The sequence below is a fragment of the Hansschlegelia quercus genome, from assembly GCF_004310425.1.
GTDB classification, from domain to species: Bacteria; Pseudomonadota; Alphaproteobacteria; order Rhizobiales; family Methylopilaceae; genus Methylopila; species Methylopila quercus.
The window spans coordinates 1-54120 of record NZ_SIUB01000007.1 but is presented as its reverse complement, the minus strand read 5'-3'; the positions used below and the strand labels follow the sequence as shown (position 1 = coordinate 54120).

Here is a 54120-nt window from a genome sequence, read left to right as displayed (position 1 = left end):
TCGGTCCAGGGCTCCGCCGGAAAACGGCGGCCGGAGCGAGAGGAGTCGTATCCCATGTCTAACGCGCCGCTGATGCCGAAAGCGACCGCGGTCTGGCTCGTCGAGAACACCTCGCTGTCGTTCGCGCAGGTCGCCGATTTCTGCAAACTGCATGAGCTCGAGGTCAAAGCCATCGCCGACGGCGAGGCCGACCAGGGCATCCGCGGCCTCGACCCGATCACGTCCGGACAGATCACCCGCGAGGAGATCGAGAAGGGCCAGAGCAACGAGAACTACCAGCTCAAGCTTGCCGTCTCGAAGGTGCGCCTGCCGCCTGTGAAGCCCCGCAAGGGCCCGCGCTATACGCCTGTGTCGCGCCGCCAGGACCGGCCGAATGCGATCCTCTGGCTGGTCCGCAACCATCCCGAGCTCAAGGATAGCCAGATCATGCGTCTCGTCGGCACGACGAAGACCACGATCGCCGCGATCCGCGACCGCACGCACTGGAACGCGCAGAACCTGACGCCCGCCGACCCCGTGACGCTCGGCCTCTGCACGCAGATCGATCTCGACCTCGAAGTCTCGAAGGCCGCCAAGGCGAACCCCGACGCCGTTCTCCACAAGGAAGAGGTCGAGGACACGCTGCTGCCGACCGAGGTCACCACGGGCGATTCCTCAGACGCCGAACTCGACGTCGACAGCGTCTTCGCCAAGCTGAAGCAGCTCAAGCGCGACGACACGGACGACGAGGACGACGACCGGCGCTAAGGCGCGCGCGACGTAGATTGTCATCCCGGCCAAGCGTCAGCGCAGAGCCGGGATCGTCCTCGGAACGTCGCTCATCCTGACGACGGTCCCGGATCGCGGTCTTGGCCCGCGTCCGGGTGACGGCTACGTCGTCCCCCGCCCCTTCAGCGCCTCGCCGATTTCGTCGAGCACGGCCGCATCCTCGATCGTCGCGGGCATGGTCCAGTCCTCGCCGTCGGCGATCTTCTGGATCGTGCCGCGCAGGATCTTGCCGGAGCGGGTCTTGGGCAGGCGCGCGACGGTCAGCGTCTCGCGGAAGGCGGCGACTGGGCCGATGCGGTCGCGCACCAACGCCACGATCTCGCGGCCAATCTCGGCGCCGTCGCGCGAGACGCCCGACTTCAGCACCACAAAGCCGACCGGGGTCTGCCCTTTCAGCGCGTCGGCGACGCCGACCACCGCGCATTCAGCGACGTCCGGATGGGCGGCGATCGCCTCCTCCATGCCGCCGGTCGAGAGGCGGTGGCCGGCGACGTTGATGATGTCGTCGGTGCGGGCCATGAAGAAGACGTAGCCGTCCTCGTCGATGAAGCCGGCGTCGGAGGTCTGGTAGAAGCCTGGGAAACCGTCGAGGTAGCTCTTCCGGAACCGCGCCTCATCGTTCCAAAGGGTCGGCAGGCAGCCCGGCGGAAGCGGCAGCCGGATGACGATGTTACCGAGCATTCCGACTGGCGTTTCATGGCCGGCATCGTCCAGCACGCGCACGTCGTAGCCTGGCATCGGCACTGTCGGCGAACCCGGCTTGAACGGCAGCGCGCCGAGACCCACCGGGTTCGCGACGATCGGCCAGCCGGTCTCGGTCTGCCAGCAATTGTCGATGACCGGGACCTTCAGCAGGTCCGCCGCCCATTGGATCGTCGCGGGGTCGGCGCGCTCGCCGGCGAGATAGAGCGCGCGAAAATGCGAGAGGTCGCGGCCGGCGAGCTTGTCGCCCTTCGAATCCTCCTTCTTCACCGCGCGGATCGCGGTCGGCGCTGTGAACAGGGCGACCGCCTTGTGCTCCTCCATCACCCTCCAGAGCGCGCCGGCGTCCGGCGTCGCGACCGGCTTGCCCTCGTAGAGGATGGTGGTCGCGCCGATCAGCAGCGGCGCATAGACGATGTAGGAATGGCCGACGACCCAGCCGATGTCGGAAGCGCAGAAGAAGGTCTCGCCCGGCTTCACGCCGTAGACTGCGCCCATGGTCCAGGCGAGCGCGACGAGGTAGCCGCCGGTGTCGCGCACCACGCCCTTGGGCGCGCCCGTGGTGCCGGAGGTATAGAGGATGTAGAGCGGATCGGTCGCCTCCATCTCGGCGCACGGCGCGCTGCGTCCGTCCGCGGCCAGGACCAGCGAAGCCCAGTCGTGGTCGCGGCCGGGCGTCATCTCCGCTTCGAGCTCCGGCCGCTGCAGCAGAATGACGGCGTCCGGCGCGTGGCTCGCCATCGCCATGGCCTGGTCGAGCAGCGGCTTGTAGGCGACCTTGCGCGTCGGCTCAATGCCGCACGAGGCGGTGAGGATCACCTTCGGCCGGGCGTCGTCGATGCGCTTGGCGAGTTCGTTCGCCGCGAAGCCGCCGAACACCACGGAATGGATCGCGCCCAACCGGGCGGACGCCAGCATGCCGATCACGGCCTCCGGGACCATCGGCATGTAGATCACGACGCGGTCGCCCCTCCCTACCCCCAAATCGCTCAGGATCGCGGCGAAGCGCGCAACCTCCCGGAGCAGCTCTTCGTAGCTGTAGGTCCTCTTCACGCCCGTGACGGGGCTGTCGTAGATCAGCGCCGCCTGCTCCCCCCGACCGCCGGCGACATGACGGTCAAGCAGATTGGCGCAAGCGTTCAGCGCGCCGTCGGAAAACCAGCGGCCATAGACGCCCAGCGCCGGGTCGAACGCCGTCTCCGGCTTTTTCGTCCAGTCGATGGCCTCGGCGGCGTCGAGCCAGAAGTGTTTGGGATCGGTCAGCGAGAATTGATAGGTCGAATGATAATCCGCGATCATGGTTCTCTTCGTCGTCTCGCGCTTAACCGGGCGGCAATCTTGGCGGCGCCAGACTAGGGTTTACCCCCGCGCCCCCAGAGGATGCCATGACGCTCGGGAACGAATCTCTCAATCTATTGGCCGACGCCGGATGCCCCGGCTGCCGTGTTCCCTTCGTGATGGAGCTGACGATGGCGTTTCAGCCCATCGTCGACATCTCTGACGGCTCCGTCTTCGCTTATGAAGCGCTCGTGCGCGGGCTGGACGGGTCGGGCGCGGGCTCCGTCATCTCCCAGGTCACCCCGGATAACCGCTTCGCCTTCGACCAGCTCTGTCGCCGGCGCGGCGTCGAGCTCGCCGCCAAGCTTGGAATCACGTCGCGCGTCAGCATCAACTTCATGCCGAATGCGGTCTACCAGCCGGCGCTCTGCCTCGGCACCACGCTCGCCGCAGCCCGGCGCCACGATTTTCCCATCGAGCGCATCATGTTCGAGGTGACCGAAGGCGAGCAAATCGAAGATCGGCCGCATCTCACCAACGTGCTCAACGAGTATAAGCGGCAAGGCTTCACGACCGCGATCGACGATTTCGGCGCCGGGCATTCCGGGCTCAACCTGCTGGCCGAGTTCGTGCCGGACGTCATCAAGCTCGACATGGAGCTGATCCGTGGGATCGACCACGACCGGGTGCGGCAATCGATCGTCGTGAATTGCGTGCGGCTTGCGCGCGACCTGAAGATCCGCCTGATCGCCGAGGGCATCGAGACGGAAGCCGAATTCCTCATGCTGAAGGGGCTCGGCGTGAAGCTGATGCAGGGCTACCTGCTCGCCAAGCCCGCCTTCGAGGCGCTTCCGCAAATTACGTTTCCGGCCGTCGCGGAAGCTGCGCCGCGCCGTCGCCGGGCCGCCTGAGGCGTCTAAGTCTCTCGCCTGAGGCGTCGAAGTCGCCGCCTGGAATGACGGAGGGCCGCCCTTGCGGACGGCCCTCCCATTGCAGATCACGGTCCTTTACGGACGTTGGACCTGTCGCCTTTTCAGGCGCGAACCTCGCTGGAAGCAAGGATCCAGGCCGCATCCGCGGATCGCGTAAGGCTGCAAAGAGACACTGGATCACCTCCTTTCGGTTGTTGACGACATCCAAAACATGGGGCGGTTTTTTGCGGCGCGCAATAGCGGAGCGCACTGGCCTCGAAGCGGCGGCTTGAATGCCGACTGCAGCGCCCGATGATCGCTTCATGAAGCTGTCCGCCATCGGCCTTGAACATCTCGCCCGCGCCGGGCTCGCCGCTCGCGGCGCCGTCTATCTCATGGTCGGCGGCCTTGCGGTGCTGGCGGCCGTCGGTTCCGGGGGCGGGGTGGGCGGCGGCGGAAGCGCGTTGCGGAGCCTGCTCGGACATCCGCTCGGCGCCCTGCCGCTCGCCGCGATCGGGCTCGGCCTCGTCGCGTTCTCCGCCTGGCGGCTGACCAACGCGGCCTTTGACGGCGACCGGCACGGCGCTTCGCCCAAGGGGCTCGGGACACGCGCGGTCCATGTGCTGTCGGGAATCGTGAACGGCGGCCTGGCGGTCACCGCCTTCAGTCTCGCTTTCGGCGTCGGGCGCAGGGGCGGAGACAATGACGCGGCGCAGGATTGGACGGCGTGGCTGCTGACGCAGCCTTTCGGCCGCTGGCTCGTCGCGATCGTGGGAGCGGGAATTGTCGGCGCCGGCCTGTTTCACTTCTGGAAGGTCTGGCGCGGCGACATGCTGAAGCGGCTGTCGGTTCCGCCCGAGCGCCGTCACCTCGCGCTGACGCTCGGGCGCATCGGCTACGCCGCCCGCGGCCTCACCTTCCTGATCATCGGCGGTTTTCTGCTCATCGCCGCGCTGCACAGTGATTCTTCGGAAGCCAGGGGCCTCGGCGGCGCTCTTGAGGCGCTGCGCGAACAGCCGGTCGGCTGGGCGCTCCTCGCCGTCGTCGCGGCGGGCCTCGCGGCTTTCGGGGCCTTCGGTTTTGCGCAAGCCCGCTGGCGCCGCATCGAAGCCCTCGACCTCGGCGACGCCCGGCAGACGATCGACGCGCTGGCGCGGCGCGCGAGCGCCTGAACGCTTTTTCCTTCGTCGGGCGGCTTGCTATGGATGGCGCATGACGCAGCCACCGCCCGTAGTTGAAGTCCGCGCCTTGCTCGAAGCCTTGGGCGTTCCCGCAGAACGCTTCACCGGTGGAGACTTGGAGTCGCGCTCTCCGATCGACGGCGCCCTGATCGGGACGGTCGCGTCGAATACGCGGGGCGACGTCGCAGAAGCCGTTGAGGCTGCGCATGACGCCTTCGTTGCATGGCGCTCGATCCCCGCGCCGCGCCGCGGCGAACTCGTTCGTTTGTTTGGCGAAGAGCTGCGACGGGCGAAGGCCGAGCTCGGCCGGCTGGTTGCGATCGAAACCGGAAAGATCGTCTCCGAAGGTCTCGGCGAGGTGCAGGAGATGATCGATGTCTGCGACTTCGCGGTCGGCCTCTCGCGCCAGCTTTACGGCCTGACGATTGCGAGCGAACGCCCGGAACACCGCATGATGGAGATCTGGCGGCCGCTTGGCGTGGTCGGAATCATCTCCGCCTTCAACTTCCCCGTCGCGGTCTGGGCGTGGAACGCCGCGCTCGCTTTGGTCTGCGGCAATGCGGTGGTTTGGAAGCCATCCGAGAAGACCCCGCTGACCGCGCTCGCCGTTCAGGCGCTTTTCGAGACAGCCGCCGCAAGGGTTCCGGAAGCGCCGCGAAAATTGTCCCAGATCATCGTCGGCAGCGCCGAAATCGGCGAGGCGCTGGTCGACAATCCGCTTGTTCCGCTGGTGTCGGCGACCGGCTCCACGGCGATGGGTCGGGCGGTCGGAGCCCGCCTCGCCCGCCGTTTCGCTCGGGCCTTGCTTGAGCTCGGAGGCAACAACGCCGCGATCGTCTGCCCAACCGCGGATATCGACCTGACGCTGCGCGCCGTCGCCTTTTCGGCCATGGGCACCGCGGGACAGCGTTGCACGACGCTGCGGCGCCTGTTCGTGCACGACGCCGTCTACAACGAACTGATCCCGCGCCTGAAAGTGGCCTACACCAATGTCGCGATCGGCGATCCGCGACACGAAGCGACCCTGATCGGCCCGTTGATCGACGGCGACGCCTTTCAGGCGATGCAGGAAGCCCTCGACGAGGCTCGCGCGCTGGGCTGGCCTGTCCATGGCGGGGCGCGCGTTCCGGGCGTTGCGGGCGGCTTCTACGTACGCCCCGCGCTGGTGGAGGCATCCGCACAGTCCGGCCCGATGATCCGCGAGACCTTTGCGCCGATCCTTTATGTCGTCCGCTTCTCCGAGCTCGACGCGGCAATCGAATTGAACAACGCGGTCGCGCAGGGGCTGTCCTCATCGATCTTCACCAACGACCTGCGCGAGGCGGAGCTGTTCCTCTCCGAGCGCGGTTCGGATTGCGGTATCGCAAACGTCAATATCGGCTCGTCCGGCGCCGAGATCGGCGGCGCTTTTGGTGGCGAGAAAGAGACCGGCGGTGGTCGTGAGTCCGGGTCGGATTCGTGGAAGGCCTATATGCGGCGCGCCACCAACACCGTGAACTACGGGCGCGCGCTGCCGCTGGCGCAAGGCGTGAAGTTCGACATCTAGCGGCTAGGCCTCAGCCGCGACCTGCAGCGTCGATCCGTCTGCGGCAACGACGCGCACGCGTGCGCCTGCCATCAAATCCGGCCCTGTCATACGCCAAACCGTATCGTCGACGCGCAGCCGTCCTTCGCCGTTGACGATCGGCGCGTCGAGCACGAACACCCTGCCGATATGTCGCTCGGCCCGTCGGTTCAGCATCGGGCGGTCGCTTGTCGCGGCGTTGTCGGGCCGCCCGATGCGCCACCACAGCACCGCCGCCGCGAGCGCTAAGACGGCGAAGCCGACCACCTCGACCTGCCAGCCGGGATCGAACAGCAGCGCTACGAGCCCGACAATGATGGCCGCGATGCCAAGCCAGAGCAGCACCGTGCCCGGCGCGACGAGCTCCACGCCGAGCAGAACGAGGCCGAAGACGAACCAGCGCCAAGGACCGAGCGCGACAAGCAAGCTTTCGATCATCGCGTCACGCCAAGCCGGATTCCGGCGGCGACGCCTGCGTCGAAGGCACGGAGCCGCGAGGGCGCTGGGCGGTCTGTCGAGGGGCGGCGGCCGGCGCGCCCGAGCCGAAGCTGTCGCGGGCGATCTCGGCGATGCCGCCGAGCGAGCCCAGAAGCGCCGTCGCCTCATAGGGCAGCACGAAGGTCTTCTGGTTGGGCGAGGCCGCCATGGCCTTCAGCGCGTCGACGTATTTCTGCGCGATGAAATAGTTCAGCGCCGCCGTGTCGCCCTTGGCGACGGCGTCGCTGACCAGCGCCGTCGCCGTCGCTTCGGCCTGGGCCGAACGTTCGCGCGCCTCGGCGTCGCGGAACGCGGCTTCCTTGCGCCCCTCGGCTTCAAGGATCTGCGCCTGCTTGGCGCCTTCGGCGACGAGGATCGACGCCCGCTTCTCCCGCTCGGCCTTCATCTGCCGGCCCATCGCGGTGACGATGTCGGTCGGCGGCGTGATGTCCTTGATCTCGATGCGCGTGACCTTCACGCCCCAGGGCCCCGCCGCCGCGTCGACGACGTGGAGCAGGCGCGTATTGATCTCGTCGCGCTGGCTCAGCATGTGGTCGAGGTCCATCGAGCCCAGGACCGAGCGGATGTTGGTCATCGTCAGCGCTAGGATGGCGCGCTGGAGGTCCGTCACCTCGTAGGACGCTTGCGCCGCGTCCACGACCTGGAAGAAGGCGACGCCGTCGACTTGCACGATGGCGTTGTCTTTGCTGATGACGTCCTGCCGCGGAATCTCGAGGACCTGCTCCATCACGTTGATGCGCCTGCCGATCTGGTCGATGAACGGCACGATCAGCGTCAGCCCTGGATGAAGCGTGCGTGTGTATTTCTGGAAGCGCTCGACAGTGAAATTATAGCCCTGCGGCACCGTCTTCACGCCGGCGAAAATCACGAAGATGATTAGCAAGGCGACGACGATCGCGGCGATGTCGAAGCCGGAAAGCGGCATGGAAATGGTCCTTTGAGCGCAGGTCAGCGACCGGCATCAGGCCCGAGCAAGAGAGCAATGGCAAGACGGACCAAAGCGTCACCCGACGGGCAGATCCGGCGAGCGGGGACGATGCTTTATGCCTTCGTCCTCAAATCCAGCCCATCAGTTCCCGCCGCACGACATGCTCGATTACGCGCATGCCCTCTTCGGAATCGTTGAGGCAGGGGATAGCCGCGAAGTTCTCGCCGCCATTGTGGTGGAAGATCTCGGCGTTCTCGCCGGCGATCTCCTCCAGCGTCTCCAAGCAGTCCGCGGTGAAGCCAGGCATGCAGACCGCGAGGTTCTTCACGCCCTCCTTCGCGAGCGCCTCCACCGTCTTGTCGGTGTAAGGCTGCAGCCATTCCTCCGGCCCGAAGCGGGACTGGAAGGTGATCCGGAAACGAGTTTTGTCGAGGCCGAGCGCCTCGCGCATCAGCCGCGCCGTCTTCTGGCACTGGCAGTGATAAGGGTCGCCCTTGGCGAGATAGGACTGCGGCACGCCGTGGAACGAAGCGAGGATGACCTCCGGCTCGAAGGCGAGCTTGGCGAGCTCCTTCTTCATCGATCCCGTGACCGCCTCGATATAGACCGGGTCGTCGGCCCAGGGCGGCGCGACACGCAGCACGGGCTGCCAGCGCATGGTTTTTAGCGCGTCGAACGCCTTGTCGCAGACGGTCGCCGAGGTCGCCGCGGCGTATTGCGGATAGAGCGGCACCAGAAGCAGCCGGTCGCAGCCTTCTTTCTGAAGCGCGTCTATCCGTGAGGCCATCGACGGGTTGCCGTAGCGCATCGCCCAATCGACGACGAGGTTCGGCGCGGCGGAGGCGAGCGACGCCGCGAGCTTCTCGGACTGGCTGCGCGTGATGGTGCGGAGCGGGCTCTCGTCGCGCTCCTTGTTCCAGATCGAGGCGTAATCCTTGCCCTTCCGGCCGGGCCGCGTGGTCAGGATGATGCCGTTCAGCAGCGGCCACCAGATGATCCGCGGCGTTTCGATCACCCGGCGGTCGGAAAGGAACTCCTTGAGGTAGCGCCGCATCGACCAATAGTCGGTGCCGTCCGGCGTGCCGAGATTAACCAGCAGCACGCCTATCTTGCCCGTCTTCACGCGGGGATGATCGACGGGCAGTCGGACGGCGCGGCTGTCGCCGGACGGGAAAGGCGCGTTCATTAGAAGCTCTCTGGTTACGGAGGCGTAGATAGGCCTCGCCGCCGCCGGTGTCACGGCGACCGCCTCTGCTACGCGCGAGAGGCGTGGTAGGATTGCGGAGGAAACGTCGCCCCCCACGAAGCGGTGGCGAACCCGGCTCAAGCGATATAGCGCGGACGAGTTCGCCGGCGCGGCTCTCAGCCCCCGAATACGAAGCGGTCGACGATCCTGAAGCCGTCGGCCGCGCGCTCCTCGACATAGAGCGTCACCGCGTCGACCGTGGTCGCGATCGGCGCCGCGCGCTCGGCGTAGAGCGGGGCCAGCCCTTCCGCCGCCATCCGCGCTTGGTCAGGGGCGAGCGGTCCGGTCAGCGTCATATGAAAGCGGAAATCCTCGAAGACGTGAGGATAGCCCCAGCGCTCCAGAGCCGCGCGCTGGCGGTCGTCGAGCGGAGCCTTCAGACGGCGGGCGAACTCTTCGTCGGTCAGCGGCGCGCGCAGCGGCTCAAACGCCTCCACGCAGCCGGCGCCAAGCGCCTCCAGCTCCCGCGAGCGCTCCACCGGCGTCAGCGCGACAAATCCCTCGATGGTCGAGATCGTCAGTTGGGGCAGTGGAAAGCGCTTGCGGCCGCGCGCGAAGACCCGGCCTGCCGAGACGAGGTCGTCCTCGGTCGCGCCGTTCGCGAGCCGGAACGGCGCCTTCAGCGTGGCGTGGAAGCCGTAGCGGCGGGGCTGGGCGGTAATTGCCGTCCATTCCTCCTGCGTAAAGCCTTCCGGCGCCATCGGCGGACGGCGCGCGCCGGTAGCGGCGTCATAGCCGAGGACGGCCGAGCCGAACGCCCAGAGCGGGCTTTCGGGAGCGGGCGCGTAATAGATCGCGTAGCGCGGCGTCATAGCGCCGACCGCCCTGCGACCGTGAGCCCCCGCACGATCGGCGTCCCGTCGCCGAGGAAGCGGACGCGGACGAGATCGGCTCTCAGGCCCGCCGCAAGCCTTCCGCGGTCGTCCATGCCGAGCATTGCCGCCGGACGCGCGGTGACGAGCGCGAAGGCGCGCTCGAGCGCGAGGCCCGCAACTGTCGTCAGCGTCTTGACGGCCTGCAGCAGGCTCGCCGGCACATAATCCGACGACAGGCAGTCGAGCACGCCTTCTCGCGCGAGCTCCGCGATCGCGACGCCGCCGGAATGCGAGCCGCCGCGCACCACGTTCGGCGCGCCGCCCACTGTGGAAAGGCCGGCCGCATGGGCCGCGCGCGCGGCCTCGAGCGTGGTCGGGAACTCGGAAATCGCGCAGCCCTCCCCCGCGGCTTCCGCAACATGATCAAGAGTGGTGTCGTCGTGGCTCGCGATCGGCAGCCCGCGCTCGCGGAACAGTTTCACCGCGAGCGGGCGATTGACCGCCGCCGCGTCAGCGCCGTTGCGCATCCGCTTGGCGAGCAGCGCGTCGGCGTCCGCCGCCGAAAGCCCCTCGCCCGACATGAAGCGCTTGAGATGCGCGACGTCGCGCCATTGCCGCTGGCCCGGCGTGTGGTCCATCAGCGAAGCGAGCGCGATCAGCGGCCGGTCAACATGCGGCGCGACGTCCTCGGGAAACTGCGGGTCGCTCAGCTCGCAGCGAAGATGCAGCCGGTGGTCGATGCGAAAAACGTTCTGCGCGACGCCGGCCTCGATCGCCGCGACCATGTCGTGGAAGATCGCGCGGCGATAATCGTTGTCGGCGTCGTAGCCTCCCGCGCAGACGGCGTCGCACACCGTCGTGACGCCAGCCGCCGCCATCTGCACGTCATGCACGAGCGCCGCCGCCAATGGGTTCGGCCAGATGACGCCCGGCCGCGGCACAAAATGCTTTTCGAGATTGTCGGTGTGGACCTCGATCAGGCCGGCGGCGACGACGTCCCCCTCGCAGTCGATCGCGCCAGCTGCGTGCGAGCGTCCTGCTACGATCTCGCGGATGACGCCGCCCTCATGGGTCAGCGTGCCGTCGAGGACCCGGTCCTCCAGCACGAGACGGGCGTTGGTGAGGATCGTCTCCATACTCAGACGCCGAGCGCCCCTCCGTCCGAGCGCGGATCGTGTGCGCCCTCGATCCGCCCGCGCGCGTCGCGGACGATGATGCCGGCATGGCCGGCCTCGTCCGTGAAGTCTTCGCCGAACGAGGACAGCTCGTGCCCCATCGAGGCCAGACGGTCGAGCGTCTCGGGATCGAACCGCGTCTCGTATTTCAGCGAGGCGTCGTCCTCGCCCCATGAGCGGCCGAGGCGCACGCGGGGGGCCGTTACCGCCTGCTCGACGTCCTGGCCGAGCCAGAGGTAGCGCGACAGCACCATCGCCTGCGTCTGCGGCTGGCCTTCCCCGCCCATCGTGCCGTAGGCGATGACCCGCCCGTCATCCATCACCGCGATCGGCGGGTTCAGCGTGTGGAACGGCTGGCGGCCGGGCGCGAGCGGATTGGCGTCCGCGGGATCGAGCGAAAAGGCGGCCCCCCGGTTCTGGAACAGCACGCCGGTCGAGGGCGAAATGCAGCCGGAGCCGTATTCCCAGAAGATGCTCTGGATGTAGCTGACCGCCCTGCCCTCGGCGTCGATCGCGCCCATCCACACAGTGTCGCCCTCGTCGAAGGCCGGCGCCGGGAAGGAAGCCGCCCGAGAGCGGTCGACCGACGCAGCCTCCCGGTCCAGCCGCTCCGGCGTCAGCCAGCGCTGCGGGTCCGCGCCCATGCGGTCGTAATCCACGCAAGCGCGGTCGCGGATCGCGAAGGCGCGCTTGGTCGCCTCGACGAGGACGTGGAGATAGTCCGGCCCCTGGTCGTCCTTGATCCCCAGCCTCTCCATCACGCCGAGGATGATGAGCGAGGCGAGCCCCTGGGTCGGCGGCGGGGCGTTATGCAGCACCCCGCCGCGGATCGTCATCCTGAGCGGCGGGAGCAATCTGGCGCGATGAGAGGAGAAATCGTCCCGCGAAACGGGCGCGCCGATGCGGTCGAGATCGGAAGCGAGCTCGCGCGAGATGTCGCCGTCGTAGAAATCGCCGAGCCCCGCCCGGACGAGATGCTCCAGCGTGTCCGCAAGCCTAGTCTGGACGAGCGGGTCGCCTGCGGCGAGCATCTTGCCGTCCCGCATGAAGGTCTCGGCGAAGCCCGGCGCGGTGACGATCTCGTCGAACAGTTTCGGAACGGTGCGCCCCTGACAGGCAGAAACGGAGAAGCCTTCGCGCGCGTGAGCGATCGCGCGGCCAAGCAGCATGTCGAGCGGCAGCCGCCCGCCCGCGCGCTCGGCCAGCTCCAGCGCCAGCCGCCAGCCGTTGATCGCGCCGGGGACGGTGAGCGCCGAGAGCGGGCCGCGTGCGGGGATCGCGTCGTAGCCGCGGTCGCGGTAGAAAGCCGGCGTCGCGCGCGAGCCCGCGCGGCAGCACGCCTCGATATAGCGCACCTCGCCCGAGGGCTCGCGCACCAGCCAGAAGCCGTCGCCGCCGATGGCGTTCATGTGGGGGTAGACGACCGCGATGGTCGCGGCCATCGCGATCATCGCCTCATAGGCGTTGCCGCCTTCGGCGAGAATCGCGCGTCCGCTTTCCGCTGCGATAGCGTGCGGGGCGGCGACGACGCCACGATCTGAGACGGCTGCTGACATCGATACCCCTCGACGGCCTGACAGGGCGCCAAGGCGTATAGCCGGGGGCCTCTCACGGCAACCCGGCTCGACTGCGGCGAGCGCCGTGTTAAAAGAGCGCCGTCGAACGCCGGAGCCTGACGTCCCATGTCGCAGCAATCGCCCATCGCCCGCGCAGCCACGCTCGGCGGCGCGACCGTGCTGATCGCGATGCAGACCATCGCGGCCTCCGTGGCCGGCGGCTGGGCGATCGCGGGCTTCCTCGGCCTTGGCGATTACGGCGCCTATGCGCTCGAAGCCGCGGGCCTCGTCGTCGGCATCTGGGCCGTGACGAAGTTCGTCCGTTCCGCGATCAAGAACGACCCGGCGCGCCGGACCGCCTGAGACGGCTCATCCCTTTCCGGAGACGGCCGCCTCCGCGAAAGTCGCCATGCCGGTATGGCAGGCGACGGCCGCCTTGATGGTCGCGACCGCGAGCGCTCCGCCGGAGCCTTCGCCGAGCCGCATGTCGAGCTTGAGTATCGGAGCGAGCTCCAGCCGCTTGAGCAGCCGCTTATGCGCGGCCTCGGCAGATTGGTGGCCGGCGATGCAGTGCGCAAGCGCGCTGGCGTCGAGGGCGTGGAGGACCGCCGCCGCGGCGGTGGCGACGAAACCATCGATCACGACAGGCACGCGCTCCAGCCGCGCCGCGAGAATCGCGCCGCAGATCGCCGCTAGTTCGCGGCCGCCGACGCGGCGTAGCGCCTCTAGCGGATCGTCCAGCGCCGCGCCGTGGTGGGCGAGCGCGGCCTCGACAGTCTCGACCTTGCGGGCGATTCCCTCGTCATCGACGCCCGTGCCGCGGCCGACCCAGTCGGCCGCTTCGCCGCCGAACAAGGCCGCCGAAAGCGTCGAGGCCACCGTCGTGTTGCCGATGCCCATCTCGCCCACGACCAGCAGGTCGATCCCGCCGGCGATCGCCTCCATGCCATAGGCCATGGTCGCCGCGCATTCCTGCTCGCTCATCGCGTCGCCGGACGTGAAGTCAGGCGTAGGATGGTCGCTCGCGAGATCGAAGACCTTGAGGCCGATGTCGAAGGCGGAGCAAATCTGGTTGATCGCGGCGTGGCCCGCGCCGAAGGCGTCGAGCATCTGTCGGGTGACGGAAGCCGGATAGGCCGAGACGCCGCGCGCCGCGATGCCGTGGCTGCCGGCGAAGATCGCGACCAGCGGGCGGGCCACGGTCGGGGTCGGCTTGCGCTGCCAGCCCGCGAGCCATTCGGTGATCTCTTCCAGACGGCCCAGTGCGCCCGCCGGCTTCACGAGCTGCGCTTCACGGGCCCGGACCGCCGCGACCGCCGCTTCGTCCGGCCCGCCGATCCGCGTGAGAAGCGCCCGAATGTCGTCGAAGGGCAGGCCCGAGTTGCTCGGCGCGGGGACGGCCTTGGGCGTCTGCGTCATGACGGTCTCGTGACGTTGCGAAGGACATGGGGCTTAGCGGAAGGGCGCCCGACCGCCAAGGGCCTTACGTCGGGCGGAACGGCGCCTGAATTGAGCTTGGCATGCTACATCCCCCTGCCTGCCCGGTCTTCGCCAGGCGGCGTGCTCGAGACCCGCGATGAGCGACGAACGAACCGACCCGGCATCGCCATCACGCCCGTTTGATGCGGTCGGCGATGCGCTGCGCTTCTTTACGCGACTGCCGGTCCCGGCGAGCTGGGGCTCGCGCGATCCCGCGCGGATCTTCGACGGCGTGGCCGCGATGGCGCCGCTGGCCGGACTGGTCATCGGCTGCGGCTCGGCTGCGATCCTGCTCGTGACGCTCGCGCTCGGTCTGCCGCCGCTCGGCGCGGCGGCGATCGCCACGGCTGTCGGGGTCGCCCTCTCCGGCGCGTTGCACCAGGACGGACTGGCGGACGTCGCCGACGGGTTTGGCGGCGGCAAGACGCTGGAGCGGAAGCTCGCGATCATGCGCGACAGCGGGATAGGGGCCTATGGCGCGAGCGCGCTGACGCTTGCGCTCGTCGCGCGGGTCGGCCTTGTCGCCGGCATTGCGGAGAAGGCGGGCATGGGTCCTGCGGCGCTCAGCGTGATTGCGGCGGCCACTCTCGCGCGGCCGTTGGCGCTGTTCCCCACCCAGCTTCTGCCGCCGGCGAGGGTCGACGGCGCGGGAGCGGCGGCCCGGCCAAAGGCGCTTTCGGTCTCCATCGGCGTCGCGCTCGGCGCGCTCGCCGCTCTTGCCCTCGGCCAGTTCGCCGGCGCCGCGGCGATCGTGGTCGCGCTTGCCGCAGCCGCGGCCGTGAGCGCGCTCGCCCGCCGACAGATCGGCGGCTACACCGGCGACGTCTGCGGCGCTTGCGCCGAGATCGCCGAGATCGCGGCGCTGGCGGCGCTCGCCGCGGGCTGATCGATCACACGAATTGGCGCCTTGCGCGGGCGCCCGGCCTGCCTCAAGCATCGCGTCATGCTCGACCGCCGCCCGATCAAGTCGCCCTGCATCTCCGTCTGCGTCATGGATCCCGGCACGGGCTGGTGCGAGGGCTGCTTCCGCACGATTGCCGAGATTGGCGCCTGGGCGCGCATGTCGCATGACGACCGCGACCGTGTGATGGCCGATCTCCCCGCCCGTCGAAAGCTCTTCAAGGCTCGCGAGGCCGCGCAATGAACAAGCGCGGCGTGTCGCAGATCCTGGTCGCGGTGGTGCTCGCCGCGATGGTGACCTTCATCGTCGCCGATCTCGCGGGCGGCTGGGGCTCCTTTCCGGACGCGCGCTGGGCGTCGCTGATCGCGGCGCTCTGCCTCGCCATATGGATCGGCCCCGGATTGCTGCGCCGCTACAGCGGGAACGCCGGCGGCGCATTGAAGGCCATTGTCATCTGGCTCGCCATCGCCTGCGTGGCCGCGCTCGGCTACGCCTGGTTCGGCGACAATTTCCGCGGGACCTACTGACCGCAGAAGTCGCTCAGGTCAGGATGTCCTGCACGAACCGGGCTGAGACCAGCGCCAGGAAGATCCCGAAGGCGATCGTCAGCTTGCGTTTGGAGAGACCGTGCGCGATCCGCACGCCGATCGGCGCGCACAGCACAGAGACGGGTGCCATGAGCGCCACTCCGATCAGCGAGACGAAGCCGAGCGAGAGCGGCGGCAGCGCCGCCATATGCGGCCAGCCCGCGGCGACATAGGCGAGCGCCGCGGGGATCGAGATCAGGGCGCCCAGGCCCGCGGACGTGCCGATCGCCTTGTGGATCGGTCGCCCATAGAGCGTCAGGAACAGGGTGCCGAGCGTGCCGCCGCCGATCCCGATCAGCGCCGAGAGCACCGCGATCACGAACCCCCATAGGCCGATGACGGCGCGGCTCGGCAGTTCATTCGCCAGCCGCCGATCCTCGCGACCGAAGATCAGGTTGGCGGACATCGCCGCCGCGAAGACAGCGAAGACCCACTTGAGCGTGTCTGAGGTCACATAGCCGGCGACGCCAGCGCCCAGAACCGCGCCCGCCATGACGGGCACGATCCAGGCTTTCAGCGCAACTTCGTCGACCGAGCCGCGGGCTTGGTGCGACCGGAACGAGCGGATCGAAGTCGGGATGATGATCGCGAGCGAAGTGCCGACGGCGAGTTGCATCTCGACGTCGTCGCGAACGCCGATGTGGTCGAAGAGCTCGGCCAGCACCGGCACGATCACAGCCCCGCCGCCGACGCCGAACAGCCCGGCCAGCACGCCGGTCACCACGCCCGCCGCGAGCAGCGCGAGAGCGAGTTCGACGATTTCGCTGAGCGGCGTCGCGCCGAGAAGACCGGTCACGCGGCTTCACGCTCGCCCGGGCGCTCCCGGACGAGGTCGAGCGCGCGGCTGAGCAGAGCGAGATCGGCGCCGGCTTTGGGGCCTTCCTCGCTCAGAAGCCGGCGGAAGGCGCGCGCGCCAGGCTGGCCTGGGAACAGGCCCATCATGTGGCGGGTGAAGTTCGAGAGACGACCGCCTTTCGCCAGATGCGCCTCGATCGCGGGAAAAAGGCTCTCCACCGCTTCGCGGGCGCTGGCATACCGTGGAGTCCCGCGAAAGACGGCCTCGTCGACGCCGAGCAGCAGTTCCGGATTTTGGTAGGCGGCGCGGCCGAGCATGACGCCGTCGAGCTTCACGCCGTCGCGGGGCTCGAGCAGCGCGAGCGCCTCGTCCAGCGAGCCGATCCCGCCATTGATCGAGATCGGCACTTGAGGAAACCGCGCCTTCAGCCGAAACACGCGGCCGTAATCGAGCGGCGGCACATCGCGATTTTCCTTCGGACTCAATCCTTTCAGCCACGCCTTGCGGGCATGCACGATGAGCGCGTCGCAGCCAGCGGCGACAACCGCGTCAGCCAAAGCGTCGAGCGCCTCCTCGGGGTCCTGCTCGTCGATGCCGATGCGGCATTTCACGGTGACGGGGATCGTCACCGCCGCTTTCATCGCTGCCACGCACTCGGCGACGCGCGCAGGCTCCGCCATCAGGCACGCGCCGAACCGGCCGTCCTGCACGCGACCCGAAGGGCAGCCGACGTTGAGGTTGACCTCGTCATAGCCGAAGCCTTCCGCGATGGACGCGGCCTCGGCGAGCTCCGCCGGCTCCGACCCGCCGAGCTGCAGCGCGACCGGATGTTCTTCGGCCGAGAAGCCGAGCAGCCGCTCGCGCGGCCCGAACCGCACGGCGCCGGTCGTCACCATCTCGGTGTAGAGCAGCGCCCGGCCCGTCAGCGCGCGATGAAATAGCCGGCAGTTCCGGTCGGTCCAGTCCATCATCGGCGCGATGGAAAAGCGGTGCGCGGAGAGCGTGTTCAAAGATGCGTGTCCGTTAAGGCACGCTCTTATAAGCGCGGGCGCGCGCTCGAACAAAGCGCCACGACTGCGCGACCTGTCACCAGGCTATTCGGTGACCTCGTCCGTCCACACGTTGAAGGTCTTCAGGAAGCTCGGTCCGAACACGTTGGTGAGCGCGACGTCGGCGGCGTCCCGCCCGCGGCCCATCACGATGCGGCCGATGCGCGGCTTGTTGTGTCGGGCGTCGAACGTATACCAGCGGCCTCCGAGATAGACTTCCATCCAGGCCGAGAAATCCATCGGCGCGGGATCCTTTGGCACGCCGATGTCGCCGAGATAGCCGGTGGCGTAGCGCGCCGGAATGTTCATGCAGCGGCAGAGCGTGACGGCGAGATGCGCAAAATCGCGGCAGACGCCCTGGCCTTCCTCATGGGCCTCATAGGCCGATTTCGTGGCGCGGGCGAAGCCGTAGCCGAAGCGGATGTGATGGTGGACGTAGTCCACGATCGCCTGAACGCGGCCCCAGCCGGGCGCGACGCCGCCGAACAGGCTCCAGGCAAGGCCGCTCAACCGGTCAGTCTCGCAGTACCGGCTGCCCAGGAGATAGACGAGCGTGTCGTCGGGGAGGTTCTCGGCGGGAATCTGGATGGCGTCGGGAGCGTAGACATCGGGTTCGCCGCTATCGGCGACGACGGCGTCCGCCCGCAACGTAAAATCGCCGGCCGGCGCCGTCATCCGGCTGCACAGATTCCCGAAGCCGTCGGTGTAGACGGAGATCGGCGCATATGGAGAAGCCGAGATGATGTCGGAGGTGAGCAGGTCCTTTTCACGGCTCGGATGCACGTTCAGCATCGCAAGCATCGGGGTGGGCTGCTGGAAGGTATGGGTGATCTCAAACCCGACGCGGATCTTCATGGCCGGCCCCGCATGACGGACAATGCGGCGACGTATGCGAGGAGCATCATGGGAACGCCTTATGCGGACGTGAGCGCGGCGGCTCGGGACCGGTCGCGCAACGCGCGCGACCGGAGGTTCGTTGCTCTTCATCCAAAGCAATTGTCGAGCCGCGTGCGAGCTTCGCCATCCGCATGACGATCAAACGCGTCGCTTTCGCCTGCGATCTCGACAGCCAGGTCTTCGGCGCCTTGCCTTTCGCCCGACGTCTCGGCGCGCGGGGCGTCGACGTGTCGTTCGCGATCGACGCAGGTCGGCCTGTTCCGGAGGCGGTGTCTGGCGCGTTCGAGACGCAGCGCCGCTCGCTCGGCGCGCTCGCCGCCTCGCAAGACGCCTTCGGCTTCGACGCGATTGGCGTGTTCGCGACGGGCAGCCGCATAGCGCTCTTCCGTCATACGCTCGCGCTCACCGCGCGCGCGCTGCGGCAGCCGCGTCCCGCTCTGTTCGCAGGCTTCAACGGCTTCGTCTACGAGCGGTTCGAGGAGGGCGTGAATTGGCGGCTCGGCTGCGACGTGATCTGCCTGAACGGCCTGCGCGACAGCGAGGCCTTCGGGGCGATCGTCGGCGGCGGGCCCTTCGCACGACAACCGGTCGCGCTGACCGGCCTGCGCCGCCGCTGGGACGCTCAGACGCCCACGTCAGCTTCAAGAGAAAAGCTTTTCGTCTTTGCCGAGCAGGTGGCGGTCCCGGCCGAGCCCGAACGTCGCCGGGCGCTGTTTCAAGCGATCGCCGGCCTCGCGTCGCGAAGCCCGGACTGGGAGGTCGTGATCAAGGCGCGCGTCCCGCCGAAGCGGCAGACCTTCTGGAATCAGACTGCTCATGTGGCGAGCATCGTCGCGGCCCTGCCCCGCCGCCCGAAAAACCTGACGGTGTCCTACGAGCCGCTCGAGCGGCTGCTCTCCCGCGCCGCCCTGTTCGGAACGGTGTCGTCAACGGCCCTGTTCGACGCCCTCGATCATCGCGTCCCGAGCCTGCTCGCGACCGACCTCGGGCTCGGCGCAGCCGACGGCTCGGAGGCGATGGCGGGCTCGGGGCTCGGCGTGAGACTCGCCGACCTCGCTTCGCTGGACGCTGCGCCGCGCCGGGCGCCTGCATCGGAATGGTTGCGCGATGTCGGCTATGACGACGCCTTTTCGCCCGATGCGCTGCTGACCGCGCTCGACGGCTTTGACGGCGACTTTACCCCGCCGCCCTCGTTGCACTCTTTCGAGACTGCGGCGTTCGGCGCCGCCCCTTCGGCCACCATGGCCAACACCATCCTCGCGGCGAGGGACGAGACCGAAGCCGCGCTCAGCGCGGGCGCCAACGCTGCCGCGGCCCAGGAAGATCTCCGCGTTGCGATCGAGCGCTCCGACCGCCAGCGCGCGATCGACGAGGCCTGGCGCACGAGCGAAGGCGGATTGGCGAAGCTTGCGAGACGGCTGAAGGTCTACCGACCTTACAAGGCGGTGAGGCGGCGGCTGGTCGGCGAGACGCCGCGGGAGTAACGCCGCTCAGCCGTCATGTGCTTCAATACGGCGCTTTGAGCCTGCTCAGCATGAAGAGGCCGCGAGGTTTCCCAACCGTCCTCATGCTGACGAGTGCGCTCCGGCGCGCGTCTCGAAGCACGCGGCGCCTTGAAGCGTCCTACCGTCGCAGCGCCACGATCAGCGCTTCGCACAATTCCCGCAGCGCGCCGCGTCCGCCCTCGGCCTTCGTCACGTAAGCCGCGACGCGAAGCGCCTCAGGCCGCGCGTCGCCGGGAGCGATCGGAAAGCCGACCGCGGACATGCATTCGAGGTCGTTCACGTCGTTGCCGATATAGGCGGCCTCGGCCCGCGAGACCCCGTGGCGAGCGAGCCACCGGTCGAGCTCCGGAAGCTTGTCGTCGATGCCCTGGATCGCCTCGATCTTGAGCTTGCGCGCCCGCGCCGAGACCACGGGGTTTGGCTCCTTCGACAAGATCAGCAGCTTGAGGTCCGTCATCTTCTGAAGCCGGTTGAGGCCCATGCCGTCGGAGCGGCTCGCGAACACCGCCTCGCGGCCGGTCTCGTCGACCAGCACGCGGTCGTCGGTGAAGACGCCGTCGAAATCCATGATCAGCGCCTTGAGGTTGGCCGGGATGGCCGCACGCGGCGCCGTTCCCGCCAAAGCCTCGGCGACCGCCATGTCCCTGGCGTCGTCGATCTCGATCGCCGGCCCTGCGACGGGCACGATCACCGCCTTGCCGCAGAAGCGGGAGCCAGCCGCCTGGAAGGCGGCTGCGTCCATCGCGTAGACGGCGCCGGTTTCCCGGTATTCGGGCGCGCGGTCCTGCCGGCGCCGGCGGGACGCCGTGTGGTCGTGGTTCACGCCGAACGCCGAGCCGTCTTCGCTAACGCCCCAGAGGAAGCCGTGGTCTTCGATCGCGGTAAACGCGCAGGACGCGCCGTCGCGGCCGAGCGCGTCGATGCAGGCGTCGATCTCGTCGGGGGTCGTGAAGGGCGAGGTGCACTGCAGGAAGACGAGCGCGTCGACGGGATCGCCCTCCGCCGCGATGAGATCGAGCGCATGCATCAGGACGCTCTCCGAGGAGGCCTGATCGGTCGCGATTTCGGCCGGGCGGTCGATGATCTCGGCGCCGGCATCGGACGCCGCCGCCGCGATCGCGGGGTCATCCGTGGAGACATAAACCGCGTCGACCCGCTTTGCCGCGAGCGCCGCCCTGACGGTGCGGACCACAAGCGGGGCGCCGCCGAGCGACATGAGGTTCTTGCGCGGAAGGCCCTTGGAGCCTCCCCGCGCGGGGATGATCGCGACGCAACGCACCGACGTCAAAGCTCCGACTGGACCGTTCTTCGGGCGTTTCGCACGCAGGCTCGCGGCGGGCAAGCCGCGGCCCGGAATCAGGCGGAAGCGCGCAAGCCCGGACGCCATTTCAGCTTCTTGCGCTGCTCTTCCTCGACGTCGAGCAGATCCTTGCGCTTGTAGGTCAAAGCGGTCTCGACGTTGCGCAGATCACGGCACAGCCGGCGCAGGCCGTCAGGCTCGAGCGAGGCGGCGTGATCGGTCCCCTTCCAAGTCCGGTCGAGCGTGAAGTGTCGCTCGACCCAGGACGCGCCGAGCGTCAGCGCCGCGATGTCGGCCGAGATGCCGAGATGATGGCCGGAAAAGCCGATCTGCTTGACGCGGCCGCCATAGGCCTCCTTCAGCCGCGAGACCTCGCGCAGGCACAGATCCTCGAAGGCGACGGGGTAGCCTGACGTGCAGGCGTAGAGCACGACGTCCTTCGCCCGGCCGCGCTCGTCGTAGAAGTCGACGATCGAGCCAATTTCGTCGCGCGTCGTCATGCCGGTCGAGACATGAATCTCGCCGGAATAATTCTCGCAAAGCCAGCCCTGCAGCTCGAAGTTGAGGTTGGTCGCGGACGGGATCTTGATCAGGACGGGCTCAAGCCCTGCGATCTCCTTGGCGGACGTCAGATCCCACACCGAGGTCGAATAGACGATGCCCTTGTCTTCGCAGAACGCCTTGAGCTCGGCGTGCTGGTCGACGGTGAACTCCAGCGCCTCGCGATGGGCGCCGTAGGAATCTCCGTAGGAATTGCCGGGGTTCGGATGCGGTTCGGAATATTGCTTGGGCGACAGCAGCTCGCGATTGTTGCGCTTCTGGAACTTGGCGACGTCAGCGCGGCACTCCGACGCCGCAACCGAGATCAACCGCTTGGCGATCTCGAGCTGGCCCATATGGTTGCAGCCGATCTCGGCGATGATCCTGACCATGCGATGCTGAACTCCGACGACGTCTCGATGTCCGCTTGAGATAAACGGCTTCGGCCGGCCTGACGACCCCCAGCATTACCCCCGGGGCGTGAAACGACGGATCTGCCTGAGCCTGTCCGCAACTGCGGCTACGAAGGCGCGGCGTTTCGGCCGTTCCAGCAAATGCGGCGCGTGAACGGCGACCGGTCCTCCCCGGCCGAGCGCAAAATCGAGCCAGCCGTCCGAGCCATAGGCAGGCGTCAGCGGCCGTAGCGGCAGAGCCGAGCCGCGCAGTTCCTGTCCGTAGATCAGCACGGCGCACTGCGCGAGCAGCGGCTCGGGCGTCGCGACCGCGCCCGAGCGCGCGAGCCACTGCGGATCGACCGCGACGTCCATGGCCGGGCTGAGCTCGCCGAGCGGCGCGAGGCAGCGCGAGCCGACGAAATAGCTCGTGCCCAGGATTTCCGAAACACCGAAATCTGAGACGATGCGCGTGGCCACGCCGCGCGCCATCGCCTCAAGCGCGACGGTGGAGCTGACCGTCGCCACGAGAGAGGCGCGGCTGATGAGGTTCGCAGCCGGCTCATGCGTGAAGCTCAGATTGGTCGGCCGACCGCCGCGCGCGAACAGCTCCCGCGAGATGTCATCGAGGTGGAACCGCGTCGAATGATGGGCGCGCTCGTCGCGGGCATGGCGCAGCTTCACCAGCACGTCGGCGTCCGGGAAGCGGTGGGCGAGGTCGATGAGGCCCGCCAGCAGATGCGTGCGCTGCATGCGCCGCGCCGGAATCACGGGCTGCTCGAAGAACACGATCGCCGAACGACCGCGCGTTCCGGATCGCGCCGCTCTGTCCAGTCCCAACAGGCCCGTGACGACCGCATTTGTGGCGTCGAGGCCGATCTCGGCCGCCGCCGCTTCATAGAGCGCGCGGTCATTCGCCGTGTTGAAGCAGAGCACGTCGGCTGGTGCGCGACTCATGAAGCCTGCAAGCTGATCGGTGAGGACGACACCCGGCGAAGCCACGACGACGATCGGCCGCGTCGGCTCGCGCGAGAAGTCGGCGCGAGAGAGCGCAAGGAACAGCTCGCGCGCCCGCCCGCCGTCGACGACCGCGACCACGACATGGGCGTCGCGGAACAGCCGGCTCGCGACCAGCTGTTCGGCGGCGAGCACTGGAACGCTCTCCTCAACGCCGCCGGCTCGCAACTGGCGCGCGGTGAGCTGCCCGGCCTCCGCCGAGAGCGCGGCGAGGCGGAGCGATGCGCCTTCCGCCACGAACAGCCGCCCGACGGTCGCCGCGGTCTTCATGAAGCTGTCGAACGTGCCGAGAGCGAGCGCCCTCCGACCCGCGAAACGTCCTTCAGGCTGGAGATCGGCTTTGTGCGTCATCGCTCTTGGGTGTGCCGCGGCGCGGCCGAGACGTCCAGCACGCGCAGCCGGGGATTGAACGCGTCATGGCCGGCGATCACCGCCTCGATGTGGCCCTGTTGACGCTCGAGATAAGTTTCAGGCAGCGCAAAACGGATGATCTCGAGCTCGGGATCGATGATTGAAAGCGTGTCGGCGGAGGTCGACGCCACCACTGCGATCCCCGCGGGGCGCAGAGGCGCCTCGACATAAGCCAGTTCAACCGGCGTCGGCGATGGCGCGAAAACCGCGCCGATCTCGGCGGCCAGCCGGCGTGCGGCGTCCAGGCTCTCGCCGCGATGCGGTCGATAGACGAGCCGCGTCTTACCCTCCGCACGAAGAGCCGCGGCGCCGTCGCGGATCAGCGCCCTGTAAGACGCGGGCGCGCAGATGCCGGCGTCGACATGGTTCGAGCCGATGAGCCAGACCTCGTCACCGCGCGGCGCACGCGGGCCGAGCGAGCGGAGCCGCTCATAGGCGTGGGACGACACTCCGTCGGCCTCCTTCAGCCGCCGCATCAGTCGCCCGTAGATCGTGAAGTAGGTGAGCCGCTCTGGCGCTTTCGGCGCCTTTTCGCCGAGCGTCGCGCGGCCGAGTTCGGTTCGCAGCCAGCCTGGCGCGAAACGGGCGAAATCGGCGACATGCTCGCCAGCGCGAAACGCCGCCACCTGCGGCGCGACGGAGCCGTCGTCGAGCAGCACCAGTTCGTCGCACTCCACGCCTGCGATCAGCGCGCGCTGCGAGACATGACGGTAGTCCCCGAATACGACGCGGCCGCGAGATCCCAGGCTCGCAGCCAGTCGCTCGAGACTGATGCGATGGCCGGCGTCCAATAGATCGCGCCCGAACCGCGGCAGCCAGCGCGACGGCTGCGGACGGCCGGGATGGCTGAGCAGCCGTCCCCAGAGCCTGCGGTCGCGTTTGGCCAGCATAAGCGCGCCGTCGGCCGCCCCTGCCCGGTCGCCGATCAGCACGAGATCCGGCGGCCGATCGGAGCCCACGGCAAGCTCGGCCGCGTTCAGATATTGCAGCGGCGAGGAAACGACAAAGAGGTCGGGCGCGTCCATGGGAGCTTCATGCCACGGCGCTGCGCGCTCAGGCCATCGCCTTCGCCCACAGATTGGACAGAGCTTCGGCGATCCGCGCGGGTTCATACCCAACCGCACGGCCGCGCCCGGCTTCCCCCATCCGCGCCCGCAGCTCCGGGTCGGCCGCGAGCTTCGCGAGCGCTCCGATGAAGGCGTCACGGTCTCCCGTCGGGATCAGGAAGCCGTTGTCGCCGTCGGTCACCGTTTCGACCAAGCCTCCGGAGGCATAGGCCACCACGGGCTTACCAACCGATCCCGCTTCAAGCGGCGCACGACCGAACGGCTCGTCCCACAGGGTCGGCAGCGCGACAGCGTCCGACGCCGCATAGAGAGCGTAAAGGCGGTCTCGTGAGACATGATCGTGCAAGCGCACCTGATCCGTCGCGGAATGTTGCGCAGCGAGCTCTTTGAGCTTGGCGATGTCTCGACCGTCGCCCGCGACGTCGATCTGCACGTTCGGCGCGATCGCAAGGAGCTGTGGCAGAGCCTCGAAAAGATGAGCTTGGCCCTTGCCTGGATTGACGCTGCCGACAAGCAGCACTGAAAAAATGTGTGGCTGCACGAGCGAGGGTCGCGGCGGGGTCGGCGGAGCGGGAACCAAAGCTTCGCGACTGAGCGTTCCCGGGGTGGCGACCGCCGTCAGCGTCTGTTCGAGATGACGGCTGGTGGCGACGACGAGGCGCGCGCGCCGGAGAGCGTCCTGCCGATACGACAAGGCGTCGTTTGCAAGACGGTCGGCTGTCGCCCCCTTCCAATCAACGGCAAGGCCAGCGTTTTGGGTTTGATCGAAGGCGGCGCGGGTGAAGCGATGGTCGCGCACGACCGCCATCATCGGCGTGTCGCGGTCGCTCAAGGCTGCGGCGGCCATGACGATCGCGCGGGCGTTGTCGGCATGCACGAGCTTGGGTCCGACACGGTCGATGATCGCGCGGAGCGCGGCGGGCGCGCCGCTTTCGGCGGTCGCCCGCTTGTCCATCGCCGGACCGCCCGGCGGCGACCCCGCGATCCACAGCGCGAGCGCCCCGACCTGGGAGACCGGCGCACGCAATAGGCCGATCGCGGCTTCGAGGACGAACGGGGCCCATTTGAATCCGAGCGGCCACTTCTTCATTGCGTCGACCTTGGCCTGGCTCAGCCGGTGCAGCGGCCAGGCGGCGGGGGCCGGAAGCGCGATGATGTGGACGCCCTCGAACCGTCGGAGCGTCGGCTTCCTCACGGCGCGGTCGAAGGTCGCGACCAGCACGCGCTTGCGGAGCGCAGGCTCACGAAGCATCAGGTGCAGGCTCAGTTCCGCGCCGCCGGCGATATCAGGCGGATAGCGGTCCGAGACGACAAGGATTTCCCGCTTCGGGAGATCCGGCAAAACTGCGATCACTGGGCGACGACCTCGAAGCGGTCCACGTCGACCATGCCGAAGTCGGTGATCTTGAGGTGCGGGATTACGGCGAGCGGCAGGAAAGCGACCTGCAAGAACGGCTCGGACAGAGGGCATCCGAGCGCCGACGCGGCGGCTCGGAGTGCGACGAGCTTTTCGCGCACCGCCTCGTGCGGCTCAAGGCTGATAAGTCCGGCGACCGGTAGCGCCAGTTCCGCGCGCACTTCGCCGCCTTCGGCCACCACGAAGCCGCCGCCCAGCGCGATCACACGATTGACCGCCACAGCCATGTCTGCGTGATCCATTCCGACGACGCAGATGTTGTGGCTGTCATGCCCGACCGAGGAGGCGATCGCGCCGGCCCTCAGTCCAAACCCCTTCACGAAGCCGCGGCCGATATTGCCGTTCACGCCGTGCCGCGAGATCACGGCGACCGCCGCCGCGTCCTTCTCATGATCCGGCTGCACGACGCCCTCCTCGGCGCCGAGCTCAAGCGTCAGCCGTTCGGTGACGATCTTGTCCGGCACGACGCCGATGACGGGCCGCTCGCCCCTGTTTCCGCGCGTGAGGAGGTCCGTGGCCGCGACAGGGGCGACCTTCATACTGTCCAGCCCGACCGGGGCAACCGCCGGGCGCGCGTCGAACAGCGCATCCGTCACAAGCCGACCGCCCGCGATCACCTGCTCCACCCGGCAGCCTTCGTAGTCCGACAGCAGCACGAGGTCGGCGCGCTTTCCCGGCGCCACCAAGCCGCGGTCGCGTAAGCCGAAGGCGTTCGCTCCAGACCAGCTTGCGACGCGGTAGGCGTGAGCGGGCGCAACGCCTTGCGCGATCGTCCAGCGGATCATGTGGTCGAGGTGGCCCTCCTCCGCGATCTCCACGGGATTCCGGTCGTCGGTGCAGAAGGCGAGGAATGCAGAGGTTTCGGGCGTGATCAGCGGCCAGAGCGCGTGCAGATCCTTCGCGATCGAGCTTTCGCGGATCAGCACGCTCATGCCCTTCCGCAGCTTCTCGAAGGCTTCGTCGTAATTGTTGGCCTCATGGTCGGTGCGGATGCCTGCCGCGAGATAGCCGTTGAGGTCCTTGCCCCGGACGAGCGGGGCGTGGCCGTCAATATGGCCGTCCCCGAAGGCCGCGAGCTTCGCGATGCAGCCGGGATCGGCGTTCAGCACGCCCGGAAAGTTCATGAACTCCGCGAGCCCGATCACCTTGTCCCGCCCGCGATAGGGCGTGAGGTCGCCAACCTCGAGCCGGGCGCCCGAGGTCTCGAGCGGGGACGCGGGCACGCAGGACGAGAGATTGACGCGGATATCCATGATAGAGGCCGCCGCGGCCGCCAGCGCATAATCGATGCCCGCGGTCCCCAGCACGTTGGAAATCTCGTGCGGATCCCAGATCGCGGTCGTCACGCCGTGCGGCAGAACGCACCGGTCGAATTCGAGCGGCGTCAGCAGGGACGATTCGATGTGGAGGTGGGTGTCGATGAAGCCCGGCGCGACGGTCAGCCCGCGCCCATCGATCGTCTCGACGCCCTCATACGTCCCGAAAGTGCCGACGATCGTGTCGCCGCAGATCGCGACGTCGCTCTCGAAAAGCGTCGCGGTCACTACATCGAGCACCCGGGCCCCCTTGATGACGAGGTCAGCGGGCTCGAGCCCGCGCCCCTGCGCGATCCGGCGGGCGATCAGCGCCTCTGGTCCGTCCATCTTTCCCCCTTCAAGAAGCGGCCCGATCTTGGACGGCGCGCGCTGGTGGTCAAGCGACCCCTGGAAGCCTGGCTCTTTCGACGCGCCGCGCCACGAAACGCGCGAGTGCGGGGCCTGTGAGGATCACCACGATTAGCCGCAGCGTCTGGAGCGCCATGACGAAGGGAAGATCGATCGCGCTCGACGACGCCGCGATGATCGCCACGGAATCGGCTCCACCGGGGCTCGTCGCGAGATACGCGGTGAGCGGATCGACGCCGGCGAAATAATGAAGCGCCGCGGCGATGCCGCCGCAGAGCGCGATGAGGGCGACGATCCCACTCATAATCCGCGGCAGCGCTCGGGCTGCATGCAGGAAGATCGCGCGGTCGAAGCGAAGACCGATGCTCCAGCCCACGATCGCGTAAGCGGCGGCAAGAAGCCACTCGGGGAGCTCCGGCGTTAGCAAGCCGCTCCATTGCAGCGCGATCGTCAGCGCCAGCGGCGTGAGCAGCGCGCCTGCGGGAATCTTCAGCGCCTTTCCCGCGAGCGCGCCAGCCCATGCGACAACGAGCGTCAGGCCGAATGCGGGCCAGTCGACGGGCGGCCACCAGTCGATCGCGAGTTCCGCGCCGGGCGTCGCCCAGAGCCGCGAAACGACCGACGCCGCCAGCACGACCACGACGACGCGGGCATATTGCATGAAGGCGACGAGGCGGATGTCCGCGCCGAAGGATTCCGACATCAGCGTCATCGCCGAGGCGGCGCCCGCCGACGATCCCCAAACCGCCGTCGTTCCCGGCAGGCCTCCGCGCTTGGCGAGCGCATAGCCCAAGATGTTGCTGGCGATGACGACCGAGACCACTGAAAACAACGCCAGTGGCCAGTCCTTCGCAATCTCGCCGACCACCGCGACGGGTACGCCGCGCGCGATCATGCAGCCGATCACCCCCTGCGCGAGAACGAACACGCCTCTCGGCGCGCCGGGCCGTGCGCCTGACAGCGCCAGGATGACCGCTGCCGCCATCGGCCCGATCAGCAGCGCCGCAGGCAGGCGCACGAGCATCAAGGTGATGACGAAAGCGAAAGAAAGCGCCGTCAGCGCGATCCACTGTGCAGCACGTGTCCAGCCTGCCAAGCCACGAAGCCGCAACGCATCAGTTGCCTTCTGATCCATCGCGTGCAGACTGCCCGGAATTGACTTGGGCGCAACGTGAGCACGCGCATGGACGGCATGTCGAGCAGCGGCCTCCGCCTGAGAAAGCGGACGCCGCTCGCTCCCTCAAGCTTGCGCGTTAGCGCTCAGCGCGCCTCGTTGCGCGCGGTCTTGAGCTCGTCGATGAGCATCGAGGCCTGCGCCTTCGTCAGGTCGTCCCGATAGGCCTCCGAGCCAGTCTCTTCGGACAGCGTCTTGAGATAGGACGCTTGGGCGCCGGTCATGGGCTCGTCGCCGGAGACCCAATCCGCCGGGTCCTTCTCCGCATTGCTATTAGGATCAGGCGCCGTCTTCGGATTGGTGTCGACGTGCTCGGCAGGCGTTCCGGGCTTGGGCGCGTCAGGATCGGCCGCGCGGCGGGCGTCGGTACGGCTTTCTGGAGTGCTGGCGTCGCGCATGGCGTGTCCCTCTTGGTTCTTTGTTCGTTCTCATCAGAACGCCGCGGGAGACGGTCAGTTCCGTCTCCCGCCACATCGTCGGCTTGCTTACGGGCAGGCGCGGCGCACGCCGCCCGAGGCGAGGTAGGTTCCGCTGCGGTAGTCGTAGGTGCGGTAGCGCCGCGCGCACCAGTCACTGCCGCGGGCGTGATTGTTCTGGTTCGCCGCCGCTATCGCGCCAATGGCCAATGCTGCGGCTCCGACGCCAATAGCGACGTCGCGTCCGCGGTGGCGCCGATAGTAGCGGTCTCGACCGTAATACCGACGGCCGCCGTAATAGCGGTGACGTCCGTAGGACCCGCCGCGGTAATAGCCTCGGTCACCGCGGTAGGACCGTCCCGACCAACGGCTGCCGCTGCTCCAACCGCCGCCCTGATAACGATTCCCGCGATGGCGAACGTTCTGGATGTCGCCCTCGGCAAGGCGCGCCATCGCGTCGGCGCGCACCTTGTCGATGCTGGAAGAGGAGGTCGACTGTTCGGCTGCGGCGGCCTGCGGAGTGGTCTCGGCGAGCCCACCGAACGCGAAAACCGCGGCGAGCGCGAGAGCGAAGGTGCGTTTTTTTCTCATTATCGTCTCCATGGGCGCGCGAATTCGCGCCTTGGCCCCGGCGTCCCCAAAAGACAAATAGCTGAGAGCGTATGTGGTTCCGGCGAGAAGCCACAGATCGCCTCAAGCCCGCGTGAGCGCGGGGCTCGAAACCGGCGGCGGAGCGGGATAGCCTGCCGGCGATTTCGCCGGACGGACGGCCTTCCCCTATGCGCATCATTCTGTTGGTACTCTTGGCGCTTGCGCCGTTCGCCGCGCTTGCGGCCGAACCCGCGCAGCGATTCGACGGCTGGACGTCGACCTGCGTCGAAACCAAGGTGGGGCCGGATTGCCGCATCGTCACGGAAGCCGCCGCGCAGGACGGAGCGCGCGCCGTGCGGCTCGCCGCGCAGCGCTCGCCTCAGAAGGACGCTCCGCCGCACCTTGTGCTGACGCTTCTCGGCCTGCGGGCGCCGCTGACGCGGCCTCGGCTGGCGCTTGCGGTCGACGGCGGCCCGCCGCTCCGTTTCGGCGTCGGCGCGGATATGACGGTCGCGGCGGGCGCGGAGCCCGACACGCTCGATCTTAGGCTCTCCGACGGAGCGAGCCGTCGGCTGCTGCCGTTCCTCAGGCGCGGCAAGGCGCTGCAGACGACGATCATGGCCGAAGGCGCGGATCCCGCGGGCGTCGCTCCTGTGGGGGCGGAGATTCCGCTGCCGGGCTTCGGCGCGGCCGCCGCAGCCGTCGACGGGCGCCAGAAGCGGACCGACAGGCCGGACGCGCTTTCCGAGCTCATCGGCGGTGCCAATGCGGCGGCGCGCGCCGGCCTGATCCGCGACGTCACGCGCGGCGCCATTCCCGAAACTCTGCGCAAGCTGATGGTCGCGCGCGATTGCCCGGTCTGGGACGAGGCGGAGGCGAACCCCTCCTTCCTGGCCGAACAGTCTTTCGCGGCCGATCTCGGCTCCGGCCGCACGCTCTGGGCGATCGTGTGCTCGTCCGGCGCCACCAATGTTGGCTTCGCGCTTTTCGTCGAGGACCCCTCGAAGGTCGCCGGCCGTTTCGAGCTCCAGTTGTTCGCAGCCTTTACGGAATCGCTGGGCTGGAGCGGCGTCGAAACGCTGTCGAACGTCTCCTATGAGCCAGAAAAGCGCCGGCTCACCGCGATCGAGAAAGGTCGCGCAGCCGGCGATTGCGGCGTCTACGGCGCGTGGGAGTGGGTCGGCGAGGCCTTCCGCATGATCGAATATCGCGTGAAGGAAGAATGCGACGGCGTCGGCGAGCCGTCGAAGTTCCCGATCATGTTCCGGGGAGATCGCTGAGAGCCGGGCCTGCCAACTGGGCCTTCATCCGCCGATCACGCCATCCCGCCCCGCGACTCCACAGTTGCAAACCCTTCGGGGCCTTCGGCTTCTTCGAACGGCGTCGCGATCTCCACGAAGTCGTCGGGATAGAAGCCGTTGAAGCGCGTCCGCAGCGCAAGGCTGTAGGCGCCGATGTGGCCGATCTCGATCCAGTCGCCGGTCGCGACCGTGTCCGGAAGCCAGAACGGGCGCGACAGGATATCGACGGAATCGCAGGTCGCGCCGCAGACGCGGTAGGGCGTGAGCTTGCCGTCCTCCTTCGCGCGGCGATGGGCGGGGTCGGGGATGAGCCGCGCGGGCAGCAGCAGCTTGCCGGTCCAGCTGTCCGACAGCGAGCTCCAGATCCCGTCATTGATGTAGAGCCGCTGGCCCTTTTTCAGCAGCACGCGCACCACGACCGACAGGCAGCGCGCGACGATGACGCGGCCGGGCTCTGCGATCAGCGGCAGGTCGCCGAGGCCCCATTCGTCGATCTCGCGATGAATGCGGGCGACGAGATCGCCGATCTCGGGCGCTGGAGCGACGTGCTTCTTCGGGTCGCGGCCATAGCGGGCGGGGAAGCCGCCGCCGATGTCGAGCGCGGCGATCTCGACGCCGGAGCGGCCCTTTACCCATGCCGCCGTCGCGATAGCACGCTCGTAGGATTCAAGGTCTTCGACCTGGCTGCCGACGTGGAAGGTGAGCCCGACGCGGAAGCCGATCCGGTCGATCCGCTGGACGAGCTCGACGGCATGCGCCGGGGCCGCTCCGAACTTCTTCGAGAGCTCGTAGGCGGCATGTCCCTTGGTTGCGAGCCGCACGAACAGCGTGATGTCGGAGGGCGGAATGTCGAGCGCCCGCACGACGCGCAAGATCTTCGCCACCTCGTCTTCATGATCGAGCGCGATCGAGCGCACGCCATAGGTTTCAAGCGCTAGGCGAATGTCGGACTGCGCCTTCACGGGGTGCATGTAATGAAGCTGGGCGTTCAGATCGGCGGCGCGAGCGGCGGCGAACTCCGCAGGGCTCGCCACATCGAACGACCGGACGCCTGCCTTGACCAGCGCGTCGAGCACGAACGGCTCGCCATTGGTCTTGACCGCATAGGCGGTTTCGCCGCGGAAGGCGGAGAGAAAGCTGCGGGCGTCTTCAGCGAGCGTCGCGGGACGGAAGCCGTAGAGCGGCCGATCGGGGCGAAGCTTCAGCGCTGCGTCCCGGGCGGTCTGGAAGCGCGGCATGGACGGCGCTTGGGCGATCGCGGGGGCGAGGGCCGCGGACCCCATTGGCGAAGCATGCATGGCGTCAGGCTACCCCGTCCGCATGGCGATCGAAAGACGGCGGCTAACCACAACGCCGGGCATCGCTTGATTTGGCCCGTTCGGGGGCGACAATGTCGGGAAGATCACGCCGTCACCAGAGTTGCATCCCCATGACGCCGCTCAAGTCCCTTGCTTTCGTTCTCGCCATCGCGGGTTCGGCCGCCCCGGCGCTCGCCGCCGACGCCCCCGCCTATGGCTACCGCACGCAGACCTACGAACGCGCGGTCGTCAGCAGCCACTCCAAGGATCCGGCCTATGTCCGGCCCTATTCCGGGGTGCTGCCGGTTTGTCACGACCCGAGCGTCCACAGCCGGATCGCATCGTCCTTCGCGGCGCGCGAGCGGGAATACTGGCATTCCGGCCTCGTCCTCTCGAGCGCGTTCTACCATCCAGTCGAGCTTGGCTATCGCAGCTGGGGTCACTCCTTCATCCCCCGCCGCTTCTGCGAGGCGACGACCGCGACCAATGACGGTGTGACGCGCAAGGTCTATTGGCTGGTCGCTGAGAAGCAGGGCGCGTTCAGCACCGCGCCGGGAATTGACTGGTGCGTGACAGGCCTCGACCGCAACTTCGCTTACGCCCCCGATTGCAAGATGGCGCAGCCGTGAAAGCGAGCGCGAGGCTCGGCCTCGCGCTCGCAGCTTCCGTTACTCTTGCCGCGCCGGTCTTCGCTCAAGGCTGGGTGCAGGACTATCAGCGAAACTTCGAAATCGGCGGGCGGCAGGGATCGAGAAGCGCAGGCCCAGCGCAGGCGACCGGCGATTTCGATTTCTACGTCCTCGCGCTCTCCTGGTCGCCGTCTTACTGCGAACGCAGCGGCGATCGCGCCGACCCCGAGCAATGCGGCGTCCACGGTCCGCGCGGGTTCGTGCTTCACGGTCTCTGGCCGCAATATGAACGCGGCTTCCCTAAGAACTGCAGGACGACCGGTCGCCAGCCGACGCGGGCGCAGGTCGAGGGGGTGCTCGATCTGTGGCCGGGCCCCGGCCTCGTCCGCCACGAATGGCGCACGCATGGGACCTGCTCCGGTCTCGATCCGGTCTCTTATTTCGCGCTTGCTCGTGAAGCCGTAGGTAAGGTCGTCACGCCGCCTTCGCTGGAACGCGTGTCGGAGGACGTCGAGAGTTCGCCGGTCGAGGTGGAGCGCGCCTTCATCGCGGCCAACCCACGGCTGAAGCCTTCCATGATCGCCGTTCAGTGCGACGGCGGCGCGATGAGCGAGGTTCGCATCTGCATGTCCAAGGATCTGGCCTTCCGCCCGTGCCCCGAGGTGGATCGTAGCGCCTGTCGCGCCTCGCGCGTCTCGCTTCCGGCGGCCCGCCGATGAGCGCGAGCTCCGTCGAGGCCGCGATGCGGCTGCACTTGCTCGCGGGCGCCGTGGTCGAATGGGAGGAGAGCGCTCCTCCGGAAGACCGCGTGATCGAGGGCTCGCCGAAATTCCGCACCGCCGTGCACTACGAAGCGCCGGACGGCCGCTTGTTCGCCGGCGTCTGGGAGGCGAGCGAGGGGGCTTGGCGCGTGGCTTATGACGAGTGGGAATGGTGCAGCCTGCGCTCCGGCCGCTGCGTCGTCACGCCCGACGGCGGCGAACCGGTGCCTCTCGGACCCGGCGACCCGCTGGTGCTGGAGCCCGGCTTTTCAGGCGAATGGCGGGTGCTCGAAGCGTGCTCGAAGGACTTTGTGGTGCTGCTGTCGCCTCCGGCCGACGAAGACTAGTCTCGCGCAACTGTGTAATGCGTGCTTCGAGACGGCCTCTGGCCTCCTCAGCATGAGGAGACTTTGCGTTCTGACTTACCGGCACGTTCCTCATGCTGAAGAGCCCGCTTTGACGGGCGTCTCGAAGCACGCATGGCGTGCCCGCCGGACAGCTCCATGAACTATCGCCACGCCTTCCATGCCGGGAACTTCGCGGACGTGCTCAAGCACGTCGTGCTGGCGCTCGTCGTCCGTCACCTCAACGGCAAGGACAAGCCGTGGGGCTATCTCGACACCCATGCCGGCGTCGGGATCTACGATCTTGCGGGCGATGAGGCCGGACGCACGGGCGAGTGGCGGAACGGCGTCGGACGGCTCAGCGGCGTGACGCTGGGCGAAGCGTCGGAGGCCGTCCTTGCGCCGTGGCGCGAGACGCTGGCGTCGCTCAAGTCGGAGGGCGAGACGCTTTATCCCGGCTCTCCGGAGATCGTGCGGCGGCTCGCCCGCAGTGAAGACCGGCTGCGGCTCTGTGAGAAGCACCCGAGGGACGCTGCGGCGCTCGCCGCCGTCATGCGCCGCGACAAGCGGGTGAAAGTGGTCGAGATCGACGGCTGGGCGGCGCTCAACGGCTGGCTTCCTCCCCGCGAGCGGCGAGGCCTCGTGCTGATCGACCCGCCGTTCGAAGAGACGGGCGAGTTGACCCGCATGGCGGAGGCTTTTCTCGCCGCGCACAAGGTCTGGCCGACCGGGATCTTCGCGCTGTGGCGGCCGATCAAGTCGAAGGCGGAGAACGCCGCCTTCCTGAGGACGCTGGCGGGATCCGGCGTTTCGAAGCTCCTGAACGTCGAATTGCTAGCGCGCGAGCCCGGCGATCCGAAGATGCTCGCGGGTTCCGGTCTCGTGCTCGCCAATCCGCCCTGGACGCTGGCCGAGGAACTTGCGGCGGGGCTTCCCAATATCGCGCATGCGTTGTCCCAGGGCCCGGGAGCGCGGGCTGTGGTCGAGCCGCTTTCCGCTCAGTAATTCAGCGGTTTCGACCGTTTTCCCGCCACTATTTCGCCTTGCCAGCTCAGCGGCAAAGCCGTTACCAAATATCGTCCCGGCCGATCCAAAGCCTGCGGTTGCGCGCCGCAGCAGGACGCGCCGGACCTCTCGCGCGCGCCGAGGCGTCGCCGTGCCGGGAGCGCGGAGCATCGGGTACAGGGGCAGCGCTCATGGCGCAGAGCGGGACGGTCAAGTTCTTCAACAGCGAAAAGGGATACGGCTTCATCAAGCCCGACGACGGGGGAGCGGACATCTTCGTCCATGTCTCCGCCGTGACGCGATCGGGCCTCACGACGCTGTCCGAGGGACAACACGTGTCGTTCGAGGTCGAACCCGATCGAAAGGGCAAGGGCCCCAAGGCGGTCGACATCTCCGTCGACTAACCTGAGTCAGGGTCTCAGGCTTTATTTTTAGGCGCCGCGGCTGAGGCTGCGTCTAGCGCCCCCGGCCGGATATTCGCTTTCGCCACGCGTCCGCGCGTGGCAGGAAGTGGCCCCGCCGCGCATGGACTTCGCAGACATGATCCTCCGCTCCTCGCCGCCCTCCCCCTTTGGCCGCAAGGTCAAAATCGCGGCGCATCTATTGGGGATCATCGACCAGATCGAGATCGTCCGCACCGACACGACGGCCGATGACGATCCCATCCGCGGGCTGAACCCGCTGGGCAAGATCCCTGCCCTCGAGCTCGACGACGGCCGCGTGCTCTACGACAGCCGCGTCATCATCGAATATCTCGACCATTTGACCGGCGGCGGGATGTTGATCCCGGTTGACCCCGTCGAGCGGTTCGACGCGCTCACGGGTCAGGCGCTGGCCGACGGCCTGATGGACGCGGCTCTGCTCCAGATCTACGAGGTCCGGATGCGCGACGAAAGCGAGCGCTCGGCGAAATGGCTAGCGCTGCAGGCCGGCAAGGTAAAGCGGGCGCTCGCCCATCTCGAGGCCGCGCCGCCGCCGGCCGTCCCGAACGTGTTCTCGGTCGCGACCGCCTGCGCGCTCGGCTATCTCGACCTGCGCTTCGAGGGCGCCTGGCGGAAAGATCATCCGACGCTGGTGCAATGGCTCGACGCGTTCGCCGCCACGACGCCCGCCTTCGGGGCGACACGCGCGCACTGACTCGATTTCAGAAGCGGTAGTTGAAGCCCGCGCGGATCTGCCCGCCCGCAGGCGTCAGCGCAACGTCGCCGGCCTGATCGATGCGGCTGCGGTCGAGGTCGACATAAAGATATTCGACGCGCGCCGCGACGCCTGCGAACAGCGCCGTCTCAACGCCGCCGCCGACCACATATCCCGCTGTCGTCGGCCGCGCCCCGCCGGGCGACTGCGCGAAAGCCGCGGAGGCGAAAGCGACGCCCGCCGATCCATAGGCGACGAAACCGTCGAAAGCGAAGCCGACTCGGGCGCTGATCCCGCGGACGCTGTTCCGGCTTTCGGCGCTTGCAAATCGCGCGTCCAGGCCGCCGACGTCCCCGTCCAGACCCAGCATAATTCGGTCGAAGGCGGTCTTTTCTCCACTAGGAGACACGGAGCCGCCGAAGCCGAGCGCGCGTAGCGGCGCCCAGGCGCCGCCGTTTGCGGTCGCCGTGTCGGTCGACGGCGCCAGATCGAAAGCCTGCGCTTCGCCCGACAGGGTGAGCAGAGTGGCGGCGATGATCAGGAGCTTCGTCGACGTCATGCAGCGATCCTTCGCCCGGACAAGTCGTTGCGAGCCGGGGCCATTCTCACGCTGCCGTCCTGCGGTCCGGTTAACGAATCCTCACCGCCGAAGCTAAAAGTCGAGACGGTCAACAAAGCCTTAACGACGAAGGCCCCGCAGCTTACGCCGCGGGGCCTTCAGTTCGGAAGAAAGAGAAAGGCGAGATCAGAAGCCGCCGAACTTATAAGCGACGCCGGCCGTGACGCGGTTTTCGGTCATGTCAGTCTTCGGCTGCGTGCCGGAGAGGTGCATGCGATCCACGCCGTAATCGGTGTAGCGGTAGTCGACACGCGCCGTGACGTTTTCGGCGACGATCGCCTCCACGCCACCGCCGGCGGTCCAGCCGAGAGCGGTCTTGCTGTCCGAACCAGCGCCGGCAACCTTGAGCTTGTGCTCGCCATAGGCGACGCCGCCGGCGCCGTAGACCATGACGCGGTCCATGGCGTAACCGACCTTAGCGCGGGTCGCGCCCGACCAGTTCAGGTCGTTGCGGGTCGAGCCGCGACGATCATGGGCGGTGTTGTAGTTCAGGTCGGTGTCGATGCCGACGACGATCGGCGAGTTGTCGAGCTGGTGATCGTAGCCGGCATAGCCGCCAACGATCGCGCCGTCCGGACGGGTGTTGGGACGACCCTTATTGGTCCGGGAGTGACCCCAGCCGTAGCCGGCCTGCGCGCCGACATAGGCGCCGGTCCAGTTCGAAGCCGCGGGGGCGGCGTAGGCGGGCGCCGGCTCGTAAGCCGGCAGGTCGGCGGCCATGGCCGCCGAGGAAACGACGAGAGCGGCGGACACCGCCGCGAAACGAACGATACGCGACATGGGGGGAAACCTCGATACTCAGCCGGATTGGGGGACATCCGGAACGCGAACACGAACAAGGGTGACAACGCCGTCGACCCTGTGGTCGACCGGACTGCCTGCACCCTATCGTCCAAGTCGTTATCGAGACGTGAAGGTTATCGGAACATAAAAGAAACCCCGCGACTTTCGTCGCGGGGTTCCGGCAGTCTCAGATCCGCTCGAGGAGCGGAAAGGATCAGAACGGCGAGTCGAACTTGTAGGCGACGCCAACCATCACGCGATGATCGTCGTAGGAAGACTTGCCGCCCGCTCCGCCTTCGAGGTTGAAGTTGTCCTTGCCGTAATCGCTGTAGCGGTATTCGGCGCGGACAGCGACGTTGTCGCTCGCGGCGTATTCGACGCCGCCGCCGACGGTCCAGCCGATCGCAGTCTTGCTGTCCTTGCCGGCGCCGTTGCGACGAACTTCACGATCCGAGTAGGCCACGCCGGCCGCGCCGTAAACGAGGAAGCGGTCGAACGCGTAACCGATACGGCCGCGGGTCGCGCCGTTCCAGTCAGTTGAGGTGCGGCGCACGCCGCGACGGTCGTCGATGTCGGCGTAGTTCAGGTCGGTCTCGATGCCGACGACGACCGGCGAGCCTTCCATCTGGTAGTTGTAGCCGAGGTAGCCGCCGATCATCCAGCCTTCCGGCTTGGTGCGGGCGGCGTGGCCCCAGCTATAGCCGGTCTGAACGCCGACATACGGGCCGGTCCAGGTGAACGACGGAACCGCGACGGCCGGAGCAGGCTCGTAAGCCGGCAGGTCTGCGGCGTAGGCGGAAGAAGCTGTGACGGCCAGCGCAGCGGCCGAGGCAGCGCCAAGGAACATATGGCGGAACATGAGAACTCCTCGAGTCTAGGTCTGTGACCAATTTATAACGAAAGAAGCGAGGAGCGGAAGGTCGAGATCGCCAAATGAAACTTCGCGTGACGCTTTGGCAACACTACCGATTCCCCATCGCCCCGTCAGGACGAGACCGCAATTCCGCGGTCGGACCGACGCCCCCTGTGGACGTCCATTACACCTTTTACTGCCGCGTATTACGTCGATGACCAGAGAATTCGGTCACCATCCCGTCGAGAACTTGTAACCGAGGCCTAAGAGCACACGATTGTCGTTAACATCTGACTTCACTCGGCTACCCGCGACGCTGAAGGAGTCCGTTCCGAAGTCGGAATATCGGTATTCAACCCGAGCGGTGACGTTGTCGGACAACGCAGCCTCCACGCCGCCGCCGATCGTCCAACCGACCGCGATCGTGTCATCGGAGCTTCCGCCGGCCTTTATTTGTGGATCTGCGAACGCGACGCCGCCCGCGCCATAGACGAGAAAACGGTTGAACGCGTAGCCGACCCGGCCGCGCACCGCGCCCGTAAAGTCGAAGCTATTCGAGATACGACCGCCGCCGAACGCCGCCGTTCCCCGATGGGCGTCGGCGTCAGAATAGTTCGCGTCGGCCTCGATTCCGATCACAAGCGGCGAATTGTCGAGTTGATGGTTGTAGCCGAGATAGGCGCCGACGGTGAAACCATCCGGCTTCGTCGCGGGCGAGAAGCCGTTAGCGCGATTCTTGGCGTCGAACCAGTCATAGCCGGCCTGCAGGCCGACATAAGGCCCGCTCCACGAGAACGACGGCACTGAAACTGCGGGCGCAGGCTCGTAGGACGGCATGTCGGCGGCCAACGCCACGTCTCCTGCCGCTCCTGCGATCATCGCTCCAAGGAGCAAGGCGAGCCGTTTCGTCAAAGTATTTCCCCGAAGGCGTCCCGACCGCCTGAGCCGAGATGGGCGACCCAAATCTCGGCATTGCATGAACGCCGTGACGGCGGATTGGTTCCCGACCATTCGCCCAACGAACGAGTTTTCGTGCCGCGGGAGTAAGGTCCATCGGGCGCAGCAATATGGCGGAGGAGCGACGAATTCGGGGCCGCCGCTTCAAACTGGCGTGAGCTACGCCACATGCCTGATCCCACGTCCCGGGGGTCGCCGAGGCCGAGGGGGCAGGTGTAAGTCTCACGCGATGAGCGGGAATCGCAGCCCAGACATGATCGAGACGCCGGATGTGGCCTCAGTCGAAGGCGACGGGATCGAGGAATACGCGTCGCCGGAAACAGCTGACGCGGACACGCCGGAAAGCCTGAGGCGCGGCGTCGAGGTCATCCGCGCTCAACTCAAGCATCTTCCCAATGGGCCGGGCGTCTATCGCATGTTCGACGCAAACGGCGACGTGCTCTACGTCGGCAAGGCCCGGAGCCTCCGAAAGCGCGTCGCGAACTACGCGCGCGGCGTCGGCCACAACACCCGCATATCCCGGATGATCGCCGAGACCGGGTCGATGGAGTTTGTCTCGACAGAGACCGAGACCGAAGCGCTGCTGCTCGAGGCGAACCTCATCAAGCGGCTGCGGCCGCGTTTCAACGTGCTGATGCGCGACGACAAGTCGTTTCCCTACATCCTGATCGCCTCGGAGCACCCTGCTCCGCAAATCGCCAAGCATCGCGGCGCGCGCACCCGCAAGGGCGACTATTATGGACCCTTCGCGTCCGCCGGCGCCGTCGGTCGCACGATCGACGCGCTTGAGCGCGCCTTCCTGCTGCGCTCCTGCGCCGATAGCTATTACGAGCGGCGGACGCGTCCCTGCCTGCTGTTCCAGATCAAGCGTTGCTCCGGCCCCTGCACCCGCGAGATCGAGCTCAACGACTATGCGAGGCTCGTCGAGGAGGCCCGCGACTTCCTCTCGGGCAAGAGCGACCGGGTGAAGCACGATCTCGCTCACGCCATGGACGAGGCGTCCCAGGCGCTCGATTTCGAGCGCGCCGCCGTCTATCGCGACCGGCTCGCGGCGCTCGCCGCCATTCAGTCTAATCAGGGCGTGAACCCTCGCGACGTCGAGGAGGCGGACGTCTTCGCGCTGCACGCCGAGGGCGGGCAGACCTGCGTCGAGGCGTTCTTCTTCCGCGCCTACCAGAATTGGGGCGCACGCGCCTACTTCCCGAAGGCCGAGGGCGGCCAGGAGCCGAGCGAGGTCTTCGGCTCGTTCCTCGCGCAGTTTTACGACGCGGAGGAGCCGCCGCGTCTCGTGCTGCTGAGCGAGGAGATCGAGGACCAGGCGCTGCTCGCCGAGGCGCTCTCCGTGCGCTCCGGCCGCAAGGTCGAGGTCTCGGTCCCGGTCCGGGGCGAGAAGAAGGAGCTGGTCGCGCGCGCGCTGTCGAACGCGAGGGAGGCGCTCGGCCGCAGGCTGGCTGAGACTTCGACGCAGACGAAGCTGCTCGCGGGCGTCGCCGCGGCCTTCGCGCTGCCCGCCCCTCCGAAGCGCATTGAGGTCTACGACAACAGCCACATCATGGGGACCGCCGCCGTTGGCGGCATGATCGTGGCAGGGCCCGAAGGCTTTCAGAAGAACAGCTATCGCAAGTTCAACATCCGCCCCGAGGACCTGACGCCGGGCGACGACACCGGCATGATGCGGCAAGTGCTGCGCCGACGCTTCGCGCGGCTGCAGAAGGAATCCCCGCGAGACGTCGAAGGCCGCGCGGCGGACGACGCGCCGCCGTGGCCGGACCTGGTGCTGATCGACGGCGGACAGGGCCAGCTCACCGCAGCGCGCGAGACGCTGGCCGAGCTCGGCGTGACAGGCGTGCCGCTGGTCGGCGTCGCCAAGGGCGTCGACCGCGAGGCCGGGCGCGAGACCTTTTTCATCGACGGCCGCACGCCCTTCCGCATGCCGCCGCGCGACCCTGTGCTCTATTACGTCCAGCGCCTGCGCGACGAGGCGCACCGCTTCGCGATTGGCACGCATCGCGCGCGGCGATCGAAGGAGTTCGTCGCGAACCCGCTCGACGAGGTGCCCGGCGTCGGCCCCACCCGCAAGCGGGCGCTGCTGCGCCATTTCGGCACCGGCAAGGCGGTCGCCCGCGCGGGCGTCGCGGACCTCGAAAAGACCCCCGGCGTCAGCCGCGCCATGGCCCAGTCGATCTATGATTTCTTCCACGACAAGCGAGAGTGAGGCGCGAGCTTCGCCGAAGTCCTGGACCGGGCTTTCGTTGACGCCCGCGCCCTCGCGTGATCGTGTCCCGACGACCGGCGCGGACTCGCGTCGGGCACCGTCTAGGCGAATGCGATGACGTCCGAAATCCATGCCGATCTGCGAAGCGCCGAACGGCCAAGACGGGGCGTGAACCTGTCGCGGCGCTACGCGCTCAGCCTGCCGAACATGCTGACCTACGGCCGCATCGCCGCGGTTCCCATGGTCGGCGCGTGCATCTTCATCGGCGGCGCGCCGTTCCGCTGGGCGGCGCTCGGGATCTTCGCGCTCGCCGCCATCACCGATTTCTTCGACGGCTATCTCGCCCGCGCCTGGGCGCAGCAATCGCCGCTCGGGCGGATGCTCGATTCGATCGCCGACAAGGTGCTGGTCGCGGCCTGCCTGCTGATGCTCGCCTGGGACAACACCATCACCGGCTGGTCGGTATGGGCGGCGTTCGTCATCCTGCTGCGCGAGGTGCTGGTCTCGGGTCTTCGCGAATTTCTCGCGGAGCTGCGCGTCAGCGTGCCGGCGACTCAGCTCGCGAAATACAAGACGACGGCGCAGATGATCTCGCTTGGCTTCCTGCTGGTCGGCCCCGCCGGCGAAGCGGTGCTGCCGGGCAACGTGATGATCGGGCTGACCCTGCTCTGGATCTCGGCGCTCCTTACCATCTACACGGGCTACGACTATCTCCGGGCCGGGCTAAGGCACGTGTTCGAGGATCCCGAAGGATGAAGCTGGTCTATTTCGCCTGGGTGCGGGAGCGTATCGGCCGCGCCGAGGAGGAGACGGAAGCGCCGGACGACGTCGCGACCGTCGGCGATCTGGTCGGCTGGCTCAGAAAGCGCGGGCCGGAATATGAGAGCGCCTTCGCGACCGGCGCGGTCGTGCGCGCCGCGATCGACCGCCGCCACGTAAAGCCGGACGCCGCGATCGCGGGAGCGCGCGAGATTGCGTTCTTCCCGCCGATGACGGGCGGCTGAGCAGGCCGTGGCTGTTCGGCTCCAGCGCGAACCGTTCGATCTCGGCGCGGAAGTTGCGCGGCTGACCGAAGGCCGATCCGACACAGGCGCCGTGGTCACCTTCTCCGGCCTCTGCCGCGACCGGGCAGATTCCGGCGCGCGGCTCGTCTCCCTCACCCTCGAGCACTATCCTGGCATGGCCGAGGAAGAGCTGTCCCGCATCGAGGCCGAGGCCCGCTCGCGCTGGCCGATCGTCGACGCGCTGGTCCTGCACCGCTACGGCCGCATCCTGCCGGGAGAACCCATCGTGCTGGTGGTCACCCTCTCCCCTCACCGCGCAGCCGCGTTCGAGGCGGCGCAGTTCTTGATGGACTACCTCAAGACCTCCGCCCCGTTCTGGAAGAGCGAAGAGACGGACGAAGGCGAGGCATGGGTGGCGTCGAAATCCACCGACGACGCGGCGGCGGACCGCTGGCGCAGCTGACCCGCCCGGTTAACGCGTGTTAACCTTAACCGACGGTTAATGTCGTCGCGGCGGCGGCCCGGCTCTAGTGTCCGCCCATGGCGCAGGGAATGAGCTTCCGCACCGCGATCACGCTAATCGTCTGCGGCTATGCGCTGCTGGCGGCGGTGCTCGTGTTCGGCGCCGGCCACGACCTCTGGCGCCCGGTCTCGCATTACACGCCCCAAGTCTCGTGGCTGTTTCCGAACACGACTGCCGTCCGGACCGCCGCGCTCAGCGCCGACGGCGCGTTCGGAACGGCCGGCATGTACGCGCTCCTGGCCGCGGTCTCTCTCGGTTTGATCGCGGCGCTCGCCGCGGGCGGATTCGCGTGGGGCGTGCTGTTCAAGAGCGAGACCGAACTCGGACTCGACAAGGCGGTGAGCTACGCCACGATCCTCGCGCTGCTCTACGCGGTGGGTAAGACCACCGAGGTCCTGATGCACGCGCTTGCGGCCAACATGCCGAGCGGGGGCATCCAGGCAATGCCGGGACTGTGGTTCGCGACGCTGATCCCGAGCGCGGCGATCCTGTCGAGGCTGGCGGCACTGGTCGCGCACGATCTCGGCGTGTTCGTGGTGCTTGCGGTCGAGGGCGAGCCTGCGGCCCTCAGCGCCTTCGCCGCTCGCTCCGAGGAGCGGCGCGGAGCGGACAGCCTCGAGGCGAAGCTCGCCCGCCGGATGACGCGGTTGCGGAAGACGGCCTGAGTGGTCATCCCGGCGGAGCGAAGCGAGAGCCGGGATCGCAAGCCGAATATCGCTCAATTCTGAGCACGATCCCGGATCGACGGCTTCGCCGCCGTCCGGGATGATGCGGCTCTATCAGGCGGCGGCGACCGCCTCCTGCTGCGGACGCACTGCGTCGGCGTAATCCGTCATCAGCGTCTTGGTGATGTCGCCCACCGAGAAGCGGTAGTCCGCGATCTCGGAGACCGGAGTGACCTCCGCCGCCGTGCCGCAGATGAAGCACTGCTCGAAGCTCGCCAGTTCCTCAGGCATGATCGCGCGCTCGATCACCTCGATGCCGCGCGCCTTGGCGAGGCCAATGACCGTGCGGCGGGTGATGCCGTCGAGGAAGCAGTCCGGCGTCGGCGTGTGCAGCGCGCCGTCCTTCACGAAGAAGACATTCGCGCCGGTGCATTCGGCGACCTGACCGCGCCAGTCGAGCATCAGCGCGTCGGCGTAGCCCTTCCGCTCCGCTGCGTGCTTGGAGAGCGTGCAGATCATGTAGAGGCCGGTGGCCTTGGCCTTTGAAGGCGCGGTGCGCGGGTCGGGACGGCGCCATTCCGCCATGTCGATGCGGATGCCCTTCAGGCGCTCGGCCGGGTCGAAATAGCTCGGCCACTGCCAGACGGCGATCGCGAGGTGGATCGTGTTGTTCTGGGCCGCGACGCCCATCATCTCGCTGCCGCGCCAAGCGATCGGACGGACATAGGCGTCCTGAAAACCCTGCCGGGCGAGCGTCGCCTCGCAGGCGCGGTCGATCTCCTCGACCGTGTAAGGCACGTCGAAGCCGAGCAGCTTGCCGCTGTCGATCAGGCGCTGGTTATGCTCACGCATCTTGAAGATGCGGCCGCCATAGGCCCGCTCGCCTTCGAACACGGCGCTCGCATAATGCAGCGCGTGGGTCAGCACATGCACCTTGGCGTCATTCCACGGAACAAAGGCGCCGTCGAACCAGATCTCTCCGGGACGGTTGTCGAAGGGTTGGCCGTCGGCCATCGTCCGAACTCCTCACGTCTCATTCGGGCCGCCGGGCGGCGCCGATCCGTCGCCCAGTCAGCGGCGTCGTTTTGCGTCTGCGCCGTCGACCCGGTATCGTCCGCTGCGCCACTATGGCGCGGAAGGCGGAAGCCGTCGATGACCGACGAGCCTCTCGCGAATTCGTCGGCACTCTGGCGACAGGATCGAATTAAGTCAACATGACTGACGTAATTTTGGCCGGCGAGCCGGAAGCGCGTCCGCGGGCGCAAACCGAGCCGGAGGGCGGCGAGACGCCGGCCTTCGACGTCATCGAGCTGTTATTTTTCGCCTATCGAGATTTCGTGCGCGATCCCGACGAGGCGCTCGACGCCTACGGCTTCGGCCGCGCGCATCATCGTGTGCTGCATTTCGTCGACCGCAATCCGGGGCTGCGCGTCACCGAACTGCTCGACATCCTGAAGATCACCAAGCAGAGCCTCGGCCGCGTGCTACGCGAGCTCGTTGACAAGGGCTTCGTCACTCAACGTGAAGGAGCCGCCGACCGGCGCCAGCGCCTGTTGTTCGTCACCGAACGCGGGGACCGGCTGGTGAAGGAGCTTCATCGCCTGCAGACCCGGCGCATCTCCCGTGCGCTGGGTCAATGCAGCGCCGCCGAGCGCGACGCGGTGCGCCGCTTCCTGTTCGAGATCATCGATCCGCAAGAGCGCGCGCAGGTTGCGGAACTCACCGGCGTCGAGCCGCCGCCGGCGCGGCGCTGACGCCATGGCCGCAGCCGAACGCAAAGCGATCCTCGACGACGCCGCGCATCTCCTCGTCGTCGACGATGATTCGCGCATCAGGTCCCTGCTGCACAAGTTCCTGACGTCGAACGGCTATCGCGTGACGGTCGCGGCCTCCGCTGCCGATGCCCGCGTCAAACTCGACCAGCTGACCTTCGATCTGCTGGTGCTCGACGTGATGATGCCGGGCGAGAACGGCCTCGACCTCGCCCGAGCGGTCCGCGCGCGCTCCTCCGTGCCGATCCTGATGCTGACCGCACGCACTGAGACCGAGGACAGGATCGCAGGCCTTGAGACCGGCGCCGACGACTATCTTTCGAAGCCATTCAACCCCCGCGAGCTGCTGCTGCGGGTCGGCGGCATTCTCCGACGCGCCGGGCCTTCGCTCACGGCGTCCGCCCCTGATGTCCGGTTCGGGCCGTTCTCGTTCCACCGCGGCCGCGGCGAACTGAAGAAGGGCGAGGAGATCGTGCGGCTGACAGATCGGGAGCGCGACCTGCTGGCGGCGCTCGTCGAGCGGCCGGGCCAAACCGTGCCACGTTCCGCGATCGCCGGCGACGACGCAGCGCCGGGCGACCGCGCGGTCGACGTCGTGGTGACGCGGCTCCGCCGCAAGGTCGAGGAGGACCCGGCAAATCCGATCCTGCTGCTCACCGTCCGGGGGCTCGGCTACCGCCTGCTCGTCGACGAATGAGACGGAAGCTCGCCCTTCCAGCATGGATCCGCAGGCGGGCGCCGCGCGGGCTCTATACGCAGTCGCTGATCCTGATCATCGCGCCGATGGTGCTGCTGCAGGGCGTGGTCGCCTTCGTCTTCATGGAGCGGCACTACGAACTCGTGACCAAGCGCCTGTCATCGGCGGTGAGCCGGGACATCGCGGCGCTGGTCGACCTTCATCAGTCCACGCCGAATGGCGAGACGGACGCCAACATCGTCCGCATAGCCCGCGAACGGCTGTCGTTGCAGGTGGAGTTCCTGCCTCCCCAGGAGCTGCCCACTCCCCTGCCCCGGCCATTCTTCTCAATTCTGGACGAGCGGCTGTCCTCCGAGATCGCCGACGACATCAAGCTGCCGTTCTGGATCGACACGGTCGGCCGCTCGAATTTCGTCGAGATCCGGGTCCAGCTCGGCGACAGCGTCATGAAGGTGCTGGCTCGCCGCAATCAGACCTACGCATCCAACAGCCACATCTTCCTGATCTGGATGGCGGCGGCTTCGCTCGTGCTCATCGGCATCGCGGTCTATTTCCTGCGCGCCCAGCTTCGCCCGATCCTCGCGCTGTCGGAGGCCGCAGACGCGTTCGGCAAGGGGCGGCCGGCGGCGCCGGATTTCCGCCCGCGCGGTGCGCGCGAGATCCGGCTGGCGGCGGAAAGCTTCATCGCGATGCGCGACCGCATCGAGCGCGCAATGGAGCAGCGCACGACGATGCTGGCCGGCGTCAGCCATGATCTGAGAACCATCCTGACCCGCTTCCGACTACAGCTCGCGCTGCTCGACGAGACGCCAGAGGTCGAGGACATGAACCGCGACGTCGAGGAGATGTCGCGCATGCTGGAGGGCTATCTCGCCTTCATGAAGGGCGACGCCGGCGAACCCGCCTCGCCGACCGACATTCCGACCCTGCTGGCAGAGCTGAAGCGCGCCGCGGAGACGTCCGGCGCGACCGCGACCGTGGAGAGCCACGGCGAGCCGCTCGCGATCGTGCGTCCTGACGCTTTCCGTCGCTGCCTCCAGAACCTCGTCGCGAACGCCGCGCGCTACGCCCGCCAGATTGCGATCGTCGCGGTCCACGACGGGCGCAAGCTAGAAGTCCGGATCGATGATGACGGGCCAGGCATCCCAGCTGAAAACCGTGAGGATGCGTTCCGCCCCTTCCTGAGGCTGGACGAGGCGCGGAATCAGGACAACAGCGGTTCGGGGCTCGGCCTCGCCATCACGCGCGACATCGCCCGGAGCCATGGCGGCGATGTGACGCTGGAGTCGAGCCCGCTCGGCGGACTGAGGGCGGTCGTGCGGGTGCCGGCCTAGCGGCGCGCCGGACTGAAAAAGACGCAGAGAGGGGCAGCGCCGCGGTCAGAACATCCGCCCGCCATTTGGGACGCCGGTGGTCGGCGCAAGCAGCACCACCTCCCCGTCCGCATCCGGAACGCCGAGCGTCAGGACTTCGGACATGAACTTGCCGATCTGCCTCGGCGGGAAGTTCACCACCGCGACGACCTGTTTCCCGACTAGTCCCGCCGGCTCGTAGTGCTTCGTGATCTGCGCAGAAGACCGCTTCACCCCGATCTCCGACCCGAAATCGATTCTGAGCTTGATCGCGGGCTTCCGCGCTTCCGGATAGGGCTCGGCCTCGACGATGGTGCCGACGCGGATGTCGACCTTCAGGAAATCGTCGAAGCTGATCTCAGGCGCAGGCCCGTCGCTCACGCGGCGGACGCCACGTCGTCATCCGGCTTAGGGCGCGTCGAACGGCCCAGGACGCGATCAAGAGCGCTACGGAAAGGCGCGGCGAGCCGGCCGAGATCGTCGGCGCGTTCGGCCCAGCGCTCGGCCTTTCGAAGCTCTTCGTCGAGCGCCTTCATGGTGCGCGCGAGGTCTTCGTCGGGATCGTTCAGGAACGTCCGGAACACGCGAGCCGTGAGAAGCACCAGCGCCTGCGCTCTTGCGGTCCCGAACGGCCCGCTCTCCGGCACGCTGGCAGCCGCCAGCATCCACTGCATGGAGGAGACGGCGACCTGGTTCATGGCGGCTGCGCCGAGCGGGTCGGTCACCAGCCCATCGCGCACCTTGCGCAGCGCGTCGCGGTAGGGCGCGAGCGCCTCAAAGCGGCGCATCAGCACGTCGAAGATCCGTTCGCGAACGGGCTCGCCGGCTAGGTCCGTGGCATCGACCTTCAAGACCTCGAGATCGATCTTGCGCACGAAGCCGGAAAGGATCGCGCCCTTGGAGGGGAACAGGATCCTCAGCTCCGAGAGAGAGACGCCGGCGCGAAGGGCGATTTCATAGAGGCCGATATCGGCCCACGACTTGTCCGAGAGCAGGGCGAACAGCGCGTCGACGATGCGCTCGCGGGGATCGGCGAGCACCTTCGGTTCGGGGGTCGGGTCGTTCATCGCTGATCTCCTCGTGTCCCGTGCGTCGGGAGAAAGATAGGCCGACGGGGCCGAGCCGTCATCCCGGCCGCGCGAGCTCCTTCGCCCGCTTCGTCGCCGCCGCGACGGCGCGCTCCATCAGCGGCTCAAGTCCGTTCTCCGCCATCAGCACGTCGAGCGCCGCCGCGGTCGTGCCGTTCGGCGATGTGACGTTGCGCCGGAGGGTGGCAGGGGGTTCGGGCGAGCGCGCGAGCAGTTCGCCGGCCCCTTCGACCGTCCTGCGTGCGAGCGTTTCGGCGATGTCGGCGGGAAGACCGGCCGCGATCCCGGCCTTCGCCAGCGCTTCGACCAGCAGGAACACGTAAGCGGGACCGGAGCCGGAGACTCCCGTGACGGCGTCGATCAGTCCCTCGTCGTCGACCCAGATCACGTCGCCGACTGCGCTCAGCAGGCGGTCGACGAGCGCCTTCTGCGTGGCGCTGACCTCCGGACCCGCGAAGCAGCCGGTGATCCCGCGGCCGACGGATGCCGGCGTGTTCGGCATGGCCCGGACGATCGCCCCGCCTTGCGGAAGCGCTGCGCCGATAACCTCAAGCGTCTGCCCCGCCATCACCGAGATCACCACCGAGGACGGCCCGGCATAGCTCGCGACCGCCGGCAGCACGGAAGCCGCCATCTGCGGCTTCACGGCGACGACGATCGCGGCGGCGTTCGAGAGTTCCGGGGCTTGCGGCTGAAGCGTGACGCCGAGCGCGGAGAGCCTTTCGGCCGCGGGCTCGGACAGACCGGGATCGAGCACGTAGGCGAGCCTCGGATCGAGGCCGCCTTCGAGCCATCCGTCGAGCAGAGCGCCGCCCAGCTTGCCGGCGCCGACGAGAAGGACCGGGCCGCCCGGATTGAGCGGCCCGGCAGAAATCGTGGTCAACTGGGATACGCGGTCGTCACGCCTCCCCCGCCGTTTCGAAGGCCACCACCTCCATGGCCTCCTTCGCGCTTTTCCCGGCCCAGATCACGAACTGGAACGCCTGATAGTGGCGTTCGCAGGATTCCAATGCAGCTTCCAGAAGCGCCTCGCATTGCGCGGCGCTCGCCTCCGCCCCGCCCGAAAGCAGCAGCGAATGGCGATAGGCGACCACTCCCTCCTGGCTCCACAGGTCGAAATGGCCGAGCCACATCTGCTCGTTGATCAGAGTCAGCAGTTCAAGAACCTCCGTCTTCCGGCGATCGGGAACCTTGAGATCGAAGGCGCAGGCGAGATGAAGGGACTCCAGTTCGCCCATCCACGTCAGCGAGACGTGGTAGTCGGACCATGAACCGTCGACAGAGATCGTGATCTCGTCGTCGCCCGACCGGTCGAAGGACCAGTCGTTCAACGTCGCGATGCGTTCGATCGTGTCGACAGGATGGGCCTGGCGATCGGCGTCCACGTCGATGAGAGCCATGAGCTCCTCCCCGGGTGAGGCCCGGCAAACGGGCGTGGGAAACGACGTTACGCGTGACGGACGAGCCCGGGCGGCCCGCCAACCGCGGCCCCGAGGAGAGGCGATGAACGCCGCCCGATTCGAGCCGCCTGTATCAGTATATGGCGCCGCCTGCCGCGCTGCACACTGGCTGCGGGGCAACAGCGGAACTTAAATCCCAACGGGGATCAGTCCCCGACGGAATCGTCGAAGCCCTTGGGCGCTCCGAGGGGCGCAGGCTCCGGGACGGGCTCGCCGCGGAAGTCGTCGCGGTGCGTGCCGGCTGCCGCTTCGAGCACAGCGAGACGCTCGGCGAGCGTCTCGTTCTCCTCGCGGGCCTTCTGCGCCATGGCGCGAACCGCCTCGAACTCGTCGCGGCGGACAAGGTCGAGATCGGAGAGGATGCGCGAGGCCTGCTGACGCACCACCGTCTCGATCTCTCGACGCACGCCGGCGGCGGCGCCCGCGGCGTCGGTCATCAGCTTGCCGATCTCGTCGAATACGCGGCCGCGGGTCTCGGTCATGGTGATCGCGCCTTCCGTCTGACATTGCAGTGGTGATGTGGCCCGCCGCGGGCCGGCGGACAAGAGAGCTGAGGCAAGGCGGGCCAGCGAGCGCTAATGCGATTGCACTGACGCATCAAGATCAATGCACACTCGGCATATTCATTGCGACAGCGCAGTTCTTATCTCGCTGCCATCGGACGCCGCCTTCGCGACGCCCTTGGTCAAGGGAGACCCGTCATGAAGTCCATCATCGCAGCCATTGGCGCGCTTGCGCTGGTTTCCACCGCGGCTACCGCCGCTCCCGTCAACAAATACACGATCACCGGCTATTCTGCGTCCTCCGCCGTCCAGCGGGGCGTGCCGCTCGACCAGCGGCCGAGCGTCGAGCAGGACCGCCCTTACAGCGCAGCCATCGCAGGCGGCGCGAACGTCGACAGGGCGAACAGCGTGTCGCGCGGCGTTGGCCGCGGCGCCTTCCCAGGCCGCTGAGCCTGACCGACCGGCCGCGGAGCGCTCGTCGCCCCGCGGCTTGACACCTCAACCTCCTCAAGCCCATGACGCGCTCGCCTTACCGCTGAGCGCGTCATGCCCTTATTCGCCATCGCCTTCCCCGCGATCGACCCGATCGCGCTTGAGATCGGCCCGCTCGCGATCCGCTGGTATGCGCTCGCCTATATCGCAGGCCTTCTGCTCGGCTGGTGGCTGGCGAAGCGCATCTGCGCGGCCGATCGCCTGTGGGGCGCAGCGCGTCATCCGAGACCGGCCGACATCGACGACCTGATCGTCTGGGTCGCCTTCGGCCTGATCCTGGGCGGCCGGCTCGGCTACGTCCTGTTCTACGACCTGCCCCACTACCTCGACGAGCCGCTCGAAGCGCTGAAGCTCTGGCACGGCGGCATGAGCTTCCACGGCGGCTTCCTGGGCGCGGCGCTGGCGCTCACTCTGTTCGCGCGGGCGCGGACGCTGCCGGTCTTTTCCGTCTTCGACGTCGCCGCGGCCGTGACGCCGGTCGGCCTGTTCTTCGGCCGCATCGCCAACTTCATCAATGGCGAGCTGTTCGGCCGGCCGAGCGACGTGCCCTGGGCGATGGTCTTCCCCTATGGCGGCCCCGAGCCGCGCCACCCAAGCCAGCTTTACCAAGCGGCGTTGGAGGGCATCGTCCTGTTCATCCTCGTCCAGCTGCTGGTGCGCGCCGGCGCGCTCAAGCGGCCGGGCTTGGTGACGGGCGTCTTCGTCGCGGGCTACGGCGCGGCGCGGATCGTCGGCGAGTTCTTCCGCGAGCCGGACGCGCAGATCGGCTATCTCGCGGGCGGACTGACCATGGGCATGGTCCTGTCGGCTCCCATGGTGCTGATCGGCGGCGGCCTCGCGCTCTACGCGGCGCGCCGCCCAGCCTGATGACGCCGCTTGGCCGCGAGATCGCAGGCCTGATCGAGCAGGAAGGCCCGATCGACGTCGCGCGCTACATGGCGCTCTGCCTCGGGCACCCCGTTCACGGCTATTACGCCACACGCGACCCTTTCGGCGCGCGCGGCGACTTCACCACCGCGCCGGAAATCAGCCAGATGTTCGGGGAGCTTATCGGGCTGTGGTGCGCCGCGGTGTGGGTGCAGATGGGCGCGCCTGAGCGGGTGGCATTGATCGAGCTCGGCCCTGGCCGCGGAACGCTGATGGCGGACATGCTCCGCGCAGCCAAGGCCGCGCCCGGCTTTCGCGAGGCGGTCGAGGTGACGCTGGTCGAGACGAGCCCGACGCTGCGCGATGTCCAGGCTCGCGCGCTGGCTGGCGTGAATGTTCGGTGGGCGGCGACCGTCGAGGAGGCGCTTGCCTCCGGCCCCGATCCCCTGCCCGCGATCATCGTCGCGAACGAGTTCTTCGACGCATTGCCGATCCGCCAGTTCGCGCGCACAGCCGACGGCTGGCGTGAACGGCTGATAGGCCTCGACGACGATGGCGCGCTCGCCTTTGGGCTGTCGGCCGACGCGCCCTCCGACGTCGAGCCGCCGGAGCGTCCGGTCGGCTCGGTCCTTGAGATCTCCCCGGGAGCGCTCGCGATCGTCTCACAGATCGCAAAGCACCTCGCGGCTCATGGCGGCGCGGCGCTGGCGATCGATTACGGCGCGGCGCAATCCGCGGGAGACACGCTGCAGGCGATGAAGGCTCACGCCTTCGCCGACCCGCTGGCCGAACCCGGCGAGGCTGACCTGACCGCGCATGTCGATTTCGGCACGCTCGCCGCCGCAGCGCGCTGCGGCGGCGCGGACGTGATGGCGCTCGTCTCTCAGGGCGAACTGCTCGCCCGGCTCGGCCTCTCCGCGCGCGCCGAACGGCTCTCCGGGAATGCAACCGAGGCGCAACGCGACGCCATCGCCGCGGCCGTAGCGCGTCTGACCGATCCATCGCCGACCGGCATGGGAGCGCTGTTCAAGGCGCTCGCCTTCGCCGATCCTCGCCTTGGCCCTCTCCCCGGATTCGCCAGTCGGAGACCTGAATGACCGACGCCGCATCGCCAATTCCGCCTTTTGTGACTGCGCCGAAGCTCGCGGCGCTTCCCGGGATCGTCCACGCCTTCTTCACCCGCGAGGGCGGCATTTCCACCGGGATCTACGCCAGCCTCAACGGCGGCCTCGGCTCCAGCGACGCCCCCGACGCGGTGCGTGAGAACCGGCGGCGGATGACGCTGGCGCTCGGGCTGAGCGCCGATCGCCTGACCGTGCCGTGGCAGGTTCATTCCGCCGAATGCGTCGCCGCGGACGGTCCCTGGGCGCGCGGGGACGCGCCGCATGTCGACGCGGTGGCGACGAACAGACCGGGCGTCGCCGTCGCGGTGACGGTCGCGGATTGCGGTCCTGTGCTGTTCGCCGACTCCAAGGCCGGCGTCGTGGCGGCGGCGCATGCCGGCTGGAAGGGCGCCTTCGGCGGCGTGCTGGAGGCGACGCTTCTTCGCATGGAATCACTCGGCGCCAGCCGGAAGGACGTGACCGCGGCGCTCGGCCCCTGCATCCGCCAGAAGAGCTACGAGGTCGGACCGGAGTTTTCCGCGCGCTTCACCGCCGTCGATCCGGGCCATGCCCGCTTCTTCGCGCCTTCCGCCAAGCCCGGCCACGCGCTGTTCGACCTTGCGGGCTATGTGATGAAGCGGCTCGAACAGGCGGGCGTCGGGGCGGCCGACGACGTCGGGTTCGACACTTATGCGGACGAGACGCGCTTCTTCAGCTTCCGCCGCGCCACGCATCGCGGCGAGCCGGATTACGGACGGCTCATCGCCGCCATCGCTCTGGCGTAAACCATCCCTGCGCTTCTCGTCGCAGTTTTGCTGCGGTGCGTTGAGGCGGTTTTGAATCGCTGTTAAGAGCCGGCGTGCGTTG

At 67.9% G+C, this 54120-nt stretch carries 59 protein-coding genes; 28 read left to right on the top strand and 31 right to left on the bottom strand.

The genetic code is table 11. The features are described 5' to 3' along the window. The first annotated feature begins 54 nt into the window (after nt 1-54). Nucleotides 55-747 (top strand): DUF1013 domain-containing protein, encoded by a 693-nt coding sequence (locus EYR15_RS13650; RefSeq protein ID WP_131004116.1) that lies wholly within the window; start codon nt 55-57, stop codon nt 745-747. Nucleotides 748-870: 123 nt separating this feature from the next. Here the strand turns inward: EYR15_RS13650 and EYR15_RS13645 are convergent, their stop codons facing one another. Then, nucleotides 871-2769: a propionyl-CoA synthetase gene (locus EYR15_RS13645; protein WP_131004115.1), complete on the bottom strand. Its 1899-nt coding sequence runs from the start codon at nt 2767-2769 to the stop codon at nt 871-873. A 170-nt stretch (nt 2770-2939) separates the two neighbouring features. Here EYR15_RS13645 and EYR15_RS13640 point away from each other — a divergent pair, with 170 nt between their 5' ends. The 3 genes from EYR15_RS13640 (at nt 2940) to amaB (ending at nt 6386) form a co-directional block, all read left to right on the top strand. Then, nucleotides 2940-3659 carry an EAL domain-containing protein gene (locus tag EYR15_RS13640; protein ID WP_131004114.1) on the top strand — a complete coding sequence of 240 codons (720 nt, stop codon included), beginning with the start codon at nt 2940-2942 and terminating at the stop codon, nt 3657-3659. 293 nt (nt 3660-3952) lie between these two features. After that, on the top strand, nt 3953-4831 hold the full coding sequence (locus tag EYR15_RS13635; RefSeq protein ID WP_245498324.1) for a DUF1206 domain-containing protein: 879 nt from the start codon (nt 3953-3955) through the stop codon (nt 4829-4831). A 40-nt stretch (nt 4832-4871) separates the two neighbouring features. Then, nucleotides 4872-6386 (top strand): L-piperidine-6-carboxylate dehydrogenase, encoded by a 1515-nt coding sequence (amaB, locus tag EYR15_RS13630; protein WP_131004113.1) that lies wholly within the window; start codon nt 4872-4874, stop codon nt 6384-6386. Nucleotides 6387-6389: 3 nt separating this feature from the next. Here amaB and EYR15_RS13625 read toward each other — a convergent pair whose 3' ends face one another. The 6 genes from EYR15_RS13625 to EYR15_RS13600 form a co-directional block, all read right to left on the bottom strand. Continuing rightward, entirely contained in the window at nt 6390-6842 is a 453-nt protein-coding gene (locus EYR15_RS13625) for an NfeD family protein (protein ID WP_205741653.1), read from the bottom strand. A gap of 4 nt (nt 6843-6846) precedes the next feature. Continuing rightward, nucleotides 6847-7827 (bottom strand): SPFH domain-containing protein, encoded by a 981-nt coding sequence (locus EYR15_RS13620; protein ID WP_131004112.1) that lies wholly within the window; start codon nt 7825-7827, stop codon nt 6847-6849. Between the two features lie 130 nt (nt 7828-7957). Further along, the gene (gene hemH / locus EYR15_RS13615) at nt 7958-9016 is read right to left on the bottom strand and encodes a ferrochelatase (protein WP_131004111.1); all 1059 of its coding nucleotides are present in this window, start codon (nt 9014-9016) and stop codon (nt 7958-7960) included. A 176-nt stretch (nt 9017-9192) separates the two neighbouring features. Then, nucleotides 9193-9888 (bottom strand): DUF1045 domain-containing protein, encoded by a 696-nt coding sequence (locus EYR15_RS13610; protein WP_131004110.1) that lies wholly within the window; start codon nt 9886-9888, stop codon nt 9193-9195. After that, nucleotides 9885-11027: an alpha-D-ribose 1-methylphosphonate 5-triphosphate diphosphatase gene (locus EYR15_RS13605; protein WP_131004109.1), complete on the bottom strand. Its 1143-nt coding sequence runs from the start codon at nt 11025-11027 to the stop codon at nt 9885-9887. Before EYR15_RS13605 ends, EYR15_RS13610 begins: the two co-directional genes overlap by 4 nt. A gap of 2 nt (nt 11028-11029) precedes the next feature. Further along, a complete protein-coding gene (locus tag EYR15_RS13600) occupies nt 11030-12622 on the bottom strand; it encodes a gamma-glutamyltransferase family protein (RefSeq protein WP_131004108.1) in 1593 nt (530 codons plus the stop codon). 126 nt (nt 12623-12748) lie between these two features. Between EYR15_RS13600 and EYR15_RS13595 the strand changes: the two genes are divergently transcribed. Next, entirely contained in the window at nt 12749-12985 is a 237-nt protein-coding gene (locus tag EYR15_RS13595) for a hypothetical protein (RefSeq protein ID WP_131004107.1), read from the top strand. A gap of 6 nt (nt 12986-12991) precedes the next feature. On the opposite strand, the gene cobT is transcribed toward EYR15_RS13595, so the two are convergent. Then, nucleotides 12992-14041 (bottom strand): nicotinate-nucleotide--dimethylbenzimidazole phosphoribosyltransferase, encoded by a 1050-nt coding sequence (cobT, locus tag EYR15_RS13590; RefSeq protein ID WP_131004106.1) that lies wholly within the window; start codon nt 14039-14041, stop codon nt 12992-12994. A gap of 157 nt (nt 14042-14198) precedes the next feature. Between cobT and cobS the strand changes: the two genes are divergently transcribed. From cobS to EYR15_RS13575, 3 genes are read left to right on the top strand one after another with little or no spacing between them, the layout of a single operon-like run. Continuing rightward, entirely contained in the window at nt 14199-14987 is a 789-nt protein-coding gene (cobS, locus tag EYR15_RS13585; RefSeq protein WP_131004105.1) for an adenosylcobinamide-GDP ribazoletransferase, read from the top strand. Nucleotides 14988-15044: 57 nt separating this feature from the next. Then, the gene (locus EYR15_RS13580; protein WP_131004104.1) at nt 15045-15245 is read left to right on the top strand and encodes a DUF1289 domain-containing protein; all 201 of its coding nucleotides are present in this window, start codon (nt 15045-15047) and stop codon (nt 15243-15245) included. Next, nucleotides 15242-15529 carry a hypothetical protein gene (locus EYR15_RS13575; protein ID WP_131004103.1) on the top strand — a complete coding sequence of 96 codons (288 nt, stop codon included), beginning with the start codon at nt 15242-15244 and terminating at the stop codon, nt 15527-15529. The genes EYR15_RS13580 and EYR15_RS13575 overlap by 4 nt, the downstream gene beginning before the upstream one ends. 13 nt (nt 15530-15542) lie before the next feature. Here EYR15_RS13575 and EYR15_RS13570 read toward each other — a convergent pair whose 3' ends face one another. From EYR15_RS13570 to EYR15_RS13560, 3 genes are all read right to left on the bottom strand, one after another. Continuing rightward, nucleotides 15543-16385 (bottom strand): sulfite exporter TauE/SafE family protein, encoded by an 843-nt coding sequence (locus tag EYR15_RS13570; RefSeq protein ID WP_131004102.1) that lies wholly within the window; start codon nt 16383-16385, stop codon nt 15543-15545. After that, nucleotides 16382-17395 carry a tRNA dihydrouridine(20/20a) synthase DusA gene (dusA, locus tag EYR15_RS13565; protein ID WP_131004101.1) on the bottom strand — a complete coding sequence of 338 codons (1014 nt, stop codon included), beginning with the start codon at nt 17393-17395 and terminating at the stop codon, nt 16382-16384. The genes EYR15_RS13570 and dusA overlap by 4 nt, the downstream gene beginning before the upstream one ends. A gap of 84 nt (nt 17396-17479) precedes the next feature. After that, nucleotides 17480-18289 (bottom strand): transglutaminase-like domain-containing protein, encoded by an 810-nt coding sequence (locus EYR15_RS13560; protein ID WP_131004100.1) that lies wholly within the window; start codon nt 18287-18289, stop codon nt 17480-17482. 173 nt (nt 18290-18462) lie between these two features. On the opposite strand from EYR15_RS13560, the gene EYR15_RS13555 reads away from it, so the two are divergent. Continuing rightward, complete coding sequence (locus tag EYR15_RS13555) at nt 18463-19815, top strand: DUF6716 putative glycosyltransferase (protein ID WP_131004099.1); 1353 nt, start codon at nt 18463-18465, stop codon at nt 19813-19815. A 139-nt stretch (nt 19816-19954) separates the two neighbouring features. Here EYR15_RS13555 and EYR15_RS13550 read toward each other — a convergent pair whose 3' ends face one another. The 9 genes from EYR15_RS13550 to EYR15_RS13510 all read right to left on the bottom strand — a co-directional run bounded on the left by EYR15_RS13550 (nt 19955) and on the right by EYR15_RS13510 (nt 29825). Beyond that, entirely contained in the window at nt 19955-21115 is a 1161-nt protein-coding gene (locus EYR15_RS13550; protein WP_245498323.1) for an acylneuraminate cytidylyltransferase, read from the bottom strand. A 77-nt stretch (nt 21116-21192) separates the two neighbouring features. Next, nucleotides 21193-22068 carry an N-acetylneuraminate synthase family protein gene (locus EYR15_RS13545; protein ID WP_131004097.1) on the bottom strand — a complete coding sequence of 292 codons (876 nt, stop codon included), beginning with the start codon at nt 22066-22068 and terminating at the stop codon, nt 21193-21195. Nucleotides 22069-22143: 75 nt separating this feature from the next. Next, nucleotides 22144-23436 (bottom strand): DUF6716 putative glycosyltransferase, encoded by a 1293-nt coding sequence (locus EYR15_RS13540; RefSeq protein WP_131004096.1) that lies wholly within the window; start codon nt 23434-23436, stop codon nt 22144-22146. Then, a complete protein-coding gene (locus EYR15_RS13535; protein WP_131004095.1) occupies nt 23433-24521 on the bottom strand; it encodes a hypothetical protein in 1089 nt (362 codons plus the stop codon). The genes EYR15_RS13540 and EYR15_RS13535 overlap by 4 nt, the downstream gene beginning before the upstream one ends. Before the next feature lie 28 nt (nt 24522-24549). After that, nucleotides 24550-25917 (bottom strand): glycosyltransferase family 4 protein, encoded by a 1368-nt coding sequence (locus EYR15_RS13530; RefSeq protein WP_165455502.1) that lies wholly within the window; start codon nt 25915-25917, stop codon nt 24550-24552. Further along, entirely contained in the window at nt 25914-27623 is a 1710-nt protein-coding gene (gene ade, locus EYR15_RS13525) for an adenine deaminase (protein ID WP_131004093.1), read from the bottom strand. The genes EYR15_RS13530 and ade overlap by 4 nt, the downstream gene beginning before the upstream one ends. 49 nt (nt 27624-27672) lie before the next feature. Further along, the gene (locus EYR15_RS13520; protein ID WP_245498322.1) at nt 27673-28740 is read right to left on the bottom strand and encodes an AbrB family transcriptional regulator; all 1068 of its coding nucleotides are present in this window, start codon (nt 28738-28740) and stop codon (nt 27673-27675) included. Between the two features lie 164 nt (nt 28741-28904). Then, nucleotides 28905-29216, bottom strand: coding sequence for a DUF3072 domain-containing protein (locus EYR15_RS13515; protein ID WP_131004091.1), 312 nt, complete (start codon nt 29214-29216; stop codon nt 28905-28907). An 87-nt stretch (nt 29217-29303) separates the two neighbouring features. Further along, on the bottom strand, nt 29304-29825 hold the full coding sequence (locus EYR15_RS13510; protein ID WP_245498321.1) for a BA14K family protein: 522 nt from the start codon (nt 29823-29825) through the stop codon (nt 29304-29306). Nucleotides 29826-30013: 188 nt separating this feature from the next. On the opposite strand from EYR15_RS13510, the gene EYR15_RS13505 reads away from it, so the two are divergent. After that, nucleotides 30014-31105 (top strand): DUF1176 domain-containing protein, encoded by a 1092-nt coding sequence (locus EYR15_RS13505; protein WP_131004090.1) that lies wholly within the window; start codon nt 30014-30016, stop codon nt 31103-31105. Between the two features lie 35 nt (nt 31106-31140). On the opposite strand, the gene EYR15_RS13500 is transcribed toward EYR15_RS13505, so the two are convergent. After that, nucleotides 31141-32364: a type III PLP-dependent enzyme domain-containing protein gene (locus EYR15_RS13500; RefSeq protein WP_131004089.1), complete on the bottom strand. Its 1224-nt coding sequence runs from the start codon at nt 32362-32364 to the stop codon at nt 31141-31143. A gap of 191 nt (nt 32365-32555) precedes the next feature. Between EYR15_RS13500 and EYR15_RS13495 the strand changes: the two genes are divergently transcribed. The 6 genes from EYR15_RS13495 (at nt 32556) to EYR15_RS13470 (ending at nt 36300) form a co-directional block, all read left to right on the top strand. Next, a complete protein-coding gene (locus tag EYR15_RS13495; protein ID WP_131004088.1) occupies nt 32556-33053 on the top strand; it encodes a hypothetical protein in 498 nt (165 codons plus the stop codon). Beyond that, nucleotides 33050-33772, top strand: a complete 723-nt coding sequence (locus tag EYR15_RS13490) for a ribonuclease T2 family protein (protein ID WP_131004087.1) — start codon at nt 33050-33052, stop codon at nt 33770-33772. Before EYR15_RS13495 ends, EYR15_RS13490 begins: the two co-directional genes overlap by 4 nt. Next, a complete protein-coding gene (locus tag EYR15_RS13485) occupies nt 33769-34161 on the top strand; it encodes a cupin domain-containing protein (RefSeq protein WP_131004086.1) in 393 nt (130 codons plus the stop codon). The genes EYR15_RS13490 and EYR15_RS13485 overlap by 4 nt, the downstream gene beginning before the upstream one ends. 156 nt (nt 34162-34317) lie before the next feature. Continuing rightward, nucleotides 34318-35163 carry a 23S rRNA (adenine(2030)-N(6))-methyltransferase RlmJ gene (locus EYR15_RS13480; RefSeq protein WP_131004085.1) on the top strand — a complete coding sequence of 282 codons (846 nt, stop codon included), beginning with the start codon at nt 34318-34320 and terminating at the stop codon, nt 35161-35163. A gap of 191 nt (nt 35164-35354) precedes the next feature. Then, nucleotides 35355-35567, top strand: coding sequence for a cold-shock protein (locus EYR15_RS13475; RefSeq protein WP_131004084.1), 213 nt, complete (start codon nt 35355-35357; stop codon nt 35565-35567). 136 nt (nt 35568-35703) lie between these two features. Next, a complete protein-coding gene (locus EYR15_RS13470; RefSeq protein WP_131004237.1) occupies nt 35704-36300 on the top strand; it encodes a glutathione S-transferase family protein in 597 nt (198 codons plus the stop codon). Nucleotides 36301-36307: 7 nt separating this feature from the next. Here the strand turns inward: EYR15_RS13470 and EYR15_RS13465 are convergent, their stop codons facing one another. The 4 genes from EYR15_RS13465 to EYR15_RS13450 all read right to left on the bottom strand — a co-directional run bounded on the left by EYR15_RS13465 (nt 36308) and on the right by EYR15_RS13450 (nt 39410). Then, a complete protein-coding gene (locus EYR15_RS13465; RefSeq protein ID WP_131004083.1) occupies nt 36308-36859 on the bottom strand; it encodes an outer membrane protein in 552 nt (183 codons plus the stop codon). 186 nt (nt 36860-37045) lie between these two features. After that, the gene (locus tag EYR15_RS13460; RefSeq protein ID WP_131004082.1) at nt 37046-37699 is read right to left on the bottom strand and encodes an outer membrane protein; all 654 of its coding nucleotides are present in this window, start codon (nt 37697-37699) and stop codon (nt 37046-37048) included. A gap of 217 nt (nt 37700-37916) precedes the next feature. Continuing rightward, nucleotides 37917-38561: an outer membrane protein gene (locus EYR15_RS13455; protein WP_245498320.1), complete on the bottom strand. Its 645-nt coding sequence runs from the start codon at nt 38559-38561 to the stop codon at nt 37917-37919. A 225-nt stretch (nt 38562-38786) separates the two neighbouring features. Then, nucleotides 38787-39410, bottom strand: coding sequence for an outer membrane protein (locus EYR15_RS13450; RefSeq protein WP_245498319.1), 624 nt, complete (start codon nt 39408-39410; stop codon nt 38787-38789). A gap of 355 nt (nt 39411-39765) precedes the next feature. Here EYR15_RS13450 and uvrC point away from each other — a divergent pair, with 355 nt between their 5' ends. The 5 genes from uvrC (at nt 39766) to EYR15_RS13425 (ending at nt 43919) form a co-directional block, all read left to right on the top strand. After that, complete coding sequence (gene uvrC, locus EYR15_RS13445) at nt 39766-41727, top strand: excinuclease ABC subunit UvrC (RefSeq protein ID WP_245498318.1); 1962 nt, start codon at nt 39766-39768, stop codon at nt 41725-41727. A 114-nt stretch (nt 41728-41841) separates the two neighbouring features. Next, entirely contained in the window at nt 41842-42483 is a 642-nt protein-coding gene (gene pgsA / locus EYR15_RS13440) for a CDP-diacylglycerol--glycerol-3-phosphate 3-phosphatidyltransferase (RefSeq protein ID WP_205741652.1), read from the top strand. Continuing rightward, nucleotides 42480-42731: a molybdopterin converting factor subunit 1 gene (gene moaD, locus EYR15_RS13435; protein WP_131004079.1), complete on the top strand. Its 252-nt coding sequence runs from the start codon at nt 42480-42482 to the stop codon at nt 42729-42731. Before pgsA ends, moaD begins: the two co-directional genes overlap by 4 nt. Nucleotides 42732-42738: 7 nt before the next feature. After that, nucleotides 42739-43194, top strand: coding sequence for a molybdenum cofactor biosynthesis protein MoaE (locus tag EYR15_RS13430; protein WP_131004078.1), 456 nt, complete (start codon nt 42739-42741; stop codon nt 43192-43194). Between the two features lie 89 nt (nt 43195-43283). After that, nucleotides 43284-43919 carry a hypothetical protein gene (locus EYR15_RS13425; protein ID WP_245498317.1) on the top strand — a complete coding sequence of 212 codons (636 nt, stop codon included), beginning with the start codon at nt 43284-43286 and terminating at the stop codon, nt 43917-43919. 114 nt (nt 43920-44033) lie between these two features. Here the strand turns inward: EYR15_RS13425 and EYR15_RS13420 are convergent, their stop codons facing one another. Beyond that, nucleotides 44034-44933 carry a branched-chain amino acid aminotransferase gene (locus EYR15_RS13420; protein WP_131004076.1) on the bottom strand — a complete coding sequence of 300 codons (900 nt, stop codon included), beginning with the start codon at nt 44931-44933 and terminating at the stop codon, nt 44034-44036. A gap of 323 nt (nt 44934-45256) precedes the next feature. Here EYR15_RS13420 and EYR15_RS13415 point away from each other — a divergent pair, with 323 nt between their 5' ends. Genes EYR15_RS13415 through EYR15_RS13405 form a run of 3 tightly spaced genes read left to right on the top strand, consistent with a single transcriptional unit; the run spans nt 45257 to nt 47722 of the window. After that, complete coding sequence (locus EYR15_RS13415; protein ID WP_342635547.1) at nt 45257-45673, top strand: MarR family winged helix-turn-helix transcriptional regulator; 417 nt, start codon at nt 45257-45259, stop codon at nt 45671-45673. 4 nt (nt 45674-45677) lie between these two features. Next, a complete protein-coding gene (locus EYR15_RS13410) occupies nt 45678-46388 on the top strand; it encodes a response regulator (protein WP_131004074.1) in 711 nt (236 codons plus the stop codon). Next, complete coding sequence (locus tag EYR15_RS13405; protein ID WP_131004073.1) at nt 46385-47722, top strand: ATP-binding protein; 1338 nt, start codon at nt 46385-46387, stop codon at nt 47720-47722. The genes EYR15_RS13410 and EYR15_RS13405 overlap by 4 nt, the downstream gene beginning before the upstream one ends. A 45-nt stretch (nt 47723-47767) precedes the next feature. Here the strand turns inward: EYR15_RS13405 and EYR15_RS13400 are convergent, their stop codons facing one another. The 5 genes from EYR15_RS13400 to EYR15_RS13380 all read right to left on the bottom strand — a co-directional run bounded on the left by EYR15_RS13400 (nt 47768) and on the right by EYR15_RS13380 (nt 50770). Next, nucleotides 47768-48121: a tRNA-binding protein gene (locus tag EYR15_RS13400; protein WP_131004072.1), complete on the bottom strand. Its 354-nt coding sequence runs from the start codon at nt 48119-48121 to the stop codon at nt 47768-47770. Beyond that, nucleotides 48118-48807, bottom strand: a complete 690-nt coding sequence (locus tag EYR15_RS13395; RefSeq protein ID WP_131004071.1) for a TetR/AcrR family transcriptional regulator — start codon at nt 48805-48807, stop codon at nt 48118-48120. The genes EYR15_RS13400 and EYR15_RS13395 overlap by 4 nt, the downstream gene beginning before the upstream one ends. Before the next feature lie 58 nt (nt 48808-48865). After that, nucleotides 48866-49711 carry a pyrroline-5-carboxylate reductase gene (gene proC, locus EYR15_RS13390; protein ID WP_131004070.1) on the bottom strand — a complete coding sequence of 282 codons (846 nt, stop codon included), beginning with the start codon at nt 49709-49711 and terminating at the stop codon, nt 48866-48868. A 16-nt stretch (nt 49712-49727) separates the two neighbouring features. Next, on the bottom strand, nt 49728-50228 hold the full coding sequence (locus EYR15_RS13385; protein ID WP_131004069.1) for a type III secretion system chaperone family protein: 501 nt from the start codon (nt 50226-50228) through the stop codon (nt 49728-49730). Between the two features lie 206 nt (nt 50229-50434). Then, nucleotides 50435-50770 carry an accessory factor UbiK family protein gene (locus EYR15_RS13380; RefSeq protein WP_131004068.1) on the bottom strand — a complete coding sequence of 112 codons (336 nt, stop codon included), beginning with the start codon at nt 50768-50770 and terminating at the stop codon, nt 50435-50437. A gap of 219 nt (nt 50771-50989) precedes the next feature. On the opposite strand from EYR15_RS13380, the gene EYR15_RS13375 reads away from it, so the two are divergent. The 4 genes from EYR15_RS13375 to pgeF all read left to right on the top strand — a co-directional run bounded on the left by EYR15_RS13375 (nt 50990) and on the right by pgeF (nt 54038). Further along, on the top strand, nt 50990-51241 hold the full coding sequence (locus tag EYR15_RS13375) for a hypothetical protein (RefSeq protein ID WP_131004067.1): 252 nt from the start codon (nt 50990-50992) through the stop codon (nt 51239-51241). Between the two features lie 96 nt (nt 51242-51337). Next, nucleotides 51338-52150 carry a prolipoprotein diacylglyceryl transferase gene (lgt, locus tag EYR15_RS13370; protein ID WP_131004066.1) on the top strand — a complete coding sequence of 271 codons (813 nt, stop codon included), beginning with the start codon at nt 51338-51340 and terminating at the stop codon, nt 52148-52150. Further along, nucleotides 52150-53247 (top strand): class I SAM-dependent methyltransferase, encoded by a 1098-nt coding sequence (locus tag EYR15_RS13365; RefSeq protein ID WP_131004065.1) that lies wholly within the window; start codon nt 52150-52152, stop codon nt 53245-53247. The genes lgt and EYR15_RS13365 overlap by 1 nt, the downstream gene beginning before the upstream one ends. Beyond that, the gene (gene pgeF / locus EYR15_RS13360) at nt 53244-54038 is read left to right on the top strand and encodes a peptidoglycan editing factor PgeF (RefSeq protein ID WP_131004064.1); all 795 of its coding nucleotides are present in this window, start codon (nt 53244-53246) and stop codon (nt 54036-54038) included. Before EYR15_RS13365 ends, pgeF begins: the two co-directional genes overlap by 4 nt. Nucleotides 54039-54120: the final 82 nt, after the last annotated feature.

Excerpts from the sequence above, each read along its gene's own strand:
- EYR15_RS13470 (WP_131004237.1), top strand. The coding sequence starts at position 35,704 with ATGATCCTCCGCTCCTCGCCGCCCTCCCCCTTTGGCCGCAAGGTCAAA.
- EYR15_RS13510 (WP_245498321.1), bottom strand. The coding sequence starts at position 29,825 with ATGAGAAAAAAACGCACCTTCGCTCTCGCGCTCGCCGCGGTTTTCGCG.
- EYR15_RS13465 (WP_131004083.1), bottom strand. The coding sequence starts at position 36,859 with ATGACGTCGACGAAGCTCCTGATCATCGCCGCCACTCTGCTCACCCTG.
- cobS (WP_131004105.1), top strand. The coding sequence starts at position 14,199 with ATGAGCGACGAACGAACCGACCCGGCATCGCCATCACGCCCGTTTGAT.
- EYR15_RS13380 (WP_131004068.1), bottom strand. The coding sequence starts at position 50,770 with ATGACCGAGACCCGCGGCCGCGTATTCGACGAGATCGGCAAGCTGATG.
- EYR15_RS13645 (WP_131004115.1), bottom strand. The coding sequence starts at position 2,769 with ATGATCGCGGATTATCATTCGACCTATCAATTCTCGCTGACCGATCCC.
- EYR15_RS13495 (WP_131004088.1), top strand. The coding sequence starts at position 32,556 with ATGACGCCGCTCAAGTCCCTTGCTTTCGTTCTCGCCATCGCGGGTTCG.
- uvrC (WP_245498318.1), top strand. The coding sequence starts at position 39,766 with ATGATCGAGACGCCGGATGTGGCCTCAGTCGAAGGCGACGGGATCGAG.
- EYR15_RS13580 (WP_131004104.1), top strand. The coding sequence starts at position 15,045 with ATGCTCGACCGCCGCCCGATCAAGTCGCCCTGCATCTCCGTCTGCGTC.
- cobT (WP_131004106.1), bottom strand. The coding sequence starts at position 14,041 with ATGACGCAGACGCCCAAGGCCGTCCCCGCGCCGAGCAACTCGGGCCTG.
- EYR15_RS13605 (WP_131004109.1), bottom strand. The coding sequence starts at position 11,027 with ATGGAGACGATCCTCACCAACGCCCGTCTCGTGCTGGAGGACCGGGTC.
- EYR15_RS13635 (WP_245498324.1), top strand. The coding sequence starts at position 3,953 with ATGCCGACTGCAGCGCCCGATGATCGCTTCATGAAGCTGTCCGCCATC.
- EYR15_RS13540 (WP_131004096.1), bottom strand. The coding sequence starts at position 23,436 with ATGACGCACAAAGCCGATCTCCAGCCTGAAGGACGTTTCGCGGGTCGG.
- EYR15_RS13425 (WP_245498317.1), top strand. The coding sequence starts at position 43,284 with ATGAGCTTCCGCACCGCGATCACGCTAATCGTCTGCGGCTATGCGCTG.
- EYR15_RS13405 (WP_131004073.1), top strand. The coding sequence starts at position 46,385 with ATGAGACGGAAGCTCGCCCTTCCAGCATGGATCCGCAGGCGGGCGCCG.
- hemH (WP_131004111.1), bottom strand. The coding sequence starts at position 9,016 with ATGAACGCGCCTTTCCCGTCCGGCGACAGCCGCGCCGTCCGACTGCCC.
- EYR15_RS13555 (WP_131004099.1), top strand. The coding sequence starts at position 18,463 with ATGACGATCAAACGCGTCGCTTTCGCCTGCGATCTCGACAGCCAGGTC.
- EYR15_RS13535 (WP_131004095.1), bottom strand. The coding sequence starts at position 24,521 with ATGGACGCGCCCGACCTCTTTGTCGTTTCCTCGCCGCTGCAATATCTG.
- amaB (WP_131004113.1), top strand. The coding sequence starts at position 4,872 with ATGACGCAGCCACCGCCCGTAGTTGAAGTCCGCGCCTTGCTCGAAGCC.
- pgeF (WP_131004064.1), top strand. The coding sequence starts at position 53,244 with ATGACCGACGCCGCATCGCCAATTCCGCCTTTTGTGACTGCGCCGAAG.
- EYR15_RS13410 (WP_131004074.1), top strand. The coding sequence starts at position 45,678 with ATGGCCGCAGCCGAACGCAAAGCGATCCTCGACGACGCCGCGCATCTC.
- EYR15_RS13620 (WP_131004112.1), bottom strand. The coding sequence starts at position 7,827 with ATGCCGCTTTCCGGCTTCGACATCGCCGCGATCGTCGTCGCCTTGCTA.
- EYR15_RS13505 (WP_131004090.1), top strand. The coding sequence starts at position 30,014 with ATGCGCATCATTCTGTTGGTACTCTTGGCGCTTGCGCCGTTCGCCGCG.
- EYR15_RS13610 (WP_131004110.1), bottom strand. The coding sequence starts at position 9,888 with ATGACGCCGCGCTACGCGATCTATTACGCGCCCGCTCCCGAAAGCCCG.
- EYR15_RS13375 (WP_131004067.1), top strand. The coding sequence starts at position 50,990 with ATGAAGTCCATCATCGCAGCCATTGGCGCGCTTGCGCTGGTTTCCACC.
- pgsA (WP_205741652.1), top strand. The coding sequence starts at position 41,842 with ATGACGTCCGAAATCCATGCCGATCTGCGAAGCGCCGAACGGCCAAGA.
- EYR15_RS13480 (WP_131004085.1), top strand. The coding sequence starts at position 34,318 with ATGAACTATCGCCACGCCTTCCATGCCGGGAACTTCGCGGACGTGCTC.
- EYR15_RS13560 (WP_131004100.1), bottom strand. The coding sequence starts at position 18,289 with ATGAAGATCCGCGTCGGGTTTGAGATCACCCATACCTTCCAGCAGCCC.
- lgt (WP_131004066.1), top strand. The coding sequence starts at position 51,338 with ATGCCCTTATTCGCCATCGCCTTCCCCGCGATCGACCCGATCGCGCTT.
- EYR15_RS13545 (WP_131004097.1), bottom strand. The coding sequence starts at position 22,068 with ATGGTCAGGATCATCGCCGAGATCGGCTGCAACCATATGGGCCAGCTC.
- EYR15_RS13595 (WP_131004107.1), top strand. The coding sequence starts at position 12,749 with ATGTCGCAGCAATCGCCCATCGCCCGCGCAGCCACGCTCGGCGGCGCG.
- EYR15_RS13460 (WP_131004082.1), bottom strand. The coding sequence starts at position 37,699 with ATGTCGCGTATCGTTCGTTTCGCGGCGGTGTCCGCCGCTCTCGTCGTT.
- EYR15_RS13625 (WP_205741653.1), bottom strand. The coding sequence starts at position 6,842 with ATGATCGAAAGCTTGCTTGTCGCGCTCGGTCCTTGGCGCTGGTTCGTC.
- EYR15_RS13385 (WP_131004069.1), bottom strand. The coding sequence starts at position 50,228 with ATGGCTCTCATCGACGTGGACGCCGATCGCCAGGCCCATCCTGTCGAC.
- EYR15_RS13365 (WP_131004065.1), top strand. The coding sequence starts at position 52,150 with ATGACGCCGCTTGGCCGCGAGATCGCAGGCCTGATCGAGCAGGAAGGC.
- EYR15_RS13515 (WP_131004091.1), bottom strand. The coding sequence starts at position 29,216 with ATGCGCGACGCCAGCACTCCAGAAAGCCGTACCGACGCCCGCCGCGCG.
- ade (WP_131004093.1), bottom strand. The coding sequence starts at position 27,623 with ATGGACGGACCAGAGGCGCTGATCGCCCGCCGGATCGCGCAGGGGCGC.
- EYR15_RS13650 (WP_131004116.1), top strand. The coding sequence starts at position 55 with ATGTCTAACGCGCCGCTGATGCCGAAAGCGACCGCGGTCTGGCTCGTC.
- EYR15_RS13485 (WP_131004086.1), top strand. The coding sequence starts at position 33,769 with ATGAGCGCGAGCTCCGTCGAGGCCGCGATGCGGCTGCACTTGCTCGCG.
- moaD (WP_131004079.1), top strand. The coding sequence starts at position 42,480 with ATGAAGCTGGTCTATTTCGCCTGGGTGCGGGAGCGTATCGGCCGCGCC.
- EYR15_RS13395 (WP_131004071.1), bottom strand. The coding sequence starts at position 48,807 with ATGAACGACCCGACCCCCGAACCGAAGGTGCTCGCCGATCCCCGCGAG.
- EYR15_RS13455 (WP_245498320.1), bottom strand. The coding sequence starts at position 38,561 with ATGTTCCGCCATATGTTCCTTGGCGCTGCCTCGGCCGCTGCGCTGGCC.
- EYR15_RS13575 (WP_131004103.1), top strand. The coding sequence starts at position 15,242 with ATGAACAAGCGCGGCGTGTCGCAGATCCTGGTCGCGGTGGTGCTCGCC.
- EYR15_RS13500 (WP_131004089.1), bottom strand. The coding sequence starts at position 32,364 with ATGCCGCGCTTCCAGACCGCCCGGGACGCAGCGCTGAAGCTTCGCCCC.
- EYR15_RS13600 (WP_131004108.1), bottom strand. The coding sequence starts at position 12,622 with ATGTCAGCAGCCGTCTCAGATCGTGGCGTCGTCGCCGCCCCGCACGCT.
- EYR15_RS13420 (WP_131004076.1), bottom strand. The coding sequence starts at position 44,933 with ATGGCCGACGGCCAACCCTTCGACAACCGTCCCGGAGAGATCTGGTTC.
- EYR15_RS13640 (WP_131004114.1), top strand. The coding sequence starts at position 2,940 with ATGGCGTTTCAGCCCATCGTCGACATCTCTGACGGCTCCGTCTTCGCT.
- EYR15_RS13475 (WP_131004084.1), top strand. The coding sequence starts at position 35,355 with ATGGCGCAGAGCGGGACGGTCAAGTTCTTCAACAGCGAAAAGGGATAC.